We start from the raw sequence: 55,658 nt of genomic DNA, 5'->3' as shown, positions 1-55,658 counted from the left end.
GGAAGGTCAGTGGTCAACCCGATGACACCGGTGGCGAGGCCAGTGATGACAAGGCCTGGAATGAGCAGGGGCTTCCTTCCCCAGGCATCGGCGAGGCGCCCGGAGAACGTCAAGGCAATGGCGTTGCCTACGGCAAAGACCGCCAGCGCCCACGCCGCGGTCTCCGGCCGGGACGCAAGTGCAGCGACGGCAAAGAGGGGAATCGTGGCCATTCGGACACCAAACGTCACCCAGCCATTACCGAAGCTGGAAAATACAGCCGCCCGGTACGCTGAATCCGCCAGCGCTTCCTTCAGGGTCATGGGTGGAGCGGGGGCGGCATCCTGTCCAGCGGTACCCTCGCCGCTAAGCATGGTGCGGACTACCAGCGCCGCAAGGAGCAAGGCTGCCGCATAGGCAAGGAACGGTACGCGAAGGCCGAAGCCTGCCAGCAGGCCACCAACAACCGGGCCCAGGACGCTGCCAATCAGAAAAGCTGACGCGTACGCCCCCGACACGCGGCCCCTTCGTTCCGGTGGTGCCAAACGAATGAGCAGCCCCATGGCAGCGACTGTGAACATCACGGACCCCGCTCCGCCCAGGCCCCGGAAAATCAGCAGCTGCCAATAGTTCTGGGCGAAAGCACATGCAGCTGTGGAAACGGCAACGATCAGTAGGCCGGAGACATAGACGTTCCGCTCTCCGAAACGTCCGATGAGCGAACCGCCAGCCGGGGCGAAAACCAGGCGCATGAAGGCGAAGATGCTGACAATGACGGCGGCAGCTGTGGCACCAACGTCGAAGGTGGTGGCGAATTGCGGGAGGACGGGTGCTACGAGCCCGAAGCCCAGGGCAATAAGGAAGGCTGCGGCCAACATCACCTTAATGTCGCGGGGCAGCGGTCTCTTCTCCTGCCGGATCCTTGGATCTTCAACGGATCTGGGCGACTCAGCCATGCGGTGGGGGTCCTTCAATTCTGTGTATTTGCGGGGAAGTGTGACGCATGAAACATATCCGTAACAACGGGGATATGCACCATTTACGTTGGGGAGGTTGTTGTAACGAGCCTGCAATGTAAAACCTGCGCAGGCGAAACACGGTGGCACAAAAATCTTAAGCAGGACGCAAAACGGCGTCAGGACGGCGGTTGAACCGCAGATCTAGCAAGAGAGGAACGTGCACCATGGAACTTACCGCAGGTCACGTATGGGTCATGGTGGCGGCGGCACTCGTGCTGTTCATGACTCCCGGTTTGGCATTCTTCTACGGCGGCATGACCCGCGCCAAGGCAGCACTGAACATGATGATGATGAGCTTCATCTCCATCGGCATCGTGGGTGTGGTCTGGGTGCTGTGGGGCGCATCGATGAGTTCGGGCGAAGGCTTCATGGAGGTCGTGGGCAATCCGTTCGCTACCTTCGGCCTGGAAGGCATCACCACGCCTGATGGCTTGATCAAGGTCGGCTATGCCGCCACCTTCGCTATCATCACGGTAGCCCTCATCAGCGGTGCTATCGCAGACCGCGCCAAGTTCGGCGCCTGGAGCCTCTTCGTTCCCGTTTGGGTCACCCTGGTCTACTGCCCGCTTGCCTACATGGTGTGGGGCGGCGGCCTGTTCGGCCCTGAAGGTGCAATCGGCAAGGCCCTCGGTCCGGCCATTGACTTCGCCGGCGGCACCGTGGTGCACATCAATGCAGGTGTAGCGGCACTCGTCCTGGTCCTCATCATCGGTAACCGCCGCGGCTTCGGCAAGGACCCGAACCACCGTCCGCACAACATCCCGTTCGTCATGCTCGGTGCAGCCATCCTCTGGTTCGGTTGGTTCGGCTTCAACGGTGGTGCAGCAGCCACTGCTGAACAGGCTGGCCTGATCTGGATCAACACCTTGGCAGCCCCCGCCGCGGCCATGATCGCCTGGCTCGTCACAGAACGCATCCGCGATGGCCACCCGACCTCACTGGGTGCAGCGTCCGGCGTGGTCGCCGGCTTGGTCGCCATCACTCCCGCCTGTGCCAACGTCAGCCCGGTGGGCGCCCTTGGACTCGGTGTTGTAGCCGGCGTCGCCTCCGCCCTGGCAGTCGGCCTGAAATTCCGCTGGGGCTTCGATGACTCCCTGGACGTCGTCGGCGTCCACCTCGTCTCCGGCATCATCGGCACTGTGGCGCTTGGTTTCATCGCCCTTCCGGCAGACGGCGTTGGCGGTGGCCTCTTCTACGGTGGCGGTCTTACCCAGCTCTGGGCACAGCTCGCAGCAGCCGGCGTTGCAATTGCCTTCTCGGCAATCATGACGGCCATTATTGCCTTCGCCATCCACAAGACCATGGGCTTCCGGGTCTCCACCGAGCAGGAGAGCGTGGGTGTTGACCTCAGCCTGCACGCCGAGACTGCCTACGAGTTCGGCGTCGGTGGCCACGGCGGAAGCTTCCAGCCGCTGCACGACCTCGTTACGGGCAAGTCTGAAGAGAAAGCTTCCGCAGAAGGCAAGGAGAGTGTCCAGGCATGAAGCTCATTACAGCGATCGTCCGCCCGGAAAAGCTTGAAGCAGTCCGGGAAGGCCTGGAAGCGTACGGGGTCCAGGGTTTGACGGTCAGCGCGGCAAGTGGCTACGGCCGGCAGCGCGGCTACACCGAGGTGTACCGCGGCGCCGAGTACAACGTAGACCTGCTGCCCAAGATCCGCATCGAGGTTCTTGCCACGGACGAGCAGGCAGATGACATTCTTGATGTCCTCATCGCCAGCTCCAACACAGGACGCGCCGGGGACGGCAAGGTCTGGACCGTGGATGTTTATGAAGCAGTTCGAGTTCGGACCGGTGAACGCGGCTCAGCCGCCATCTAGGTTCTGAAACACGAAAGCGGGCCGGGTACCAGCAAAGGTACCCGGCCCGCTTTCTGCGTTGCGGGTGTGTCGATTCACCCCTGTCTTAATTCACGACGGCGGTGTGCCAGTCCGCCGGTCCGGCACTACCGGCGTCGTACTCATCCAGGGGGACGCTGTCCTGGCCCCAGGCCCGGAGTACGGGCTCAATGATCCGCCAGCAGTCCTCGGCGGTGTCGCCCCGGACTGAAAGCAGGGGATCGCCGGTGAGCACGCCCTCGAGCACTTCACCGTACGGCAGCATGCCGGGCTCGTTGAGTTCGGCCAGCAAGGTGGCACGGTCCAGAGCGAAAATGTTACCGGGGCCATTCACATCGACGTGGAGCTCGAGGGTGTCCGGCCCGAAGCCGATCCGGAGTTGATTGGGGGAGTCCACGCCGGTGAAGCCCACGGGCAACTGGGGAACAGGCCGGAAAGTGATGACGGCCTCCTTCCGGCGTTGTCCCATGGCTTTTCCGGAACGGAGGATGAACGGGACACCCTTCCACCGCCAGTTATCGATGTTCACCCGGACTTCGGCCAGGGTCTCGGTGTTGCGGGAAGGGTCGACGCCTTCCTCTTCGGTGTAGTCGGGCACCTTCCGATCTCCGAGGCTCCCCGCCGTATAGCGGGCGCGCCGCGTCGAGTCCTTGTAAGGCGCCTTGACGCTGCTTGCGCGCAAGACCGTCGCCACGGCGTCGCGGAGATCGCGTTCCTCGATGGTTGCCGGTGCATCGATGGCAATGAAAGCCATGATGTGCAGGAGATGGCTCTGGATCATGTCGCGCAGGGCCCCGGCGCCATCGTAGTAGCGGGCTCGTCCTTCGAGGGCGAGGTCCTCATCGAAGACAATTTCCACCTTTTCTACGTGCTCACGGTTCCACACCGGTTCAAGGAACCGGTTGGCAAAGCGGAGGCCAAGGATGTTCAGGACTGTCGCCTTGCCGAGGAAGTGGTCCACGCGGTGGATGTGGTCCTCGGGCACCAGCGTGGCAAGTGTTTCGTTGAGTTCGCGTGCTGATTCCGCGCCGGAGCCGAAGGGTTTTTCCAGCACCAGCCGGGTGCCGGGCGGCAGCTGCTCCCGGCGGAGAACCTCGCAGGCCTTCTGGCTGACGTGCGGCGGCAAGGCGAAATAGATGGCAATGGGCCCCTCCAAGCGCGCCAGGAGGTCTGCCAGCGGACCATCGGCGGTTACATCCACTTGGTGGTACTCCGTGGATTCTGCAGAAGCTGCCAATGCCTTGCGACCGCTTGCATCGGCTGCCTTTGAGGCAGCCGCAAATGCGCCATTAACCCTCTCCTGCCATTGCTCCGGCGTCCAGGGATCGGACCCCGCTCCCACCAGCCGCAATCCTGGCACCCTGCCGGTGGCCAGTAGCCCCGCAAGTCCAGGGAGGAGCAGCCTGCCCGTAAGGTCCCCGGATGCGCCGAGGATGAGCAACGTTTTCACAGTTGTTTTGCTGGTCACTGTGCCAGCATGCCATCTTGCAGGTGCGACTTGGTACCCTAGATAGTCGAGTCCCGTAGTTGAGGCAAATTTGTTGGGGCAAGAATAAGTCAAGACTCTGGCGTGCCGCATTGGCCGCCAATCGCAGACCATCGAAAGAAGTGCACGGCGCGTGTTCAATTCACTCTCTGACCGGTTGACAGCAACCTTCAAGAACCTCCGTGGCAAGGGCCGCCTCTCCGAGGCTGATGTCGATGCCACCGTCCGGGAGATCCGCCGTGCCCTGTTGGACGCGGATGTTGCCGTGTCGGTGGTCCGCGAATTCACCTCGCGCATTCGCGAGCGGGCTCTGGGCGCTGAGGTGTCGGGTGCGCTGAACCCGAGCCAGCAGATCGTCAAGATTGTCAACGAGGAACTCGTGGAGATCCTCGGCGGTGAAACCCGGCGCATCCGCATGGCCAAGACCGGCCCCACCATCATCATGCTTGCCGGCCTTCAGGGTGCAGGTAAGACCACCCTTGCCGGCAAGCTCGCCAAGTGGCTGAAGGCCCAAGGCCACAGCCCCATCCTCGTAGCTTGCGACCTCCAGCGGCCCAACGCCGTGACGCAGCTCCAGGTTGTGGGCCAGCGTGCTGGCGTCCCTGTTTTCGCGCCGCACCCGGGAGCAACCTCGGAGTTGGAGCACCCGGCCGGTGACCCGGTAGCGGTCGCCAGCGCCGGTGTGGCAGAAGCGCGCCAGAAGCTGCACGACGTCGTGATCGTGGATACCGCCGGACGCCTCGGCGTGGACGCCGAGATGATGGACCAGGCACGCCGGATCCGCCAGGCGATTATCCCCAACGAAGTCCTCTTCGTGATCGACTCCATGATCGGCCAGGATGCCGTCAACACGGCCATGGCGTTCGACCACGGCGTTAACTTCACCGGCATCGTGCTGTCCAAGCTCGACGGCGATGCCCGCGGTGGTGCCGCACTTTCGGTTGCGTCCGTGACGGGAAAGCCGGTCATGTTCGCGTCGACCGGTGAGGGACTGGACGACTTCGAACTCTTCCACCCGGACCGTATGGCTTCGCGCATCCTGGACATGGGTGACGTCCTCACCTTGATCGAACAGGCTGAAAAGGCCTGGGACAAGGACGAAGCTGCCCGGATGGCGAAGAAGTTCGCCGACCAGGAAGACTTCACCTTGGATGACTTCCTCGCCCAGATGCAGCAGATCCGCAACATGGGTTCCATGAAGAAGATGCTCATGATGATGCCGGGTGCGCAAAACATCCGCCAGCAACTGGAGAACTTCGACGAACGCGAAATCGACCGTGTCGAGGCGATCGTCAGGTCCATGACTCCGCACGAGCGCGTTGCTCCCAAAATCATCAACGGCTCCCGCCGTGCCCGCATCGCAAAGGGTTCAGGTGTGCACGTCTCGGAGGTCAACGGCCTCCTGGAGCGCTTCGCCCAGGCCCAGAAAATGATGAAGAAGATGGCCCAGGGTGGCATGCCTGGTATGCCGGGCATGCCCGGAATGGGTGGTCCCGGCGGCGGCCGCAAGGGTGGCAAGAACGCTCCCAAGAAAAAAGCGCGCTCCGGTAACCCCGCGAAGGCGGCCCAGGAACTGCGCGACGCCGAGGCCAAGCGGGCCAACGCGGCCTCGGCGGCTCCTACCGGAGCGGCGTTCGGCCAGGGCGCTGCGGACTTCGATCCGTCCACGCTGAACCTCCCCAAGGGCTTCGAGAAATTCCTGGGTAAGTAACCCGAATTTCCATCCCAGCCAATTGACAGTTGACGGGCGTTGTGGGAGCTCATCACGGCGTCAGCTGTCATTTGGCTGCGATGTCAGGCCTCTGGACTAGGGTGAATCCATGCACAAGCAGCGCGTAGTCTTCGTCCACGGACTGGGGAGTTTTGGCGCCTCGGCATGGCCCAGGCAGCACGGTATGGCTCTGTCATATGACGCGCTTTTCCTCCGCCGGCACGGCTTTGATCCCACGGACGAACCCTTGAAATCGGACGTCGCTGCTGACATCGGCATCGTGGTGGCGTCGCTTGAGGATGCAGGTGGCGGCCACATCGTGGCGCATGAGCAGGGCGCAATTTCCGGCATGCTCGCAGCGGTTGACCGGCCGGAGCTTGTGTATTCGCTGACACTCGTTGAGCCAGCCTGTCTGTCCTTGACAGCTGAGCTGCCTGCCACCGCATACCATCGTTCGCTCATGGAGCCACTGTTTGCGGTGCGGGACCAGCTCAACGACGCCGACTATCAACGCGAGTACTTCAGGCGCGCATTCTCAGCCGAAGCGAGCGGCCTGGACACGCTGGAAGCGCGCCGTTCCGCGCGTCGCCTCCGGCTTCAGGCGCCCCCGTGGGAGGCGCCCCTGCACATCGTCCCTGGCGTACCTACCCTCGTCCTTACAGGCGGCTGGGAGCCATTGTATGAAGAAATTGCCGGGTACCTGCAGGAAACCGGCGCCCTCCGACGCGTAGCAGCGGGAGGGCACCGGCCTCAGGACTCGGTTGATGGAGACCGGATTATCCGCTCCTTTGTAGCCGACGTCGTCCGGACGAGGTCAGTTAAGGTTTCCTGACGCTCCCGCCGCTTGGGTGGAGGGCGCCTGGGTGGAGGGAACCTGCAGCTCCGGCAGGTAGACCTTGCCGCCTGATGCCAGGAACTCTTCGCTCTTCTCCCGCATCCCGCTGTACATTTCCGCAATGGCTGCCTGCGACTCCGCTGATCCGTATTCGTCGCGGATGTCCTGGCTGATGCGCATGGAACAGAATTTGGGTCCGCACATCGAGCAGAAGTGGGCTGTCTTCGCCGGTTCCGCAGGCAGTGTTTCGTCGTGGAATGCCTCTGCAGTGACAGGGTCCAAGGAAAGTGCGAACTGGTCGCGCCAACGGAATTCGAAGCGGGCCTTGGAGAGGGCGTCGTCGCGTTCGTTCGCTCCAGGGTGGCCCTTGGCGAGGTCAGCGGCGTGCGCCGCGATCTTGTACGTGATGACGCCGGTCTTGACGTCGTCCTTGTTCGGCAGTCCGAGGTGCTCTTTCGGCGTCACGTAGCAGAGCATGGCGGTACCGTAGCGGGCGATTTCCGTGGCGCCGATGGCTGAAGTGATGTGGTCGTAGCCGGGGGCGACATCGGTGACCAGGGGACCCAGGGTGTAGAACGGTGCACCCTTGCAGAGTTCCTGTTGGCGCTCCACGTTCTCCCGGACCAGATGGAACGGTACGTGGCCCGGTCCTTCGACCATCACCTGGACGTCGAACTCCCATGCCCGCTGCGTCAGTTCGGCGAGGGTGTCCAGCTCGGCGAACTGGGCAGCATCGTTGGCATCCGCCGTGGCGCCCGGGCGCAGCCCGTCACCGAGGGAGAACGCGACATCGTACTTGGCGAAGATTTCGCACAGCTCATCGAAGTGCGTGTAGAGGAAGTTTTCCTGGTGGTGCGCCAGGCACCAACCCGCCATGATCGAGCCGCCGCGGGACACGATGCCGGTGACCCGGTTGGCTGTCAGCGGCACATACCGAAGCAGCACGCCTGCATGGATGGTCATGTAGTCAACACCCTGCTCGCACTGCTCGATCACGGTGTCGCGGAAGATCTCCCACGTGAGCTTGTTGGCTTCGCCGTTGACCTTTTCAAGGGCTTGGTAGATCGGGACAGTGCCGATGGGCACCGGGGAGTTGCGGATGATCCACTCACGGGTGGTGTGGATGTCATCTCCGGTGGAGAGGTCCATGACGGTGTCGGCGCCCCATTGCGTGGCCCACTGCAGCTTGTCTACTTCTTCGGCAATGGAGCTCGTGACCGCGGAGTTGCCGATGTTGGCATTGATCTTGACCAGGAATGCCTTGCCGATGATCATCGGCTCGGATTCAGGGTGGTTAATGTTGTTGGGGATGATGGCCCGGCCTGCGGCGACTTCACTCCTGACGAGTTCAACATCGCAGTTCTCACGCAACGCCACGAACTGCATTTCAGGCGTAATGATGCCTTGCTTGGCGTAGTGCATCTGCGTGACGGTCTTGCCCTCGACGGCGCGGCGGGGCACTGGCTGAGCGCCCTTCCACTCTGCCGACGCTGCGCCGCGGCGGACAGCCGACTTGCCGTCGTCGAGCAGGTTCCGTTCGCGGCCCGAGTAGGCTTCCGTGTCGCCGCGGCCCTCAATCCATGCGGCTCGGAAGGGCTCCAGGCCCACTACGGGATCACTGCCCGGCCCCGCGGTTCGGTACACCTGCAGCGGAGCGTTTGCTTCGCCGTTGGGGGACGGTTCAAGCGCGATCTCCGTGACGGGTACCCGAATGCCATTCGCGGGGTCTTCCAGCCAAGCCAGCGAATGGGATTTCAGCGACTGTGTGACGCTTCCCGCCGCATTTTCGCTGGTACTGGCCTGGCTTTGGGCAGGGCTGTGCTGTGTTTCGGTGGTGCTCAAGGATTACTCACTTCCTTCGCCGGCATTACCCGGACAGGTTCAACGGTCGCAGACTGCGTCAGTCCGATCTCAGCCCCTGCAAGGGCCCCCGTGTGGTCGTAGACGAAGCTACCACAGCCCGCGGCCTGCACCCCAGTCATATCCGAAAACGTCGAGCCCGAAGCTACGGGGCCCACTAGGCTTTTGCCATGCAGAACATCATCGAATTCAGCGGACCTGTGCTTGTGGCAGGAGACGACCAACGGCACGGGTTGTGGTCCGTCGATGGCAGGCTGACCTTCCAACGTCCCGCCGCACCGCCCGATTCCGTGCTGGACGGATGGGTCCTTCCCGGTTTTGTTGACGCCCATTGCCATATTGGACTTGGCGTTGGTGGGACGGTAGATGAGCAGACTACGCTTGCCCAGGCGCAGGCGGACCTTAAGGCCGGCACGTTGCTGATCCGCGATGCTGGGTCGCCCAGCGACACGCGATGGGTCCAGCAGCGCCAGGACCTGCCCCGACTCATCAGGGCAGGCCGCCACATCGCACGCAGCCGCCGGTACCTGCGCGGCTTGGGCCATGAAGTCGAGCCGGACGAGCTCGTGGAGACGGTCCGCAAGGAAGCCCGTGACGGAGACGGGTGGGTGAAGATCGTCGGAGACTGGATCGACCGCGACGCCGGTGACCTTGCAGTTTCCTTTCCCGCGGACGTGGTCCGGGATGCCATCGCCGCCGCCCATGATGAAGGTGCCCGGGTGACGGCCCACTGTTTCGCTGAAGACACCATTGACGACATGCTCAACGCCGATATTGATTGCATTGAACACGCCACCGGCCTCTTGCCCCGGCACATTCCCCGTCTCGTGGAGCAGTCCGTGCCGATTGTTCCTACGTTGGTCAACATTGCGACTTTTCCGGATATCGCCGCCCAAGCTGCCCCAAAGTTTCCTGGGTACGCCGACCACATGACGCGTCTGTGGGAACGACGCCGTGAACGGGTGTTGGAGGCTTTTGAAGCCGGCGTGACGATTTTTGCGGGAACAGATGCCGGCAGCGTGATCAAGCACGGCCGTATAGCGGATGAGATGCAGGAACTGCACGACGCCGGCCTGCCGCCAACCGCTGTCCTCGACGCTGCGTGCTGGGGCGCACGAAAGTGGCTGGGAGCTGAGGGTATCAGCGAAGGTGCCAGTGCCGACGTCGTGGTCTGCCGTGAGGATCCTCGCCAGAGGATCGGTACTGTCGGGAGCCTGAATCATGTTGTCCTGCGAGGAAACGTCGTCCGCTAGGAATAAATTGAAGCTTCAAGTAATTTAGATAGGTAGAACGTGCCGAAGGGCGGCCACCTATAAACCGGGAGCTTCACATGACCACAGCATCAAGCCAGGACCTCCTTCCTGCCGAACTCACCATGGGCACCGTCATGCTCAAGGTTGGCGACATGAAGCTCATGAGCGACTACTACCAAAGGGCCCTGGGCCTTGAGGTAGTTGCCGAGCAGGATGGCGGACTTTACCTGGGGCGGCTGGGGAAGCCGGTGGTTCACCTCGCACCCGCCGCCGGCCTGCAGATTCCGGGTCGCGGCGAAGCGGGACTTTTCCATACGGCCATCCTTTTCCAGGACCAGCCGTCCCTGGCGGCCACTATCGCCACGGCCGCCGAATATGAACCCCGCGCGTTTGTGGGCAGCGCCGACCATCTGGTGAGTGAAGCGTTCTATTTCACTGATCCCGAAGGTAATGGGATTGAGCTCTATTACGACAAGCCGCGCGAAGTCTGGCAGTGGGACGGGAAAAATGTGGTGATGGACAATGTTGCCCTGCCGCCCCAGCGCTTCCTTCAACAGCACTTGAGTGAGGCCGCCGTGACTGGCCAGCGGGAAGCCGCTGCCGGCGTCGGGCACGTGCACCTTCAAGTAGGTGACGTGCAGACTGCCCAGGATTTTTACGTGGACACCCTGGGTTTCGAAAGGACCGCGGGCTGGCATGGGCAGGCGTTGTTCGTTTCCGCCGGCGGATACCACCACCACATGGCGATGAACGTGTGGAACAGCCGCGGGGCCGGGCCCCGCAGGGACACCCTTGGCTTGGGCGAAGTCCTGATCGAGGTGCCGACCAGCGACGACGTCGCCGCACTGGCTGACCGGCTGAAAGTTGCGTCCGTGGCCAACCATCACACGGGCCTGGAGTTGCAATTTGAAGACCCCTGGCGCAACAGGCTGCGCGTCGCCGTGCGCTAAGTTGCCTCGCGCTGCTTTCGAGTGCGGTGGCCCGGACTGCACTAGGCTGGGCTTTGGTGGTATTCGTTCTTTTTGGGCCGTTGCCGCCGCCCCGTCAGCACGAAGGAATGAGAGTACTCTCCATGGGCTTTGCCGAAATTTTTGTAGCCACCCACGATGAAGCACTCAAGAGGGCCGCTGCCTTGGACCGGGGCGCCGATGTTACGGGACCTGCCGTCAGGATTGATGGCATCACCGACTTTGAGGTCGAGCAGCTGGGAGACCTTGCTGGCCAGGCCGTCCACGCTGCCGGTGCCGATTATGAGCTGGCTCTGGTTGATGTCACCAGCGATGCCCTCCTCGGCGTTCCCGAGGCCATGGTGCGGGCGCTTGCCGAACTTCTTACCTATGAAAGCGAAGGCGACGGAAACGTTCTCGACGACGTCGCCGCGGCCTGGGCTGCGCAGGAGGACATGCCTTTTGGTGCGGATGAATCGCGTCAGTACGTCCAGCAGTTGGCCGCTTTGGCAACTGACGTTGAAAAGGCGGAACGTTCAGGGCTCTACGTCTGGTCCGTCTGACCATTGGTACGTTCCGGACCGCGCTGACAATCAAGAAACAGTGCCCGGAGTGGCGTAAGTCGTAATTACTTCCGGCATCTGGCACAATGGTCAGGTACTTGATTGGCGCGGCCCCTCTCTCCGTGCCCAAATCTTGTCCTTTTGGAACCCCCAAGTATGGCCCGCCCCACGGGTGCAGAACGTCGGGTTCAACCCCGTTTCAGAAACAGGAGTGACCACAAAAGTGGCCGTAAAGATTCGCCTTAAGCGCTTCGGTAAGATGCGCGCACCGTACTACCGCATTGTCGTCATGGATGCCCGCGCCAAGCGCGATGGCCGCGCCATTGAAGAAATCGGTAAGTACCACCCCACCGAAGAGCCGTCGTACATCGAGGTCGCCTCCGAGCGCGCCCAGTACTGGCTTTCCGTTGGCGCCCAGCCGACCGAGCAGGTTGCCGCGATCCTCAAGATCACCGGTGACTGGCAGAAGTTCAAGGGCCTGCCGGGCCAGGAAGGCACCCTGAAGACCAAAGCTCCGAAGGAAGCCTTCGTAGCCCCGGAGAAGGGTTCCGTCATCATCCCGGAAGCCATCACCAAGAAGGCCAAGAAGGACGAAGCCGAAGCTCCGGCCGAGGCTGAAGCAGAGACCACCGAGGCTGAGTAAGTTGCTGGCAGAAGCGCTCGAACACTTGGTCCGTGGGATCGTTGACAGCCCTGAGGATGTCAAGGTCAGTGCCAAGAACAACCGCCGCGGGGAATCCCTCGAGGTGCGTGTTCACCAGGAGGACCTCGGACGGGTGATCGGCCGTCAGGGACGCACCGCACGCGCATTGCGCACTGTGGTTGCGGCCTTGGCAGGTGGCGAGCAGGTCAGGGTCGACGTCGTCGACACCGATCGCCGCCGGTAACGCGCTCAGCAATACTTGCCTTAGATCCGGCCCCTTCACCGAATATGGTGGAGGGGCCGGATTGCTTTATCGATCATTTCATTCCGTAGCTGCCCGGCAGCGCGGGCACAACGAGAATTCAGAGGAACCCATGCAGCTCCAGGTGGCCCGGATCGGCAAACCCCATGGCATCCGCGGCGAGGTGACGGTCCAAGTGCTTACCGACGCCCCCTCAGAGCGTTTCGTCGCCGGAACCGAGTTCGTTGTGGAGCCGGCCGCTGCTGGCCCGCTGACCATCCGAAGTGCCCGGTGGAACAAGGACATCCTCCTGCTCGGCTTCGAAGAGATTGCTGACCGCAACGCCGCCGAAGCCATTCGTGGTGCGAAGCTTTTCATCGAAACCGAAGAACTCGACGACGAAGACGACGAAGGCTGGTACGAGCACGAACTCGTTGGCCTGGAAGCGCGCGTTGGCACACAGGTTGTGGGCAAAGTTGCCGCGCTGACCACACTGCCGGTTCAGGACCTGTTGACGGTCAAGACGGAGGAAGGAAAGGAAATCCTCGTTCCCTTCGTCGACGAAATCGTTCCCGAGGTCAACATTGAGGAGGGGTTCATCCTCATCACTCCGCCTGCCGGGCTCTTCGAAATCAACGATGACACAGCAGGGGAGTCCGGGGACGGCGCCGGAGATGATGCCTGAATGAGGATCGATGTTGTCAGCATTTTCCCTGAGTACCTTGCTCCGCTTGAACTTTCGTTGATAGGCAAGGCCCGTCAGGATGGGCTGCTGGAACTTAACGTCCACGACCTCCGTACCTTCACCACTGACAAGCACCGGACCGTGGACGACACCCCTTATGGTGGCGGCGCCGGTATGGTCATGAAACCCGAGCCGTGGGCACAGGCGCTCGAATCGGTTGCCGGCGTTCGTGAGGGCGCTAAACCTGTCCTGATTGTTCCTTCGCCGGCGGGGGAGAGGTTTACCCAGGCGCTTGCCTACGAGCTCGCAGAAGAGGAACAGCTTGTCTTTGCCTGCGGACGCTACGAGGGGATTGATGAGCGTGTCATCGACTGGTCCCACGAGCACTTCACGGTGCGGCCTGTCAGCCTTGGCGACTACGTCCTCAACGGCGGCGAGGTTGCTGTCCTGGCCATGGTTGAAGCAATCGGCCGCTTGCTCCCAGGCGTTGTAGGCAACCCCGAATCCCTTATTGAAGAGTCCCACTCAGACGGGCTCCTGGAATATCCCGTGTATACCAAACCATCCTCGTGGCGGGACCACGAAGTGCCGCCGGTGCTGCTCAGCGGCAATCACGGGAAGATCGCGCAGTGGCGGCGCCATGAACAGTTCCGCCGCACTGCCGAGCGCCGTCCGGATCTCCTTGAACACTTCGACGCCGGTCAGTTGAGTCGCGCGGACCGCAACGCCCTTGCGGACCTGGGCTACGACGTCGTGGAGGGGCGCCTGCGCAGCCGTCCCGGGCACGAAGCACAATAACTGTCCGCGAATCTGCACAATTGGCCGGATGCTGCGGCGTGTGGCAGAATTAACCCTTGTGTCTGCTGGGCTAGCACCTGCCACAGGGGGAGCGTAGCCAACAGCCGGACAACCCGGTGCCGCCAAACAGTGGCGGGAACCGGACACTAAGAAACTTCGGCGGAGATTTCCGGCTGGCTTTGGTGCCGCGGGCTTGTCTGCCGTAACCCAAAGTGAATGACCTGTGGCGTTCACCAGGAGTGGATCAATGCATATCCTCGATAGCGTAGATGCAGCCTCGCTGCGTAACGATGTTCCTGAGTTCCGCGCGGGTGACACCCTCAAGGTTCACGTCAACATCATCGAAGGCAAGAACTCCCGTATCCAGGTATTCCAGGGCTTCGTCCTGGGCCGCCAGGGTGACGGCGTTCGCGAAACCTTCACCGTGCGCAAGGTTTCCTTCGGTGTCGGCGTAGAGCGTACCTTCCCGGTGCACTCCCCGATCATCGACAAGATCGAGGTCGTCACCAAGGGTGACGTCCGTCGTGCCAAGCTTTACTACATGCGCGCACTGCGCGGTAAGGCTGCGAAGATCAAGGAAAAGCGCGACTTCGCCAAGTAAGTCCACCGACTTACGCAACGGGTCCAGGATTCGTGCCCGGTTCGTTCCGGAGCAATCCGCAACGCAACAGGGATACGAGTCATGGACACAGCCGAACGCCAGCCCCGGAAACAGGGCTGGCGTTTTGCTTTGCTGGCATTGGTCCTTGCCGTCGCAATCAGCGGGTTGGTCCGCTCCCTGTGGATCGACGTCTACTACATTCCTTCCGAGTCCATGGAGCCGTTGCTCGGCACCGGGGATAGGATCCTGGTTTCACGCACAGCATTCACCACGGATCCCATCAAGCGCGGGGACGTCGTTGTCTTTGATGGGCGTGGATCGTTTGCCCCGCTCAGCAGCGGTAGGGGTCCATTTGTTGACGCGGCTGCAGCTGTGAGCCAGTGGCTCGGGCTTACGGGTAGCGACACCACGTACGTGAAGCGGGTCATTGGTGTTCCGGGGGACCACGTTCAGTGCTGCTCCGTCGATGGGCGCCTCACAGTGAACAGTCAGGTACTTGAGGAACCCTATGTTTACCCCGGCGATGAACCCAGCACACAGAAGTTCGACGTCGTGGTCCCCGCGGGACGGCTCTGGCTGATGGGCGACCACCGATCCCGCTCTGCTGATTCCCGAGGATTGCTGGGAGCGCCCGGTGGAGGAATGGTCCCGCTGGACCGGGTGATCGGCAGACCGGTCCAGATCATCTGGCCGCTTGATAGATTTGCAGAAGTGCCTCGCACCACGCAGGCCGAACCATCAAAGAACGGACAATAAATGCCGGACAGAGTTCCCGAGAATCCCGAGCCGCACGACGACGACGTGCGGCTCTCGGACGGGACGGCTGGCGTCGCCGGTGTGGCTGAGCCCCGCCCGGTCGATGACACTGCTGACGCTACCGGCAACAAAGCGGACGAGGGCGATAAGCCCCGCAGGAACCCTGTCCTTGGCTGGTTGAAGGAAATCGTCACGGTCGTGGCGATTGCCGTGGTGCTCTCCTTCCTTATCAAGACATTCCTTTTCCGGGCGTTCTACATTCCATCTGAATCGATGGAAAACACCTTGGACGTGAATGACCGCATCTTCATCAACCTGCTGGTGCCGGAGCCCTTCGCCTTGGAACGCGGCGATGTAGTGGTCTTCAAGGATTCGCAGGGATGGCTTCCGGCAGTTCTGAAAAAACCGGCCGGCCCTCTTGACTGGGTAGGCGACACCTTGGAATTCGTTGGCTTGGCGGCCGACGACAATGAACAGCATCTGGTCAAGCGGGTTATCGGGCTCCCGGGTGACCACGTTTCCTGCTGTGACGCGCAAGGTCGCCTCAGTATCAATGGTGTTCCCGTGGACGAAACTTACGTCAACCCCTCGGAAGTACCGCAGCCCAACCCGTTCGACATCATCGTTCCAGAGGGCAAAGTCTGGGTTATGGGAGACAACCGCAACCACTCGGCCGATTCCCGGGCGCACCAGGAAGTCAATGGTGGTTTCATTAATATCGAGGACGTCGAAGGCAAAGCCACGGTCATAGCCTGGCCCGTCAAACGGTGGACTGTGCTGGACAATTACCCTGATGTCTTCAAGAACGTTCCCGCGGGCACTTCAGGAAAGTAACAGCCATGGCAAGCACCCGGCTGAAGACCAAGGCACCGACCGAAATTCCGACCCTTGACGTCGAGCGTTCCTTCCTGTCTCCCCGCGTGCGGTTGCTGGCTGGCGTGGACGAGGTTGGCAGGGGTGCACTGGCTGGCCCTGTGAGTGTGGGAATCGCCGTGGTCAACCTCGAGGACCACGCCCTACTGGCCGATGTCCGGGACAGCAAGTTGCTCAAGCCCGAGGACCGCGACCGGTTGGAGCCTCTGGTCCGGGACTGGGCCGTAGCATCTGCAGTTGGCCATGCGTCCGCCCGGGAAATCGATGACGTCGGTATCATAGCGGCCCTGCGCCTGGCGGGAACGCGGGCATGGTTTGAGATCCTCGCCGGTGGCGTCACGCCTGATGTGGTGTTGTTGGATGGCAGCCACAATTGGCTCTCTCCGGAAGTTCAAGCGTCACTGTTCGACACCGCGTCCACGGGACCTTGGTGTGAAGCTCCCGTCCATACGAGGGTGAAAGCGGATATGAGCTGCCTGAGCGTGGCCGCTGCCAGTGTCCTGGCCAAAGTAGCCCGCGACCGCATCATGGTGGATCTGCACTCTGAAGTACCTGCCTACGGCTGGAACGAAAACAAGGGTTACGCCACCGCAGCGCACCGCGAAGTGATCAGGCTGCAGGGTCCCAGTCCCTACCACCGGACAAGCTGGAACCTGACTGGACCAGATGTGTCCTAAAGGCTTGCTACGCAGCGTCTGTCCTGCGGATGGCGTCCGGTGCGCGGCAGATGGTGCAAGATGGAACTATGAGCGCCGAGGACCTTGAGAACTATGAAACCGACATGGAGCTGCAGCTCTACCGCGAATACCGGGACGTTGTCGGTTTGTTCAGCTACGTTGTCGAAACTGAGCGGCGTTTCTACTTGGCCAACCATGTTGATTTACAAGCCCGCAGTGCAGACGGCGAAGTCTATTTTGATTTGACCTTGCAGGATGCTTGGGTTTGGGACGTCTACCGTTCAGCCCGCTTCGTGAAAAATGTCCGGGTCATTACCTTCAAGGACGTCAACGTCGAGGAACTGCCACGCAACGAGGATCTTGCGTTGCCCAAGGACGGTGGCCTCGGAGACCTGGGCGATCTCGGAAACTAGCCCCGCATCCGCGCTTAACTCTTCCTCCACAACACGGTGATGTGACGGGTTTACCCACATAGCGCCAGGACTGTCTGTCACCGGCCGCTGCCAGCGATAAAGCTGGGTAGCGGAGGTGGTGCTCATGAGGGCAAAAGACATTCTTGGCCGTAACGGCGAGGCTTTGGCGGCAGGATTCCTGGAAGGCCAGGGCATGCGGATCGTCGATCGAAATTGGCGGTGCGTCGACGGTGAAATCGACATCGTGGCGCTGGAGGGTGACACCCTGGTGGTCGCGGAAGTTAAGACCCGCAGCAGCCTGGATTACGGACATCCCTTTGAAGCAGTAGGTCCAGCCAAACTGGCACGGTTGCACCGGCTCGCGGCGTCGTGGTGCCGTGAGCATGAACTGAATGCTCCGCGAAGACGTGTAGATGTGGTGTCAGTCATCCATAACGGCATTGGGGATCCCCAAATGGAACACCTGAGGGGTGTTGGCTGATGGGGGTGGGGCGCAGCTACTGCATTGCCTTGGTGGGACTTAACGGTTACATCGTGGAGGTAGAAGCCGATATCGGACAGACCCTTCCCGCATTCGTGATTCTGGGACTACCTGATGCCGCACTAAACGAAGCCAAAGAACGGATACGCTCCGCGGCACAAAACTCGGGAATTCCCTTGAGCCGGCGGAAGATCACGGCCAACCTCATTCCGGCATCCTTGCCCAAGCGGGGTTCGGGTTTTGACCTGGCCATCACCATGGCTGTTCTCCGTGCTGCGGAGGACATTCGATCCATCGATGGAACGGTATTCATAGCTGAGCTCGGTTTGGATGGCCGGTTGCGGCCAGTGAGGGGCATCCTTCCTGCAGTCATGGCCGCTGTGCAGGCAGGATATCCGGAGATTGTGGTCGCCGAAGCAAACGTCGCTGAGGCAGCGCTGGTACCGGGGGCACAAGTCAGGGGATACCGGACCCTCGCCCGCCTTGCGTACGATTTCGGTGCGGACCCGAAAGACCTCGCCCTGGACTACGACCCGACCGGCAGTGATCCGGAGGATGGGAACGATGACGCCATGGGCATCGTGCCTGATCTTTCCGACGTTTCCGGGCAATCTGATGCCCGGCGTGCGCTGGAGGTCGCTGCCGCCGGTAGCCACCATATGCTCCTGACCGGTCCACCGGGTGCGGGTAAGACGATGCTTGCAGAGCGTTTGCCGGGACTCTTACCTGATCTGGAGGACAAGGCAGCAATGGAGGTTACTGCCATCCACTCCCTGGCAGCGGTCCGCTCATCTACAGGCACGTTGCTTCGGAGGCCGCCGTTCGAGAATCCCCACCACAGTGCCACTGCAGCTGCCATCATCGGAGGTGGCTCGGGACTTCCCCGCCCCGGTGCTGCCTCCCGGGCACACCGAGGGGTCCTCTTCCTTGACGAGGCTCCAGAATATGAACGGCGCGTCCTGGATGCCTTGCGCCAGCCCCTGGAGAGCGGCGAACTGGTGATTCACCGTTCGGCAGGAACAGCGGCTTACCCTGCGAGGTTCCAATTGGTGCTGGCAGCCAATCCTTGCCCCTGCGGCAAAGCCTCGGGCAAGGGGATGGACTGCACATGCACGGCACTCATGCGCAGGCGGTACTTCGGGCGCATATCGGGTCCCCTCTTGGATCGCGTCGACATACAACTCCAGGTGGAGCGCGTCTCCCTTGCTGACTTTGGACAGTCCGGCACGGAAGAGGGCACGGACGCTGTCGCAGGGCGCGTACTTGCTGCGAGGCAGAGGCAAGCCGAACGTCTGGGGGCGTTCGGCATCGAGACCAACTCGCAAGTGCCGGGACGCACCCTGCGCGGGGAACTGAGGCTGGCACCTGGCACCACCCGCATCCTGGACACGGCCCTGGAACGAGGCATTCTCACGGCCCGCGGCTATGACCGCGTTCTCCGATTGGCCTGGACGCTGGCAGACCTGGACCATAGCAACATTCCCTCCGCAGACCACATCGGACAAGCGCTCGGCCTCCGACAAGCGACGGCAACGGCATGAAGGACAACGTGATGAAGGAAGGCACAGGCGCAAGGGTGCTGGGAACGCAGGAAAAGGAAAAGATTGCGCGGGCAGCATTGGCCCGTCTGATGGAACCGCAGGATTCCGTGGGACTCGCATTGGTTCATGCAGTTGGAGCAGTTGACGCGCTGGGTATCGCGACGGGCGAACTCGCTGCCGGCCCAGGGCTTGAACAGGAGATCTCCGCCTTGCTGGCGGAAAGCGGAGGGTCGGCATCCTGGGCGGGGCTCGCGGACAGCAAGCGGCGCTGGGCTCCGCGTGTCCCGGACCTCGCGCCGGACCGCGACCTGGAGACGATGAAGAGACTCGGTGGCCGCCTGATTGTTCCGGGTGACGAGCTATGGCCTGGGCAGTTGTCGGACCTGGGCCTGCAGGAGCCGCTGTGCCTGTGGTGGCGGGGACACGAGCAACCCCTTCCGCCAGCCCGGCAGACCATCGCATTGGTGGGGTCCAGGGACAGCACAAGCTATGGAGCGTCGGTTACGGGGGATCTTGCCTACGGTTTGGCCCAACGCGGCTACTGCGTAGTTTCCGGGGGCGCCTACGGCATTGACGCCCACGCCCATCGTGGGGCCCTCCGTAGCGGGGCCGCAACCGTACCAACCATTGCGGTCATGGCAGGGGGCGTGGACCGCTTCTATCCATCCGGAAACGAGGACCTTCTTCGTGCCGTGGCCAACCAAGGTGCCGTGATTTCCGAGGTTCCACCCGGCTCTGCCCCGACACGGTATCGATTCCTGCAGCGAAACCGCCTCATCGCTGCGCTGGCATCTGTCACGGTGGTGGTCGAAGCCCGGTGGCGCTCAGGCGCACTCAACACAGCCCATCATGCTGAGGGCATAGGAAGGGTAGTGGCAGCTGTTCCCGGATCCATTCACAGTGCGAACTCGGCTGGTTGCCACCGGCTGCTTCGGGATGGTGGGGCGATCTGCGTGACGGACGTCGGAGAAATAGCTGAACTGGCCGGTCAGAACGGCGAGATGATGGTCACTGACAAAGATTCGGCGGCAGCACCCCATGATGGTTTGTCCTTGGAAGACCTGATTCTCCTGGACGCCTTGCCGCTTCGATCAGTGAGCTCCGTGGAAAAACTCACGGTAGTTGCCGGCCTCAGCCCGGACTCTGTGCGTGCCGGCCTGGGGCGCTTGGGACTTCTAGGACTGGCATCCTCTGAACGGGGGGCCTGGAAGCGAACCAAGAATGCCTGAGGCGGGCAGGTAGCGAAGCATGTTGATGCACCCGGACGGTGCATGTTGCTGGCAAAGTGGAAGGGTGGACGCAGAATCATTGCCGGCATCGCTGGAGAGCGCCGTGGAGGGCTTCGAACGCTATCTCCGCGGTGAGCGCGCGAGATCGGCACATACAGTCCGCGCGTATATGGCAGATGTGCATAGCCTTCTCGGATTCGCCGTCCAGGAGGGCATACGCAATCTCGATCAATTGGAGCTGGGTTCCCTCCGTCGCTGGCTAGGGGCGCAAAGTGAAGCAGGGATGGCCCGGTCCACTCTCGCCCGCCGTGCCGCTACCGCCAGGTCGTTTACGCGGTGGGCCCTGAGGGAGGAACTGATCGCCACGGATCCTGCCATTCGCCTGCAAGCGCCCAAACGGGAGAAGTCGTTGCCGGGAGTCCTCCAGCAGCAGCAAATTGCCAGGCTGGTAGATAGCCTGGATACCGCCGCGGCGGATGGAGGTCCACTGGCCCTCCGGGACCGTGCCATGGTGGAGCTGCTGTACGCGTCGGGTGTGCGCGTCGGGGAGCTTGCGGGGCTGGACATCGATGATGTGGATCCGGATCGAAGGACCCTCCGTGTCATTGGCAAGGGAAACAAGGAGCGGACCGTTCCGTTCGGAGTTCCGGCTGCCGCTGCCGTCAACGACTGGTTACGCCGGGGACGGCCGACGCTGGTAAATGCAACGAGCGGGCCAGCCCTGTTCGTGGGCGTGAGGGGAAACCGCGTTGACCCACGCCAAGTCCGTGCAGTTGTGGCCGCCTTGCTGCAAGCCCTTGGCGACACCGCTGCAACCGGGCCCCACGCATTGAGGCATAGTGCCGCCACCCACTTGCTCGATGGTGGGGCCGACCTTCGGGCGGTGCAGGAAATTCTTGGCCACAGCAGCCTCGCCACTACCCAGATATACACCCATGTTTCCGTGGACAGGCTTCGGAAGAGTTACCAGCAAGCCCATCCTCGCGCCTGAAGATGACGGCCAGGGAGTTGCACTGGCGGAAAAGGGAAGGGTACGGCAAAATGAAAGCACCACCGCCGAACCTTCAATTTAGGGTTGAGGGTTCGTTTCGTGCCAGAATCAAAGAGTCTTAGCTAATTGAATAGCCTGCAGGGTCCATAAGAATGACAGGGCCGGGCAGCAACAGCAAACATCCGTGGCAGAGGTCGTTGGGGAAGACGTACCTACAGCTATGGAGGATGGAATGTCTGTTGCAACAACCCGCGGTGTCCTGTTCGTGCACTCGGCCCCTACGGCACTGTGCCCGCACGTTGAGTGGGCTATCGGATCGGTCGTGGACAAGCGGACCGATCTTGAGTGGACCCCTCAGCCAGCTGCGCCCGGAATGTTTCGGGCTGAATTGTCCTGGACCGGCACGCCCGGCACCGGGGCCCAGTTGGCGTCCGCTCTTCGGGGCTGGGCGCATTTGCGGTATGAGGTCACTGAAGAACCGAGCCAAGGCGTGGACGGGGCCCGCTGGTCGCATACCCCTGAGCTCGGCATTTTCCATGCGGTCACAGACGTGCATGGAAACATCATGGTGAGTGAGGACCGCATCCGCTATGCCTATGAGTCAGGAGCGGGAGACCCTTCGGCCGTTTACCACGAACTGTCGTTGGCCCTGGGTGAGGCCTGGGACGAGGAGCTGGAGCCCTTCCGCCACGCAGCTGAAGGCGCTCCGGTCCGGTGGCTGCACCAAGTTGGTTAGCTGTACGTAGAACCACACCCCATAGCAATGAAGAGGGCCCCACCTGGTGGTGGGGCCCTCTTCACGTCTCAATGAGGCAAAGCCCGTCTTAGACGTTGCGCACCGCGATGACGGCGTTGTGTCCGCCAAATCCGAACGAGTTGCTCAGCGCGACGATGTCACCTGCGGGCAAGTCACGAGCGGAGGTCACGACGTCGAGCGGGATCTCGGGATCCTGGTTCTCAAGGTTGATTGTGACCGGTGCCTTGCGCTCATAGACAGCCAAGACGGTGAGGACGGCTTCTACAGCCCCGGAGGCACCCAGGAGGTGGCCCATCTGGGATTTGGTGGCAGAGACCGCAACGTTGTCCACGTGGGTCCCCAGGGCGGCACGCAGGGCCGTGTACTCGGGCTTGTCGCCAACCGGGGTGGAGGTGGCGTGGGCATTGACGTGGACTACGTCTTCGGCCTGGATCCGGCCGTCGAACATCGCGGCCTTCAGTGCGCGCGTGGCACCAAGGCCTTCGGGATCGGGGGCCGTGATGTGGTAGGCGTCAGCCGTTACCGAGGTTCCGGCAAGCTCAGCGTAGATGCGCGCGCCGCGGGCGATCGCATGCTCTTCTGCTTCGAGTACCAGCGCGCCGGCACCCTCACCCATGACAAAGCCATCGCGGTCTACGTCGTAGGGCCGGGAAGCACGCTCGGGCTCGTCATTGCGGCGTGAGAGCGCCTGCATGGACGAGAAGGCTGCCAAGGGCATCGGGTGGATAGCGGCTTCGGCTCCACCGCACATGACGACGTCGGCCTTGCCGGAACGGATCAGGTCCAAGCCAAGGTGCAGGGCCTCGGTACCGGATGCGCAAGCGGAAACAGGGGTATGCGCTCCGGCGCGGGCGCCCAAGTCAAGGCTGACGGCAGCGGCCACGCCATTGGGCATGAGCATTGGAACGGTCATGGGCAGGACGCGGCGCGGACCCTTCTCCCTGAGCGTGTCCCATGCATCAAGGAGCGTCCATACGCCGCCGATGCCCGTGGCAAAAGCCACCGCCAGGCGGTCGTGGTCGATGTCCTCGATGCCTGAGTCAGCCCATGCTTCCCGGGCAGCGATGACGCCAAACTGCGTGGACGGATCCATGCGCTTGGCTTCTACCCGGCTCAGGACTTCCAGGGCGGGCGTCGAGCACCTGGCCGCAAAGTGGACGGGGAGGTCGTACTTAGCCACCCACTCGTCTTCGAGCGTGCGGGCACCTGAGACCCCTTTCAGCGCGTTCTGCCACATTGTGGGGACGTCGCCGCCGATGGGAGTGGTGGCCCCCAGACCGGTTATGACTACTTTGCGTGCCATGCGATCACTCTCTGTCGGATCAGCCGTCCCCTCTGCGGATTTGCGGGGGGCGGCAGGAAAAACTTTGGGCGTTACTGCGGCTGTGCCGGGCCAGGATTAAGCATCCTGGCCCGGCACAGCTGGTACCAGGCTTAGGCCTGGGCGTTTGCGATGAAGCTGACGGCGTCGCCGACGGTCTTGAGGTTCTTGACCTCTTCGTCAGGGATGCGCACGCCGAACTTCTCTTCGGCGTTCACGACGATGGTCATCATGGAGATGGAGTCGATGTCCAGGTCCTCGGTGAAGGACTTGTCCAGCTCGACAGCTTCGGTAGCCAGGCCTGTTTCTTCGTTGACGATTTCAGCCAGGCCGGCCAGGATTTCTTCGTTGCTAGCCATTGTTGGCTCCTTTTCTTGTTGTGCCGGCTATGCCGGAAAGGGGGCAAACCGCGGTTACGGTTTGGGTTTGTAAGTCATATTCAGTTGGCTGGAGGCCACCGGGCCGGTCCAGGTCTTATGGCAGAACGACTACTTGGGCGCCAAACACCAATCCGGCGCCGAAGCCGATCTGCAGGGCCAGCCCACCGCTGAGTTCAGGGTTCTCCTGGAGCAGGCGGTGCGTGGCCAGGGGGATGGAAGCAGCTGACGTATTGCCGGCTTGGGCGATGTCGCGGCCAACCACAACGGTCTCCGGAAGCTTCAGCTTCTTCACCATCTCGTCGATGATCCGCATGTTGGCCTGGTGCGGCACGAAAGCCGCGAGGTCGCTGGCTTCGATGCCGGCAGCGTCGAGTGCCTGCTGCGCGACCTTGGCCATTTCCCAGACGGCCCAGCGGAACACCGTCTGGCCGTCCTGGCGCAGCGTCGGCCAAACATCCTGCGCGGCGGAAATAATCGCCTGGTCATCGGACTCATCCGAATGGCGGGCAGTCTCCCCAAGGGTGCGGACTTCGTCGAGGGAATGCGTCATGCCGATCGCGTTCCACTTGCTGCCATCCGAGCCCCACACAGACGGTCCGATGCCGGGAGTATCGGACGGTCCCACCACTACGGCGCCGGCACCGTCGCCGAGCAGGAACGAGATGGTGCGTTCGTGGTTGTCGATGACATCCGAGAGTTTCTCGGCGCCAACCACCAGGACATATTCGGCAGAACCGGAGCGCACCAACGCATCAGCCTGGGCCACGCCGTAGCAGTACCCCGCACAGGCGGCGGAGATGTCGAAGGCGGGTGCCGGCGTCGCGCCCAAACGCTCGGTAAGGGCAGCGGCGGCCGACGGCGTTGCGTAAGGGTGGGTCACGGTGGAGACGATGACTGCACCCAGCTGGGAAGGTTCGATCCCCGCCCGCTGGATGGCTTCGCGGGCGGCACCTTCGGCCATGTCGATGACGCTGACACCAGCGGGTGCGCGGTGGCGCGTGATGATACCGGTGCGCTGGCGGATCCATTCATCCGAGGAATCGATCCACTGGCAGACGTCGTCGTTGGTGACGATGACATCGGGACGGTAAGCGCCGATACCCAGGATGCGGGCATTCTCGTTGACCTTGGCCTTGTTGAGTACCGGGGTGCTCACGCTTGTCCCTCCAATTCGGCGAAGAGTGCCAGCGCCGCGGACAAATCATCCGGAGTTTTGACGGCAACTGTCTTGACCCCTGGCATTCCACGCTTGGCCAGGCCGGCGAGCGTACCGGCGGGAGCCAGCTCGATTACACCGGTAACTCCACGTGCCGTGAGATTCTCCATGCACTGGTCCCACCGGACGGGCCTGGACACTTGTGCAATCATGCTGTCGACGGCGGCAGAACCTGCCGTAACTTCCTTACCGTCGTAGTTGGACAGCAGGGGGACCTTGGGGTCCTGCGGAGACAAGGAAGGCTTCAGTGCTTCCAGCGCGCTGACGGCGGGAGCCATGTGCGACGTGTGGAAGGCGCCGGCAACCTTCAAGGGGATGACGCGTGCCTTGGCCGGAGGGTTGTCCGCCAAGGCCTTGAGCTGCTCGAACGTTCCTGCGGCGACTGTCTGGCCAGCCCCGTTGACGTTGGCAGGAGTGGCGCCGGATGCCTCGATGGCCGCGAGGACCTCTGCGGGATCGCCACCCACCACGGCGCTCATGCCTGTGGGGGTTACGGCCGCTGCGGCGGCCATGCTGTTGGCACGCTCGCGGACGAAGGTCATGGCTTCCTGCTCCGTGAGGACGCCCGCAAGGGCTGAAGCCGTGATTTCACCGACGGAGTGCCCTGCAAGGACCACAGGAAGTGTGCTGAGTTCGACATCGAACAAAGACTTGGCTGCCACCAGGCCTGCGGCAACGATCAGCGGTTGGGCCACTGCGGTGTCTTTGATGGTTTCTTCATCAGAGGTGGTTCCGTGGGCTTTGAGGTCGATGCCTGCGATCTCGCTCAGGGTGGCCAATTGGCCTTCGACGGAGGGGAGTTCCAGCCAAGGGGCCAAAAATCCAGGGGTCTGGGAGCCCTGTCCAGGGCAGACGATTGCAAGCACGTATCCAGCTTTCCAAATTGCCACGTGATCCACTGGTGTTTTCGTACACCAAGCTCACTGGGTCAGTTTGTAGGAAGTCTACAACGGTTCAGTTCTGTGAACGCGATGCGTGACGCTCGGGGGCGGCTTTGGGCTGGGCCGAAAGCCGGCCCACCACCAAGGCAGTTTGAAGTACGAAAGCTTCCCTCGGGAGGAGCGGATCCCAGCCTGTCACATCGCAGACACGCTTCAAACGGTAGCGCACAGTGTTGGCATGGACGAACAATTCACGCGCCGTGGCCTCCAATGAATGGCCCAGCTCAAGGTAGGTTCCCAGGGTTTCCACCAGGCCGTTTGAGGCCGCCAGCAGCGGGCGGTAAATGTTCTTGATGAGTGATCGCCGGGCCGCATCATCCCCGGAAACAACGCGTTCCGGGAGGAGGTCGTCCGCTGCAACGGGTCGCGGAGCGGAGGGCCAGGCGCGGGCAGCGGTAAGGCCGGCGAAGGCGGCTTGGGCGGAATTACTGGCCTCCAGCAACGAGCCCGCCTCAGGCCCATATACAACGGCGCCCGGGGCAAACAGTTCACTGAGCTTTACGTATGCCGTATCGCGGTCCTGGACTCCGCCGAGGATGAGGATGAGGCGGTCGCCTTGAATTCCTACCAGCGCGTCTTCGGCAAAACGGCCCGCCGTCCGGCGTAAGTCACTGACGTAACTTGCACTGGGTTCCGATGGCGAGTTGCCCACCATGACCGTGAAGCGCTCCTGCGCTTTCCAGCCCAGGGCGGCAATCCTTGATCGCAACGCGTCCGTGTTTTCGCCCCGCAGGATCGCGTCCACGATCAACGCTTCAAGCCGGGTATCCCAGGATCCGCGTGATTCAGCAGCGCGGGCATAGACATCCGCGGCTGCGAACGCCACTTCACGGGAATAGCGCAGCACGGCTTCACGCAGCGAAGGCTGGTCCGATTCGGGGGCGATGACCGGAACCTGGTCTTCGACAACCTCCACAACAATGCGGATCAACTGCAAGGCTTTCTGCAGGCTGATGGAGCGGGTCAGTTCAGTTGGCGCGTTGCCAAAAACATCCGTCAGGATCCAGGACGGCGAACTGGGTCGCTCATACCACGTCACGAAAGCGGCAATGCCGTTTTGGGCCACGAGTCCCAACGCGGAGCGTTCATCAGAGCTCAGCCGGCTGTACCAAGGCAGGGATTTCTCAAGCTGCCGCATGGTGCTGGTGGACAATTGCCCCACGTTTGCACGGAGCTGCCGCAGAGTCTCCGCCTTTTCCGGCGACAATGCCTGGGTAGCTGCTTTGCGCTTTGTAGTTGTTTTGCTGGGCTCTGCCATGCAACGAGCATACGGTGCATCTCTGGCAAGCTCCATTTGTGCGAAGGCTACAACTTACGTTGTCGCTGGTCACGTCACGTTGAGCAGTGAAAAGGCTTTGTTAAACGCCCGACGGCGCCACCCACCTTCCGGTGGATGCCGCCGTCGCGGTTACTGCTTGAGTGGTGTCGTCTTGGGCCACTGCCAGGACTTCTCCGTGCTCTTAAGCGTCGCCGTTCTTAGGCGTCGCCGCCTGCTCCGCCGGTGGTGCCGGCGTTCACATCCAGGAGCCGGTACTTATCGATGGCCTTTTCCAGGGCACCTTCTTCGACTTCTCCCTTGGCGGCGAGGAGTTGGAGGGTTTTGGCGACGATGGAGTGGGTGTCGTTTTTGAAGTAGCGGCGGGCGGCTTGGCGGGTGTCGGAGAAGCCGAAGCCGTCTGCTCCGAGGGAGGCGAAGTCGTTGGGGATGAATTGGCGGATTTGGTCGGGGACGGCTTTCATGTAGTCGGACACGGCGATGACGGGTCCGGTGGTGCCGGCGAGTTGTTCGGTGATGAACGGGGTGCGGGCGGGTTGGCCGGGGTTGAGGAAGGCGTGTTCCTCGGCGGCGAGGCCGTCGCGGCGTAGTTCGTTCCAGGAGGTCACGGACCATACGTCGGCTGCGACGCCCCAGTCCTCGTTGAGGATGCGGGCCGCTTCGATGGCCCAGGGCACGGACACGCCGGAGGCGAGGATGTTCGCGGTGGGCCGGTTGGTGTCGCCTTCGGGTGCGGGGGCGAGGTGGTAGATGCCCTTGATCAGCCCGGTGGTGTCCAGGTTTTCGGGTTCCGCGGGTTGGGTGATGGGTTCGTTGTAGACGGTGAGGTAGTACATGACGTTCTGATCAGTACTGTTGTCGCCGTACATTTCTTCGAGGCCGTGGCGGATGATGTGGCCGATTTCGTAGCCGTAGGCGGGGTCGTAGGTTTTCACGGCGGGGTTGGTGGAGGCCAGGAGGGGGGAGTGCCCGTCGGCGTGTTGGAGTCCTTCGCCGGTGAGGGTGGTCCGTCCTGCGGTGGCGCCGATGATGAAGCCGCGGGTCATTTGGTCCGCTGCTGCCCAGAAGGAATCTCCGGTGCGTTGGAAGCCGAACATGGAGTAGAAGACGTAGATCGGGACCAGGGGTTCGCCGTGGGTGGCGTACGCGGTTCCGGCGGCGGTGAAGGCTGCGACGGCGCCGGCTTCGTTGATGCCGGGGTGGATCAGTTGCCCGGCGGGGGATTCCTTGTAGGCCAGGACGAGGTCCCGGTCCACGGAGAGGTAGTTCTGGCCCTTGGGGTTGTAGATTTTCGCGGTCGGGAAGAACGCGTCCATGCCGAAGGTGCGGGATTCGTCCGGGACGACGGGCACGAACCGGGCGCCGAAGTTTTTGTCCCGCATGAGGTCCTTCAGGAGCCTGACGAAGGCCATGGTGGTCGCGGCTTGTTGTTTGCCGGATCCGCGTTTGGCGACTTCGTAGGATTTGGCCTCGGGCAGGGTGACGGGGGTGTGGGTGCGGCGGCGTTCGGGGACGAACCCGCCGAGTTCGGCCCGGCGTTCCATGAGGTATTTGATTTCCGGGGCGTCCATGCCGGGGTGGTAGTACGGGGGCCGGTAGAGGTCCGCGTCGAGCTGGTCATCGCTGATGGGGATGCGCAGGTGGTCACGGAAGGCCTTGAGGTCTTCCATGGTCAGCTTTTTCATCTGGTGGGTGGCGTTGCGGCCCTCGAAGTGCGGGCCCAGGCCGTAGCCCTTGACGGTTTTGGCCAGGATCACGGTGGGTTTGCCCTTGAACTCGGTCGCTGCCTTGTACGCGGCGTAGACCTTGCGGTAATCGTGCCCGCCGCGTTTGAGGCCCCAGATCTGGTCATCGGTCAGGTCAGCGACCATGTCCTTGGTCTGCGGGGACTTGCCGAAGAAGTGGTCCCGGACGAACCCGCCGGACTCGGCCTTGTAGGTCTGGTAGTCACCATCGGGGGTTTCGTTCATGATTTTCACCAACGCCCCGTCGGCGTCCGCTTCCAGCAGGGAGTCCCATTCCCGGCCCCAGACGACCTTGATCACGTTCCAGCCCGCGCCGCGGAAGAACGCCTCCAGTTCCTGCATGATCTTGCCGTTGCCGCGCACCGGCCCGTCCAGGCGCTGGAGGTTGCAGTTGATCACGAAGTTCAGGTTGTCCAGGTTCTCGTTCGCCGCGAGCTGGAGCAGGCCGCGGGACTCGGGCTCGTCCATTTCCCCGTCACCCAGGAACGCCCAGACCTGCTGGTCCGAGGTGTCCTTGATCCCGCGGTTGTGCAGGTACCGGTTGGACTGGGCCTGGTAGATCGCGTTCATCGGCCCGATACCCATCGACACGGTCGGGAATTCCCAGAAGTCCGGCATCAGGCGCGGGTGCGGGTACGAGGACAGGGCATGGCCTTCCCGGGACTTTTCCTGGCGGAACCCGTCCAGGTCCTCCTCCGAGAGCCGGCCTTCCATGAACGCCCGGGCGTACATGCCCGGGGACGCGTGGCCCTGGAAGAACACCTGGTCCCCGCCCGAGGGGTGGTCCTTGCCGCGGAAGAAATGGTTGAACCCGACCTCGTACAGCGTCGCCGCGCCGGCATAGGTGGAAATATGCCCGCCCACCCCGATATCGGACCGCTGCGCACGATGGACCATGACCGCGGCGTTCCAACGCATGTACGCACGGTACCGGCGCTCGAACTCCTCGTTCCCGGGAAACTCTGCTTCCTGGTCCACCGGGATCGTGTTCACATAATCAGTGGTCGTCACCATCGGCACACCCACCGACCGGGCACCGGCACGCTGCAACAACGAACGCATAATGTACTGGGCACGCTCCGTGCCCTGCTCCGCGATCAACGCATCAAGTGACTCAATCCACTCCGCGGTCTCTTCCGGATCACGATCAGGCAGCTGGGCAGTCAACCCGCTGAGGATGTGTGAGGTCTCTTCTCCTGCAGCCACGTCCAACCTTCCTTTAGGCGCATGCATCGGCGCCTCAGGTCCGGCAGGGTAACTGCCCGTCATGAACGCGTCGTGTGCGACATCTCGGTTTCAACAGCCCGGTCGGATGCGCCGGGCAGGTCTTGTGAGCGCATGGCTGCCCAGTAGAATTCCTCGGGGCGATCGCCCTGCAGCCAAAGCGCTCATGGCCACTCTAGCTTTGACAGCGCTGGGATGCGTAGCCGCGGGGCTTCAGGGGCGTTGTATGTCACATGTTGGTGCCCTCCGTGACGGAAGCCACGTAATTGTCACAGCCCCGAAACACCCTAGGTAGTGCGGAATATGCGTCATCGCAGGGACAATGGCTTGAAGCACACGCCCAAAGGGTGTTGGCTGTTAGTAATGGAAGTCACTTCAAAAGGAGGAAACGTGAGCGAGGCCGACGCCGCCACATCGGTAAATGTGGCGGAAAGATTGGGTTTCAAAGACGGGGATCTGATTCAGGAACGCGGCTACGACGACGACGTCGATTTCGACTTACGTGACGACATTGAAGATGTCACGGGCTCTGAGCTGTTGGATGAAGATGATCATGACGTCGTAGACGCTGTTATTTGCTGGTGGCGGGACGGCGATGGTGACCTGGTCGATGCTCTGATGGATTCGCTCACCACCTTGAAAGAAGGCGGCGTGGTGTGGGTTCTGACCCCCAAATCCGGCCGCGACAATTACGTTTCCCCGGCCGACATCCAGGACGCGGCTCCCACGTCCGGGCTGCACCTCACCACTTCTGCCGGGGTCTCGAAGGACTGGAGCGCCACCCGCTTGGTGCCAAAGAAGAACAAGTGACGGAAGTCCAGCAAGCGCCGGCCCCCGTACTCGTCCCTGGGATCGGACAGGTTGCGCCTGACTTTGAACTCTTGAATCAGTATGGCGAGCCTGTCCGCTTGTCGGATTTTAGGGGTCGCAACGTTGTCGTGGTTTTCTATCCGTTCGCGTTCTCCGGCATCTGCACGGGAGAACTGTGTGAGATTCGCGACCATCTCGGCATCTTCGAAGACTCGAACGCAACTGTGCTGGCTATCTCCGTGGACAGCAAATTCGCCTTGCGTGCGTACGCCGAGCAAGAACGCTACGGGTTCGATCTTTTGGCCGACTTCTGGCCACATGGAGCGGTGGCACAGGCTTACGGGGTCTTTGATGCCCGTAGCGGGATGGCTCTCAGGGGAACGTTCATCATCGATGCCGAGGGAATAGTCCGGTATGTGGTGGTCAATCCGCGGGGACAGGCGAGGGACCTCGCAGGCTACCGTCAGGCGCTCTCCGAATTGGGTGAGCAGCAGGGGTGAAGCAGGTACGGCCCGGTGTGGGTATGACCGGATTCGCCAGCATGGAGCCCGCCCTCGCTGCCACCTTGGAGGCAGGGGAAGAGGCGGCCCTGCAAAAGGCCCTCGACATCCTGGCCGGCAAGCGGCTAGCCATGCTCACTGGCGCCGGCCTCAGCACCGATTCCGGCATCCCGGATTACCGCGGACCTGGTTCAGCGCCCCGGAACCCGATGACGTATCAGGAATTTATTGGCAGCGCTGCCAATCGACGGCGGTATTGGGCGCGGAACCATATCGGCTGGTCCCACCTCCGGCATGCTCATCCGAACGCAGGCCATGACGCCGTCGCCCTCATGGAACGGCGGGGCCTGCTGACCGGCCTCATCACCCAAAACGTGGATCGGCTCCACGAGGATGCCGGGAGCATCAACGTGGTGGATCTGCACGGGCGCTTCGACCAGGTGATTTGCCTTGAGGACGGGCACATATTTTCCAGAAAACTGCTGGCCGCCATCCTTGAGGAGCTTAATCCGGGGTTCGTGGCGGCCGCGCTTGAGGCAGGCGTGGTGGAGATGGCGCCCGACGCTGATGCCACGGTGGAAGATCCGGAACTCATCAAGTCGTTCGTGATGGCTGTTTGCCCTGTTTGTGGTGGCACGCTGAAGCCCGACTTCGTCTACTTTGGCGAAAGCGTGCCGAAAAACCGCGTCGAACGGGCATATGCCATGGTGGACGAAGCCGAAGCCCTCCTGGTTGCCGGTTCCTCGCTTACGGTGATGAGTGGGTTGCGGTTCGTGCGCCATGCGGCAAAAGCCGTCAAATCTGTGGTCATCATCAACAGGGGGCAAACGCGTGGTGACGAATTTGCTGCCCTGAAACTCGACGTCGGAGTCAGCGGCGCCCTGGGTTACCTCGCACGGAATTTGCCCGAGCTTCCTGCGGCAGGCGGCCCGATTGGTGTTTCTCCCGAATGATCATGTAGAGTCATTGTTCGTTGGTTGAAGCGCTAAGGCACTGAAGCCGCACTTTGGGTCTTTAGCTCAGCTGGTAGAGCGCCACGTTTACACCGTGGATGTCATCGGTTCGATCCCGGTAGGACCCACCAAGAAACCCCGTCATCCTGAACCATAAGGTTTGGAATGACGGGGTTTTTCGTTTTCCCCAGGCAGAAAAGGCCGGTCGGAAAAAGTCGGTGCCCGCGCCTAGTGTCTGGCTTATGGAACAGGTATACATCCGCAGCACGTCGGACGGCACGGCCACGGCGGTGGTCCGTGGCTGTCACGAGTGGCAAATTGCCGAAGAGCCGTTCAGGTGGTTCGAGAGGGTGCCATGGTGGGAGAACTCCAAGCGAATGCCCCGGGGGCAGGGCCGCGTGGATGTTGAGGTCCTGCAAGTCCAGGTGCGGCTGGGAAACAACGCACTGTCCCACCTGGCAACATGGGAACTCGTGCGCGATGGAAGCGGTGGTGGCTGGTACCTGCGGGGCGAAGAGCTGGCGGCCGCGTAGAATCCGGGCCGGGAAATGGATGAGCTCTCCACCACGACTATTGGGGGATGCCGCGGTGGAGAGCTCGAAAATGAATATACAGCGAACTTTTCGGTTTGGAAAGCAAAGCCCTTCATGAAGCCTTGTATGTCGGTACAGTCGTCATTCTTGCCGGTCTAACAGCTCAGACTGACACTATGATGGGTACTGTTCAGCTGAATGAACAGCCGGTTTGACATGACGAAGGAGAATCATGGCCGATTCCCGCATCACCCGCTCCGAAGGGCTGGGCGCCTCTTCGCCGGCACCTGCGGTGACCCGCGCTGCGGCAGTTCTGGAGGCACTTGCTGAGTCATCGTCGGGTCGCCTCACGCTGAGTGATCTGTCCAGGGAGCTGGGGATTCCCAAATCTTCCACGTCCAATCTCCTGCTGGCGCTCGAAGAAGCACGGCTTATTACCAGGCAAGGGGCAGATTTTGCCTTGGGGCGGAAGCTCGTGGAGCTCGGTGCTGCCTACTTGAGCCGGTTGGACGAGGTGCAGGAGTTCTATAAGTACTGCGAGCAGGCACCAACCCTGTCCGGCGAAACTGTCCGCATCGCAATGCTGGACGGGGACCATGTCATCTACCTTGCCCGCTATGAGGGTCATCCAGCTGTGCGGCTGACCTCCAACATTGGCGATAAGATGCCGGTTTCCCTCTGCAGTGTGGGAAAGGCGCTCCTGGCGCAGTTACACGACCACGATATCGATGCCATGTTCCCGGATGGAATGGAACTTCCGGTCATGACGCCGAACTCGCTGCGTACGGCCGAGGAACTGAAGGCGCAGATTGGCACTATCCGCAAGCAGGGGTATGCCTTCGAAGACGAGGAATCCACTGTTGGCGTGGTGTGCCTGGCTGTTCCCGTGCCCACGCATGGAGCGCACGGCCCCAGCCTCGGCCTCTCCGTTACTGCGCTGAAGGCCACGTACTCCGAGGAGCAAGGCGCACTCATGGTTAAGGAGCTCAAGGAACTGGCCCGTTCCCTGGGGAATCCCATGGGATAGTCACCGAATGCCGTGCGTCACATTTCCCCGGATTGAATAAATCTGATTTCAACCTTGGCAGCAAGTTCAACAAGCTGTACGCTGTTCACCATAGTGATCTTGGCGGTGATGCCATTCACTATCTCACCGGGCCAACGGGGGCCTGGGGTGATTTTGAGGGAGTGCTTGTGACAACTCGTACTAATGCAAAGCTCGCAGCTGAAGCTGACGATGCTGTTGTTGAGCCGGAACAGCTTCGTAGGGCGACGCTGGCCAGCTCCGTGGGTTCTGCCCTGGAGTACTACGATTTCTACATTTATGGACTGGCCTCGGCGTTGATCTTCGGGCCCTTGTTCTTCAAGCCGTTGGGTGAGAGTGGCGCTTTGATCGCCTCCTTTGCCACCTACGGAGTGGGATTTGCGGCCAGGCCGTTCGGCGGTATTTTCTTCGGATTCATCGGAGACAGGTTTGGCCGCAAAATGGTCCTCTTGCTGACAATCGGCATGATGGGACTCGCCAGCTTTGCCATCGGCCTGCTGCCCACCTTCGAACAGGCCGGAATGCTCGGCGCCGTGCTCCTTGTGACGTTGCGCATCATCCAGGGTTTGGGTGCCGGGGCGGAGCAAGCTGGGGCCACAACCTTGATATCCGAGGTAGCGCCGCCGAAACGCCGCGGGTACTTCGCGTCGCTACCATTCGTGGGTATTCAGCTGGGAACGCTACTGGGTGCTGGAACGTTCGCGCTGCTGCAACTGGCGAATAAGGATGCCTTTGAGGCCTGGCTCTGGAGGGTGCCGTTCCTTGCCAGCTTTGTACTGATCATTGTTGCCGTCTTCATTCGCCTGAGGTTGAAGGAAACCCCAGTGTTTCAGGAGTTGGAGAAGCACAAGAATGTGGTCAAAAACCCTGTCGGGCAGCTTTGGAAGCACTCCAGAAGGAACGTGCTTGTCGGCATAGGACTCCGTATGGGAGAGAACGGCAATTCTTCCATCTACTCGGCACTGCTGATTTCCTTCATGTCGGTCAAGGAAGGTGTCTTCCCTGGGGACAAGTTCATTGGCCCTGTGGGACTCCTGATAGCCGCCGGATTCGCAGCCGTCATGGTGGTCACCTTCGGTGCTCTCTCGGACCGCTTTGGCCGAGTGCGCGTCTACCGCTACGGGGCCTTGTTCCAAGCGTTCTTTGCCATCCCGGCCTTCTATCTGGTGACCCTTGGAAATGTGACGCTCGTATGGGCTGTCATGGTGGTTGGCATCGCACTGGGTGTCCAGTCCATGCTGGGGCCGCAGTGCCCTTTGTTGCCTGAGCTGTTTGGTTCCCAGTATCGCTTCACCGGCGTTGCCCTGAGCCGGGAAATCTCTGCCGTGCTGGCGGGCGGCCTTGTACCGCTGCTTGGCGCGATCCTCCTGGCTGCCACGCACAACTCCTGGGTGGTCCTTGCGGTCTACTCACTCGTGTTGGCGCTGATTTCTTTCATTACGACGTTCTTTACGCCTGAAACAGCTGGACGCGACCTTCGTTCTCTTGAGGACGCGAAGTAGTCCAGCGGCAGTTCAGACTGGAAAGGCTCCGACCCCGGCGGGGTCGGAGCCTTTCTGTTGGAGTTTACGGAGGCTTAGTAGAAGTGAACCGGATCCACCAAGTGGGGAAGGTCGCCACCGTCGAGGAAGGCGCGGAGGTTGCTGCAGAATCGTTCGGCAATGAGGCGGTTCTCGGCCGTGCTCAGTGCGGAGGTGTGCGGCGACACCAGGACCTGCGGATGGTTCCACAGCGGGCTGTCCTGCGGGAGGGGCTCGACGGCAAAGACGTCCAGGCAGGCATAAGCCACCTGCCCGTTGTTGAGGGCTTCCAGGAGTGCGTCCTCGTCCACCACGGTTCCGCGGCCAACGTTGACGAAGACCGTTCCTGGCTTCATCGCATCGAAGGCGTCCTTGTTGAACAGTTTTTCCGTGTAAGGCGTTCCGGGGAGCGTGTTTACTACGGCGTCAGCGCTGGAAAGCAGGCGTGGGAGGCTGTCGTTGTCGGTGACCTCGTCGATCCCTTCGATAGCCTCAACGTTGCGCTTGGTGCCGCTGACCTTCATGCCCAAAGCGCGGGCTATGCGCGCTGTTTCCATGCCGATCTCGCCGAGCCCTGCGATGACCACTTTGGACCCGTTGACCAACTTGGTGGGTGTCCGCAATTCGGGCCAAACCTTGGCGGCTTGGTCCTGGGCCATTTCGGCGCTGCGCTTGAAGCCGTTGAGGATGCCAAAGGCGGAGAACTCCGCGAGCGGCAACGCGTGGACCCCGGCTGAAGTAGTCACGCGGAATTTCCGTAGCGTTTCAGTGTCCAGCCCCGAAGCCTTGACGGCTCCGCCGGCGCCGGCGGCCATGGCGTGAATCCATTGAAGGTGCGGATTGCTCTGGGCAATCCGGGCAAGGCCGGCCGGGCTTTCGTTGGGGAAGCCGTAGAGAACCTGGGCCCGGTTAAGCATGGCCCAGTAGCGTTCTTCCTGGTCGGGGGTGCGTTTGAAATCCGGGTCCCCGCTGTGGTCGGCCGGGAAGCGTTCGGGTGGAAGGAGGTCGGGTTCGTACAGAACAGTTATGGAGGGGTCTACGGCGCGGATACGCTCCACATGCTCAGCTTCGAGCGGTACAGCGATCGCGATGGTAAGTTCATCAGTCGTCATAGTGTTCATCATACTGAATGGAGGCTAGGATATTGAACAGATTTTCTTTTGGTGGACACAAAGAAGTGAGGTTCTTCACAAAATGACCAGCAAACGTGTGGGTTTCGTGGGCTTGGGGCTCATGGGAGCTCCTATGGCCGCCAACATCGCCAAAGCGGGATGGGCTGTCACGGCGTGGAACCGTTCCGACACTGTTTTCCAAGGCCTTGCCGGCATCAGTCGCGTAGACACCCTTGCCGAGCTCCGGGACGAACCAACCATCGTTTTCATGCTCCCCGATTTGCCCTTGATTGAGGCAGCAGCACAAGGCTTGCTCGATGCATGGCGCGCCGAAGCACCCCAGCCGGGCACCGCCGTCATCGTGATGAGCAGTGTGTCGCCAGCGGCGGTCCAGGAGTTTGGCGAAACCGTCCGTGAGGCCAGCGGTGGAAACGCGGTGGTGGTTGACGCGCCCGTGAGTGGCGGGACCACGGGGGCGGAGAACGGAACGCTGGCCATCATGGCAGGGGCATCGGAAGCGGACTTTGAACGGCTCATGCCGCTGTTCGAAACCATGGGAACCACCGTCCGCCGCATGGGGCCGCTGGGTTCCGGCTCGCTCGCCAAAGCGTGCAACCAACTGATAGTGGGGACCACGACGGCGGCACTCGCCGAGGCAGCCGAGCTCGCTGAACGCTCGGGCATGGATGTCAGTGCCCTCTACGACGTGCTGGCCGGTGGCCTGGCCGGAAGCAAGGTCTTGGAGATCGTGGGTCCTCGACTTGCCGCCAAGGACTATGCCCCCACAGGTCCGGCAAAGTTCATGCACAAGGATCTGGCCTTTGTGGTCCAAAGTGCGGAATCGATCGGAGTTGCCGTTCCGATGGCCTCGGCAGCCATTGAACTCTATGCCGAACTGAAACGGCAAGGACTCGGTGACCAGGACCTCGCCGTTGTCCGCAAAGCCATAGCCAACATGAGCTTGGCCGCAGCTGGCTCTCCGGGCACCAACTGAGAAGGAAAGAACGCAGACTATGAGTGGACTATTCGACCTGACCGGGCGCATCGCCTTGGTTACTGGATCCAGCCGGGGGATCGGCAATGCCCTTGCCCGTGGCCTGGCAGATGCCGGCGCTACGGTGGTGCTCAACGGGATCAATCCGGAACGGCTGGCCACGGCGCACGATGCCATGGCTGCCGATTATCCCGACGGTCGGGTCTTCAGCCGGGCTTTCGACGTCACAGATGCCACCTCGGCAGCTGAAGGCGTGCAATGGATCGAGGGCACTGTGGGGCCGTTGGACATCCTGGTGAACAACGCCGGCATCCAGCACCGGGTTCCGATGCTTGACCTCGACGTCAAGGACTGGGACCGCGTGATCACCACGGACCTGACCAGCGCCTTCCTGGTGGGCCGGGAGGCCGCCCGGCACATGATCCCGCGGGGTCGGGGGAAGATCATCAACATCTGCTCGGTGCAGACCGACCTTGCCCGTCCCACGATCGCCCCGTATGTCGCCGCCAAGGGTGGGTTGCGGAACCTCACCCGCGCCATGACTGCTGAGTGGGCCGCCTCCGGCTTGCAGATCAACGGCATCGCCCCCGGCTACATCCACACTGAGATGACGCAGAACCTGGTGGATGATGAGGCGTTCAATTCCTGGATCCTGGGCAGGACCCCGGCGAATCGTTGGGGAACGGTGGCCGACCTCGCCGGACCTACGGTCTGGCTCGCGTCCCAGGCGTCCAACTTTGTTAACGGCCAGACGATCTTCGTCGATGGTGGAATGACGGTGGTGGTCTGATGGGCATCAAGCTTCCAACCTCCGGCCCTGCCGTCGTAGCCCATGGCAAGGGTGACCTGCGCATTGAGGACATCCCGTTGACCGTACCGGCGGTGGACGAATCGATCGTGGAGATTGCCTATGGCGGTATTTGCGGATCTGATCTGCACTACTGGCTCCATGGCGCAGCGGGCGAGTCCATCCTCAAGGCGCCGATGGTACTCGGCCACGAAATCGTTGGTGTGGTCATCCAGCAGGCAGCCGATGGTACCGGCCCGGCGGCTGGAACGCCCGTGGCCGTCCACCCGGCGACCCCGGCCCCGGGCGAGGTCCGCTACCCGGAGGACCGGCCCAACCTTTCCCCGGGCTGCACCTACCTGGGCAGTGCTGCCCGCTACCCGCACACCGACGGCGCGTTCAGCCGTTACGCGAACCTGCCCTCACGGATGCTCCGTGCCCTTCCCGACACCCTTGACCTGCGGACCGCGGCGTTGGTCGAACCTGCCAGCGTCGCCTGGCACGCGGTCGCCCGCACCGGGGACGTCCAAGGGAAGACCGCGCTGGTGATCGGCAGCGGACCCATCGGGGCCCTGACGGTCGCCGTCCTCAAGCGTGCCGGCGCGGCCCGGATTGTCGCCGTCGACATGCATGACAAGCCGCTGGAGATCGCCCAGGCCGTCGGCGCCGATGCCGTGCTCAAAGGTGACCAGGCCGAGGCCATCGCCGCGGTGGACGCCGACGTCGTCATTGAGTCTTCCGGGAGCCACTACGGACTGGCCTCGGCCATCAAGGGAGCCACCCGCGGCGGCACAGTGGTCATGGTGGGACTTTTGCCGTCAGGGCCGCAGCCGGTGTTCATTTCGCTGGCCATAACCCGCGAACTGGAACTGCGGGGCTCCTTCCGCTTCAACAACGAAATCGATGACGTCATTGCGGCATTGGCGGACGGATCGCTGTTTGTGGATCCGGTTGTCACGCACGAGTTTGACCTCGCACACGGACTTGAGGCATTTGAAGTGGCCAGGAACTCCGCCGAATCCGGCAAAGTCCTCCTGAACTTCCAGCGCTAGTTCTTCGCCACGGGTACGAAGACGCGGGGCTGGTCGTTCCAACTGGGCGCCAGCTCCGCGATCGTTTGGCGCATTATTTTTCCGGCCGCGTCCCTGGCCTGCTGGCCGTCGCCGGCGTCGATGGCGTGGGCGACGTCAATATGCCACTGCAGCGCCTGCTTCTGCGGGTGCTCCGGCATGAGTCCGTGCACCGTACGTCCCGTCAGGGTCTCTGTCACTTGGCCAATCAGGTTGGCAAACATTTCGTTCCCGGAGCCGGAAAGCACCAGCGCATGGAACCGGATATCAAGGTCCAGGAACCGTGGCATGTCACCGGCGTCGCCGGCCTCCTTCATGGCCAGCGAAATGTCCACAAGTTCCTGGCGGAGGCTTTCCGGAGCGTTGCCGGCTGCCAGTTCTGCAGCAACAGGCTCGACGGCGGACCGCAGCTCCGCGAGGGACCGCAACTGGGCGCCACGGCCCTCGCCAGCCAAACGCCAGCGGATGACCAGTGGATCGAAAGGATTCCAACGATGGGCGGGGAGGACACGGATTCCTACACGCTTGATCGTCTCCACCAGGCCCAGCGATTGCAGCACGCGGACGGCCTCCCGGACCACCGAGCGCGAAACGTTGAGCTCATCTTCCAAATGTTCGGCCAGCATGACGTGGCCGGTGGGAAGGGCGCCGCCCACGATCCGGGTTCCCAGATGCTCTACGGCGCGGTGGTGGAGGCTGGTTGACATAGACGTAAGCATAGTGGGGCGAAGACATTCCGCGTGCAGCCTCCGATGTCCTTGGCGCCCCGAGAGTCTGCGGAACGTTCGCGCATCATAGACTGTTTATGACGCGGCGCCGTTCCAAAACGTGGGCGCTGCTTTCCCGCTCACGGCTTAGATACGTATGGTTTATTACAGCCCCTGGTTATGAAATCGCTTCCTGCGTGTCCGCAGGACTGTTTGTACACGATCGAATTGGAGTTTTGATGTCAGCACACATCGGTGTCACCGGCCTTGCGGTGATGGGCGCCAACCTGGCCCGCAACCTTGCCCGCAACGGCTTCACCGTGGCTCTCCACAACCGCTCCGTGGAAAAGACTGACGCCCTGCTGGAAAAGCACGGCACGGATGGCGATTTCATCCGCACGGAATCGCTGCAGGAACTCGTCGACTCCCTCGAAAAGCCCCGCCGCGTCCTCATCATGGTCAAGGCCGGCGCTCCCGTCGACAACGTCATCGAGCAGCTCGAGCCGCTGCTTGAGGCCGGCGACATCATCATCGACGCCGGTAACTCGCACTACGAGGACACCCGCCGCCGCGAAGCCGCCTTGGCCAAGAAGGACCTGCACTTTGTGGGCGTTGGCGTTTCCGGTGGTGAAGAAGGCGCGCTGAATGGTCCTTCGATCATGCCCGGTGGTTCCAGGGAGTCCTACGACGCCCTTGGCCCGCTGCTGGAAAAGATTTCCGCCAAGGTGGACGGCGAGCCGTGCTGCGCCTGGATCGGTACCGACGGCGCCGGCCACTTCGTCAAGATGGTCCACAACGGCATCGAATACGCCGACATGCAGGTCATCGGTGAAGCTTTCGACCTCCTCCGTTCAGGTGCGGGCATTGAGCCGGCCGAGCAGTCCAAGATTTTCGCTGAGTGGAACAAGGGCGATCTGTCCTCCTTCCTGATCGAAATCTCCGCCGAGGTCCTGGGCCACGTTGACGCCAAGACCGGCAAGCCTTTCGTTGATGTCGTGGTGGACGCCGCAGGCCAGAAGGGCACCGGACGCTGGACCGTTATCTCCGCCCTCGAGCTTGGCTCCCCGGTCTCCGGCATCGCCGAATCCGTTTTCGCCCGCGCACTCTCTTCCCAGACCGAGCAGCGTAAGCTCGGCCAGGAACTGCTGGCAGGCGAAGAAGCTTCCGTGGAAATCCCCGAAACGTTCGTCGAGGACGTCCGCCAGGCGCTGTACGCCTCCAAGCTGGTCTCCTACGCACAGGGCCTGGACATGCTGACCTCCGCTGCCAAGGAGTACGGCTGGGACCTTAAGCTGGACGAGATCGCCTCGCTGTGGCGTGCCGGCTGCATCATCCGCGCCGAGCTGCTCAAGGACATCACCAAGGCCTACGCGGCCGAAGAGAAGCCAGCAAACCTCCTGTTCGCGCCGGCCTTCACCAAGGCCATCGCCGAAGCCCTCCCGGCCTGGCGCCGCGTTGTAGCTACCGCTGTCCAGCTGGGCATCCCGGTACCGGTCTTCTCCTCCTCGCTGGCATACTACGACGGCCTGCGTCGCAAGCGCGTTGCCGCTGCGCTGATCCAGGGCCAGCGCGACCTCTTCGGTGCGCACACCTACGGCCGCGTTGATGCCGAAGGTACGTTCCACACTCTGTGGGGCGAAGACAAGTCCGAGATCTCGGCAGTCGACACCCACTAGGTATCCACCGCAGGGCCGGTTCTTCCCCGATACGCTGGGAGGAGCCGGCCTTTGCCGTGCCGGAACGGGTACTGGGCCATCGCGGCGAGTGCCACGAGTCAAGGAGCCAGTGCCATGACCGACCGTATTGCCTTTGTCACTGGAGCGTCTACCGGCATCGGTTTCGAGACGGCGCGTGCCCTGAGGTCCCACGGATTCATTGTCTACGCCGGTGCGCGCCGAGTGGAGAAGATGCATCCTCTTCAGGCCCAGGGAATCACCGTCATGCATCTTGACGTGACGGTAGAAGAGTCCGTGGCCTCAGCTGTGGCACTTGTTGAGGCTGCACACGGACACATTGATGTACTGGTGAACAACGCAGGGTACGGCTCCTATGGCTCCCTGGAAGAGGTTCCTTTGGCCGAAGGCAGGCGCCAATTCGACGTGAACGTGATGGGTTTGGCGAGGATGACACAACTCGTCATTCCCAGGATGCGGCAAGTCGGTTCTGGTCGGATCATCAACGTCTCGTCCATCGGCGGAAAGATCTATGAGCCCCTGGGCGCTTGGTACCACGGAACAAAATTCGCGGTGGAGGGGATGAGTGATTCCTTGCGGCTCGAGTTGAAGCCGCACGGCATCGACGTCGTCCTCATTGAGCCGGCCGGCACGGACACCGAATGGGGAACCCTCGCCGGCGAAGGCCTGTTGTCTGCGTCCGGTAGGGGTCCATACAAAGAGCAGGCCAACGTCATGGCAGCCGCTCTGGCGTCAACGTCCGGACAGATTTTGTCTACACCCCCGAGGGTCGTGGCGAGGGCAATAGTTCGTGCGGCAACGGCAAAACGCCCCAGGACCCGCTACCCGGTGGGCAGGGGAGCCTGGAGCGTCCTGGCGTTGCGCAGGTTGCTTCCTGACCGCGCCTTCGACGCGGTGCTTTGGAACTCCTACAAGAGATTCACCGGGTAGCTCAGCTAGATCCGGTATTCGATGTAGTACTCGGCCGGGTCAACCGCCGGTTTGGTTTCGGATTTCGCATCGCGGTGCCGCCACGTGGCTGGAATGCCGGTGATGATCGACTCCGGGGGAGCGTTCTTCACCACTACGGCGTTTGCGCCAATTGCGCTGTCTGCGCCGATGGTGATGGGTCCCAGGACCTTGGCGCCGGCGCCGATGGTCACCCGATCCCCGATGGTGGGATGGCGCTTGACCTTGGCAAGGGACCGGCCACCCAGCGTCACACCGTGATAAATCATCACGTCCTCGCCGATTTCGGCTGTTTCGCCGATCACGACACCCATGCCATGGTCGATGAAGAAGCGCCGGCCGATGGTTGCGCCCGGATGGATTTCGATGCCCGTCAGGAACCTCGCCAACTGTGAAATCAGGCGGGCAGGGAAGCGAAGGGCCGGGTTTTGCCAGAGCTTGTGGGTCACACGGTGTGCCCAGATGGCATGGAGGCCGGAGTAGGCGAAAAAGTTCTCAAAAGAACCTCGAGCCGCCGGGTCATGTGACCGGGCGGCGTCGAGGTCTTCCTTAAGCCTTGCGAAGAAGCTCACAAAGACCTTTCTACAGGAAATGAATGCTTGCGGGCGAAGTGTTAGCCGCGGATATCGTCAAAAAGCACTGTGGAGATGTAACGCTCTCCGAAGTCCGGGACGATCACGACGATCAGCTTGCCCTTGTTCTCGGGTCGCTTGGCGACCTCCAAGGCACCCCATACCGCGGCACCGCCGGAGATGCCGGCGAGGACACCTTCCTTGGAACCGAGGGCGCGGGCCGTGGCGACGGAGTCTTCAAGGGTCGCGTCGAGAACTTCGTCGTAGACGTTGGTGTCCAGGACCTCCGGGACGAAGTTGGCGCCGAGGCCCTGGATCTTGTGCGGACCCGGGCTGCCACCATTAAGGATGGGGGAGTCCTTGGGCTCGACTGCAATGATCTGGACTTCGGGCTTGCGCTCCTTGAGGACCTGTCCCACGCCGGTCACGGTACCGCCGGTGCCGACGCCGCCAACGAAGATATCTACTTCGCCATCGGTGTCAGCCCAGATTTCCTCGGCAGTGGTGTTGCGGTGGATCTCAGGGTTGGCCGGGTTGGCGAACTGCTGCGCCCAGACGGAGTTCTCCGTGTTGGCAACAATTTCCTGGGCCTTTTCAACAGCCCCGCGCATGCCTTCGGAACCCGGCGTCAGCACGATCTCTGCACCGTAGGCGCGCAGCATGACACGGCGTTCCGTGGACATCGTCTCAGGCATTGTCAGGATGACCTTGTAACCGCGCGCAGCACCCACCAGGGCCAGCGCGATTCCCGTGTTGCCCGAGGTACCTTCCACGATGGTTCCACCCGGCTTCAGGGCACCGGACTTTTCGGCGGCGTCGATGATGGCCACGCCGATGCGGTCCTTCACGCTGTTGGCCGGGTTGTAGAACTCAAGCTTGACCGCAACAGTGGCCTCGAGGCCTTCGGTAAGCCGGTTCAAACGGACCAGCGGAGTGCGGCCGACCAGCTGGGTGACGTCGTCGTAGATCCTTGCCATGAAGATTATGCCTATCTCTGAAGAGGGAATGCTGAGGTCAGCCTAACCAGCCGCATCGACACCCTGCTAAGCAGTTAGCCATGCAGAGTAATATTTCCGGGCCTTGGCCAGCTTGGGATTGATGATGACCTGACAGTAACCCTGGTATGGGAACTTGGCGTAATAGTTCTGATGGACTTCCTCTGCCTCGTAGAACTCGGGTAGCCGGCTCACTTCCGTCACTATCGGATTGGCCCACAAGGATTGGGCGCGTTCGATTGCTTCCTCGAAGAGGATCTTTTCCTCGGTAGTGGTGTAGAACATCGACGAACGGTATTGGGTGCCTGTGTCGTAGCCCTGCCGGTTCAAGGTGGTGGGGTCGTGCAACGCGAAGAACATGTCGAGAATGACTTCCTCCGGCACCACGGTTTCATCGAATGTCACCGCAACCACCTCCGCATGACCGGTGGTTCCCGAGCAGACGTCGTAGTAATCGGGATTGCGGACATGGCCCCCTGTGTAGCCGGAGACCACGGAACTGACGCCACGGGTTTTCTGGTACACGGCATCCAGGCACCAGAAACATCCACCACCAAGTACAAAAGTTTTCATGATCTCTTCAATGGATTGGAGGGCCTGATGATTCCCGCATTACCTTACGGGACAATAACGCCACTGGGCAGGTGCGGCGGCTACCAAGACTGCCCCATCGGGCCCAGTAGGTAAGAATAAGAGTATGGAAGCAGTAGACACCGCCATTTCTGATGCGGATTCCAGCGACGACGCCGGGACAGTGGAAGCAAGCGGGGACCCGACCCTTGGCCAGGTGTTGCTTGCCGTTGAGGAACTCTGGCCAGAGTCCTTGGCTGAGGATTGGGACGAGGTGGGCCTCGTAGTGGGGCGCCCCAACGCGCCCATCACCAAGATCCTGTTTGCTGTGGATCCCACCTTGGCAGTCATAGACGAAGCCATTGAGTGGGGCGCCGGGCTCCTGATTACGCATCATCCGTTGCTGCTCAAGGGCGTGAACTCCGTCGCCGCCACTTCCGCGAAGGGCTTGGCCGTGCATCGGCTGATCGAAGCGGGCACGGGACTCCTTACCGTCCATACCAACGGTGACTCCGCCGTCGGGGGTGTATCCGACGTATTGGCGGACGCCTTTGGCCTGGAGAATGTCGTTCCTCTTACCCCTGCTGCCAATGGCTTGCCCGAGGAAGGCATTGGCAGGGTTGGTGATCTTCCTGAGCTGATGACGCTGGGTGATTTCGCTGCCCGCGTCTTCGGGATGCTTCCCGCGGTGGCCGGAGGCGTCCGCGTGGCCGGTGACAAGGACGGGCTGCTGCGGCGTGTCGCCGTCTGCGGTGGCGCGGGGGACAGCTTGTTCGATGCTGTCAGGGCCAGCAACGCAGATGTGTATGTTACAGCTGACATGCGGCACCATCCGGCGTCGGAAGCGCGTGAAGGCGCGGTCAACGGCCGGCCCTACCTCATCGACGTCTCGCACTTTGCCAGCGAATGGCTGTGGCTGCCCGTAGCCGCGGAAGCGCTTGGCAACGTACTGGCTGATCAGGGCTACGACGTCGAGATCCGTGTCAGCAGCACCAACAGCGATCCTTGGGACTTCATACTCACTCCCGGCGGGGACTAGAGTCTAGAAGACACGGACAGTCCCAACACAGGCCGTCCATCCGGTACTGATCCCCAGGCCCGGAAGTGACAAGCGGAGGTAAGCGTGGCGAAAGCAGCACCGGCAGAACAATTGAAATTGCTTGAACTGCAGGGACTGGACGCCAAGCTCAAGTCGTTGGCGGGCCGCCGGAAGGTGCTGGAAACAGATCCGCGGATAGCCGACCTGCAGGATGCACTCAGCGTTGCCAATGGTGAGCTGGGTGCGGCCAAGATGGCCGTACACGACGCCGAAGCCGAACTGCGTCGTTCGGAAGCGGACGTGGAGCAGGTCGCATCCCGCATCGAACGGGACGAAGCCAGGCTCAACAGCGGAACCGGCCTCTCCAAGGACCTCGTTGCGCTCCAAAGTGATATTGCGTCCCTTAATAAGCGCCGCTCCGACCTTGAAGATGTCGAGCTCGAAATTCTTGAGCGGCTCGACACCCTGCGGGAGCGCCAGGCCGCACAACAGGTCATTGTGGACGACATCCAGGGTTCATTCGCTAGTATCCGCGCGGAATTGGATGAAGCAATCGCAGAGATCGCAGCGGAGGAAACCACAGTCAGGGGGCAGCGGGCCGCCTTCGCGGAAGCCCTTGACGCCGGAATGTTGGCGGTTTACGAGAAGACGATCGCCAAACGGGGAGTTGGCGCCGCGCGCCTTTTCCACGGTAAGTCGGAAGGTTCAGGCATGATGCTCAGCCCCGGCGACCTCGCCGAAGTCAAGGCTGCCGCTGACGACGACATCGTCTTCTGCCCTGACTCAGGCTGCATCCTGGTCCGTTCGGCCGAGTGGAATTGATCTAGCCAGCCAGGATGATGTTGAGGGCGTGCGGCTTGCGGGGCGTCCCGGGAACAAGCTCCGCTGTCCAGACTTCTTTGGCGGCCTTTAGCAGCTGATCAGGTGCGGCAGGGGCCTTGCTGCGCCTGGTCAGCAGATGCCTGGCAAACTCACCCCGCGTGTGCTTGGCAAAGTGGCTCACCACTGTGCGCTTGCCGTTTGCCTCACTGAACACATTCACCGTGACGGTTTGCGCTGCTGGTGGAGCCCATGCTGCTGCGTATGTGCTGGAACGGCAATCCACCAGCAATTCTCTTTCAGCCCGTTGGGCGAGGGCCGCTTTGAGGTGCGGTTTCCAGAAGGAGGCGAGGCGTCCGACGTCGGGCAGTGCCGTTCCCATGGACAGCCGGTAGGCGGGCACTTGGTCGCCAAAACCGATGGCGCCCCACAGGGCCGAAACCACCAGAATGGATTCGGTAGCCTTGCGGCGCTGGGACGTCGTCATGGAGTTGTAGCCAAGCGCGTCATAAAGGACACCTGAGTAGACCTGGTGAGCGGGCGCCGCCGGCTCGGCGTGCAGCCTGGTATTACGTTCGACGTCGTCCTTCAGCGAGGCGCCAACGCCCAGCAATGCCAGAGCGTCCTCGTGCGCGCTGACGGTGCCCAACGATTCCAGGACCTTGGCGCGGTACGGGTTCAGCTCGGGAAAGCTGAGGGATTCCCAGGCCACGGCGGGACCTTTGACGGCGGGGGTCTTGCCTTCGGAAGGCGGCAGCAGAATCAGCACCCGTCGATATTACCGGGGACTGAAGCCACCTCCGACGCCGGTAGACTGTACGGCGGATGGGTTGACCAGGCGGCCGCGCGTCACGCAAGTGGCTCGAGGAACGTCCGGGCTCCGCAGAGCAGGGTGGTGGGTAACGCCCACTCGGGGTAACCCGCAGGCCAGTGCCACAGAGAACAGACCGCCTGCGCTGGCCGATGCTTGCATCGGTAGGCAGCAGGTAAGGGTGAAACGGTGGTGTAAGAGACCACCAGCTCCCTGGGTGACCGGGGAGGCTAGGTAAACCCCACCCGGAGCAAGGCCAGACAGGACACGTTTGAGGGCTGCTCGCCCGAGTGTCCGGGTAGGCCGCTGGAGGGCGTCGGCAACGGCGTTCGTAGATGGATGGCCGCTACTCCCTCGCCGGTAACGGCAGGGGATGACAGAACCCGGCGTATCGGTCAACCCATCCACACATTTGCCACTGAGGTCACGGGCATTGTGACGTTCATTGTGACTGCCATGTGAGTGATTTCACGCCCCGGGGCGCCCAACAGTGCGTCCTTCCGCCTTAGACTTGTTATGAACGTGGATGTTCTGCCGCCGGGACTGCGTTCGCAGCCGGCGGTCTTTTCTTTGCAATCGTTCAAGGCGCTGTGGGTGGACCGAAGCCCGGCCAGTGCTTGTGCCGCAGGATTACTCCGGGCGGCCGCCATCTGCATACGAGGACGTATGTGGTTGACCCAAGGAAGGTAGTTCTGTGAGCCAGACGTCAGATTCTTGTCTTGATAAGTGGATGGGCCGGGAGGCTCTCGCCGAGGCCATGATTCCGGTGATCGGCCGGTTGTACCGGGAAAACAACGTGGTCACGAGCATCCACGGCCGGAGCCTGATCAACAAGTCGACCATGAACATCCTGAAGGCCCACCGCTTTGCGCGCCGGATGAGCAACACCGAGCTTCTGCTCGAAGAAACCGCACCCCTGTTGAACGCGCTTGCTGAGCTGGATCTCGGCGCGGCTGCCATCGACATTGCCCGTCTCACCGAGAAGTTCCGCGTCGAGGGCCACGGCACCTCGTTGGACGAGTTCCTCCGGGCCGAGCTTGCGGAAATCGTTGGAAAGCGCGGCGCTGATGACCGCACCAGCACCGACGTCGTGCTGTACGGCTTTGGCCGCATCGGCCGCCTCCTGGCCCGCATCCTGATTGAAAAGGCCGGTGGCGGGCATGGCCTGCGGCTGCGTGCCATCGTTGTCCGCAAGGGCGCCGAGAACGACCTCGTCAAGCGTGCCAGCCTCCTGCGCCGCGACTCCGTGCACGGTTCCTTTGAGGGAACCATCCGCGTGGACGAGGAAGCCAATACCATCACCGCCAACGGCGTTCAGGTCCAGGTTATCTACTCGGACAACCCCGCCACCGTGGACTACACCGCCTATGGCATCAAGGATGCCTTGGTAGTTGACAACACGGGACGCTGGCGCGATGCGGAGGGCCTGTCCCAGCACCTGCAGAGCAAGGGTGTTTCGCGCGTCCTGCTGACGGCTCCGGGCAAGGGCGACCTGAAGAACATCGTCCACGGAATCAACCAGTCCGACATTTCTGATGACGACAAGATCGTCACCGCTGCCTCGTGCACAACCAACGCCATTACTCCGGTGCTGAAGGCCATCAACGACAAGTTCGGCATCATCCACGGCCATGTCGAAACGGTGCACTCGTTCACGAACGACCAAAACCTGATCGACAACTTCCACAAGGGAGACCGCCGCGGCCGTTCGGCAGCGCTGAACATGGTTATTACGGAGACCGGTGCAGCCAAGGCAGTCGCCAAGGCGCTTCCGGAACTTCAGGGCAAGCTCACAGGTAACGCCATCCGCGTACCTACCCCGGATGTATCCATGGCGATCCTGAACCTCAACCTTGCCAACGGCACCACGCGCGATGAGGTTAACGACTACCTCCGCGAAATGTCGTTGCACTCGCCGTTGCGCAAGCAGATCGACTACATCGACTCCCCGGATGTTGTCTCCACCGACTTCGTTGGTTCCCGCCGCGCAGGCATCGTCGATGGCCTGGCCACTATTTCCAACGACAAGAACCTCGTGCTCTACGTCTGGTACGACAACGAATTCGGCTACTCCTGCCAGGTGATTCGTGTCATGGAGGAAATGGCCGGCGTCAACCCGCCGTCCTTCCCCGCCCGCGACATCGTCGCTCCCATTGCAGTGCTCGAGGCGGCCAACGCCTAAGCCTGGAAGTATTCACGGGTTTCCCGGCTGAGTTACTGGTATCAGCCGGGAAACCTGACCAAAATGGGGTTCATGGAAAATGAATCGACCTTGGAACACGAGACCACGCTGGAACACGCACTGGATGTAGCACGGGCCAACCACAAACAGGCCCAGAAACTACTGGACCAGGCCATCGCAGCAAATGCTGCAGGGGACGTCACCGACGAACGCGTCCAGCAATTGCGTACGCTGCTGGAAGTGGCTGCCGAAGACCTCAAACGCGTGATGCGTGAGCAGTAAACGGGGAATGTTCCCCACCCCTGCAGTGTGACTTCTCCTACACACTGTGGATATCGGCTCTGACTGTCGGTGCCTTGTCCTACGCTCGAAGGACACGACTCACACCGACTGGACGGAGCCCCTTGAGTATCACCTGGTCTGCCTACAAACGCGCGCGCAGACGATCACGCCAATCCTGGGCAATTATGGGATTAGCGGTCGCCACCCTGGTGGCGGGACTATCCTGGTTCTTCACCACCGGCCAGTTCAATGCGGCCGAGCCATGGGTCTCGGGTCCCAGTGATGCGCCGGTATTCAATCCCGCTTGGATGAAGCCCATTAGCGGCATCGAGGCCGTTCCGGCGGAGAAGGCAAGCGCCGCGCTGGAGGACTTGCAAGTCAAGGGACGGGCATCCCAGGAAGACTATGAGCGAACCGCGTTCGGCCAGGCGTGGCTGGATGCGGATCGAAACGGATGCGATACCAGGAACGACATCCTTCGCCGGGACCTTTCGTCCGTGGAGTTCACCAGCGGATCCTCATGCAAGGTTGCCACTGGGGAGTTTCAGGAACCCTACACAGGCGCCCACGTCACCTTCCGCCGGGGCCAGGACACCAGCGCCGACGTTCAGATTGACCATATTGTGGCCCTGGCTGACGCATGGCAGAAGGGTGCCAAGCAATTAACCGTGCAGCAGCGCCAGAGGTTGGCAAATGATCCGCTGAACCTTATTGCGGCTGATGGGCCCGAGAACGTGAAGAAGGGCGCAGGCGACGCCGCCACCTGGCTGCCGCCGAATAAGAACTTCCGGTGTCACTACGTGGCACGGCAGATCTCCGTCAAGGCGGCCTACAAGCTCTGGGTCACCCAGGCGGAGAAGGACGCCATGATGCGTGTCCTCTCTTCCTGCCCGGATCAGCAAACCATTTACAGGGCCAGGTGACCGTGTCCCAGTTGCCAGGTGCCGCCGTCGTCGATTCTCTCCAGGACGATGCGCTGAAGCGATGTTTCCCGGGGTAATTGGTCCAGGTTCTCGAGCCCCCGCTTCCGGAAGGTGAAATACACCGCATCCGATGGGGCATCCGTGCATCGATCCAGGGTGAAGCGGCGGGCGAAGGAGGCGATGTTGCTGTCCGGAAGCCGCTCAACAAGGTAAGGATCCAGCATCCAGGACTCACACGTGGCCATAGTGGCTGGCTTGTCCGGGAAATATTGGGAAAAGAAAGAGCGCGCCTCTTCGAAGCTGGCGTCAACCAGCTCGGGGGAGAGGCCGCCGTCCTCCGGAATGTGGACACCAAGGACCCAACCGGATCCGTGAGGGACGCTGGCCTCTGACCCGTCCTGGTGTTTGTTGCGGATCAGATGGAACTGCAACCGGCCCAGCCTGAACAGATTCCCTGCCATGTGCAACGTTAGCCAGCTCCAGGTGTCCAGCCCGAAACGTCCATGGACGCGGCGGTTGATGCGGAGCTGAAGCCCCATGTCTGCCAAGGTGGCCGCTGACACTTTAGCGTTGATTCCCAGTTCCAGATGGTACGCGTGGACCTTGGGCGCGAATCGGAGCAGGACTTCGATCCAGCTGATCTCGTCCAGCCGACCGGGAGGAATCCGGCCTGGAGGAACGCTGTCGGCCGGAAAGGTGCCAAGCCGTTGCTGCAGCAGCTCCATCGCCTCCCGAGCGTGGCCACTGGGATTTCTGTCCAAGAGTTCGGCGCATTCCACGGCGTCCTCGCCGGTAATGTCCAGGAGCTCGAACAATTCTGCATGGCGTGCTTGGTTCATCGGATCAATGTCCGAACGGGTCCGGGTCGACGCCAGGCATCCATGTCAATCCGGGAACTCCCCAACCGTTCTTCTTGGCCTGCTTCATTGCCTTCCTGGCATATCGGTCAACAAGGCGGTTGACGTAGAGCTTGCCGTCCAAATGGTCGTACTCGTGTTGCATGACTCGAGCGAACCAGCCCGTAGCTTCGAAGTCCACAGGGTTTCCATCACCGTCAAAGCCTTGGACGCGGGCCCACTCGGCGCGCTGCAGTGGGTAGTGCTCTCCGGGGAAGGACAGGCAGCCCTCAATGTGCTCTTCCGGGTCCGGGAGGGCTCCCGAGATCTTTGAGAGGGTCAGGACGGGGTTGACCAGAACGCCTTGCTCGGGGGCGTCGTCGTCATTGGCGTACTTATACACAAAGATGCGTTTCCCGACTCCCACCTGGGGTGCGGCGAGGCCCACTCCGTTCGCGGCATCATTGGTTTCGAACATGTCAGCTATGAGTTTTCGGAGATCGTCATCGAATACTTCGACTTCACTCGCCCGTCGGTGCAAAACGGGTTCGCCCCAAATGGTCACTGGCAGGACGGTCATGTCAGCTCTTCCTTAGTCGATCGCTGTGTTCCGGAAGCAACCCATAGGACTGCAGGCGGGCCAAAACAAAACAAAGGCCGCACCGGATAACCGGTGCGGCCTTTGTGGAAACCGGCTTCTAAGCCAATCTCGGCGGGGTGAGCGACGGGGGTTGAACCCGCGACCTCCTGGACCACAACCAGGCGCTCTGCCAACTGAGCTACGCCCACCATGTGCCTTTTTCGGTAAGTCCGTATGAACGGCATTCCGTGAAGGCAACGACAAATAGCTTACCTGTTGTTTTGGGGTGAAAAGACCACTTTTGCCGGTTTCGACGAAAAAACCTCCAAAAATGGCCCAGATCACATAGTTTCTGTTGAACCCAGGGTCTCAGCAGTGGCCGTGACGTCCTTGGAGATTCGCTGGGCGGTAGCGGTGTCGGGGCCCGGCGCTGGAACAAACACGGCCTGCCTGTAGTAGCGGAGTTCGTCGATGGAATCCTTGATATCCCCAAGTGCGCGGTGGCCGCCATGCTTGGCCGGCGACTGGAAGTATGCCCGGGGGAACCAACGGCGGGAGAGTTCCTTGATGGTACTGACATCGATGACGCGATAGTGGAGGTGCTCCACAATGTTCGGCATGTCCCTGGCCAGGAACATCCTGTCGGTGCCCACAGAGTTACCCCCCAATGGCGCCTTGCGGGGATCCGGAACCCATTTCTCGATGTACTCAAGCACCTGCGCCTCGGCTTCGGCCATCGTCTTGCCGTGGGGGAGCTCGTCAAGGAGCTTGGAGCGGGTATGCATGTCGCGAACGAAGTCGTTCATCTGCTCCAGCGCTTCGTCGTCGGGCTTGATGACGACGTCAACGCCATCGCCCAGGATGTTGAGCTCGGAGTCTGTCACCAGCGCCGCCACCTCGATCAGGGCGTCGTTCTTCAGGTCCAGGCCGGTCATTTCGCAGTCGATCCAGACGATGCGTTCATTAGTAATAGGCACGCGCCTAGCCTATCGTTCAGGCGGTTCCAAGTGCTCCGATGGTAGGATTTTTGAGCACGGCAGTGTCTTTTCTTCCTGTCGTGAACAGCCCCCAGAGAATCAGATTTTCTGTCCCGGAACGCACGGGTAAACGATTGGATGAAGACCACATGACGGTGCCTGTACCCGCCGCCCAGAAGGCAGGGAAAGAAGCGCCGCCTGCGGATGCGGCTGCCAGCGAAGTGGATAACGCCAAGTCCCCGCTGATCGCCGGTTTCATCGGTTCGATGTTTCTTGTCTTCGGCTCGCTGGGGGTTGGCTGGCTCGCGCCGGTGTCTGAACTTCGGCGGCTCCCGCTCTTCATCTGGATGCGCACCGAAGGCGTGGGCGTGGCATTGTCCATTGTCCTGTTGGCCGTTGGTGGCATGCTGCTTGTCCGGGCCTGGTTGCGCCTGGGACAGCGCGTCCGCGTATGGGGACTCCAAGCCCGCAAGGCCACGTTGCAGGCTGTGGTGGCCTGGGGACTGCCCATGATGTTCACCGTCCCGTTGTTCAGCAGGGATGTTTACGCCTACATCGGCCAAGGCAGACTCATGGTTGAGGGGATGAACCCCTACGAGAATGGGATTTCTGCCCTCCCGAACTACTTCCAATTGGGTGCCGACAAGATGTGGACGGAAGCACCCGTTCCGTACGGCCAGTTGTTCCTCTGGATCGAACAATTCGTCGTTTGGGTGACCAACGTCCAACCCGAGGCATGCATCATGCTCTTCAGGCTGGTGGCCGTGGCCGGTGTCATACTCTGCATCATCTTCGTGCCCAAGCTGGCAGAACTCCACGGCGTCAACCCACACCGCGCACTATGGCTGACAGCAGCCAACCCACTCTTCCTTACCAACTTCATTGCCAGTGTCCACAACGACGCCCTCATGATTGGACTGGCCCTCGCAGGCCTCTACTACTGCGCCACCCGCCGGGTCATCCGAGGACTGGTCCTGGTAACCCTCTCGATCTCGGTCAAGCCCATTACGGTGGTCTTCCTGCCGTTCATCGGGCTGCTCTGGGCCGGCAAGGGTGCCTCATGGCCGCGCAAGTTCCTCTACTGGTTCCTGACAGCCGCCCTGACGTTTGGTCTCCTGTACGCCATGAGCTTGGTCAATGGATTTGGGTTTGGATGGGTGAAGGGCCTGTCGGCCCCGGGAAGCGTCTGGATTTGGTACGCACCCATCGGCCTGATCGGCCTGGTCGTCGCCTCCATCTTCAACGTTTTTGGCCTCGATGGCTGGGGCATGGCCAAATGGGTTTACGACGCCGGCAAGGTGCTGATGGTGGGGGCCATCGCCTGGCAAGTGTTCCGGGGAGAGCACGATCGCCTGATGCGCCGTCTCACCTTGGCCTTTGCCGCGATTGTCCTGTTGGCTCCCATGATCCAGTCATGGTACGTGGTGTGGCTGATTCCTCTGTTTGCCGTAACCGGCATCCGCAACGACTGGCAGGTGAAGGCCGTCTACTTCGTGGTGTCGTTCTTCATGGTCTATGCCATCTCGGACCAACTGGATGTGTTCCCGTATCTTCAAAGTGAGGACCTCGGACTCGCCTTGACCCTGGCACGGAACGCGGCCGCCATCATCGCGCTTCTGTTTGCCGTTTACTTGATATTCGTGGATCCGAAGACAAAGAGTCTTTTCCGCAAACGCGACGAACCAGGTCTGCGCCCGATCATCTGAGATTGCGCGGCACTCAAGCGGATGACAGAAGCCTTACTGCTTCACGTGTGGACAACGGGCTGAGTGCTGGACCATTCTCCGCCGCGAAGGCCCTGACCCACTCCGGGTTCGTCTTGCTGTACTCCCGCAACGCCCATCCGATGGCCTTCCTGATGAAGAATTCCTTGTCGGCAAGGTTGGGTTTGATAACAGCCGCCAGCAGTCCTGGATCCGTTAGGGACTTGGCTGCCAATTGAGCAGTAATGGAAGCCCTACGGATCCACATGTCCTGGTCGGTGGACCATTGGAGTAACAGCGGTGTCATTGTGGACCTGTGTGCAAGGAGGAGGGCGCAGAGACGGTGGGACACGCCGTCGACGAGGTCCCACCAAGCCCCAGTGCGGATAATTTCCTCATAGACCGGCAGCATGTCAA

57 protein-coding genes, 2 tRNA genes, 1 other RNA gene and 1 riboswitch (2 of these 61 cut by a window edge) are annotated in these 55,658 nt (G+C 61.7%); of the genes, 40 read left to right on the top strand and 20 right to left on the bottom strand.

Features of this window, described 5'->3' with window-relative positions:
• Positions 1-935 carry the 5' portion of an MFS transporter gene (locus tag LDN75_RS15575; protein ID WP_223933269.1) on the bottom strand. 286 nt of this gene lie to the left of the window's left edge, so 935 of the gene's 1,221 nt are visible here — the first part of the coding sequence; its start codon is at positions 933-935; the stop codon falls past the left edge of the window.
• Between the two features lie 227 nt (positions 936-1,162).
• Between LDN75_RS15575 and LDN75_RS15570 the strand changes: the two genes are divergently transcribed.
• Positions 1,163-2,482, top strand: a complete 1,320-nt coding sequence (locus LDN75_RS15570) for an ammonium transporter (RefSeq protein WP_223933267.1) — start codon at positions 1,163-1,165, stop codon at positions 2,480-2,482.
• A complete protein-coding gene (locus LDN75_RS15565) occupies positions 2,479-2,817 on the top strand; it encodes a P-II family nitrogen regulator (RefSeq protein WP_223933265.1) in 339 nt (112 codons plus the stop codon). The genes LDN75_RS15570 and LDN75_RS15565 overlap by 4 nt, the downstream gene beginning before the upstream one ends.
• 85 nt (positions 2,818-2,902) lie before the next feature.
• Here the strand turns inward: LDN75_RS15565 and LDN75_RS15560 are convergent, their stop codons facing one another.
• On the bottom strand, positions 2,903-4,303 hold the full coding sequence (locus LDN75_RS15560; RefSeq protein ID WP_223933263.1) for a glucose-6-phosphate dehydrogenase: 1,401 nt from the start codon (positions 4,301-4,303) through the stop codon (positions 2,903-2,905).
• Between the two features lie 151 nt (positions 4,304-4,454).
• Between LDN75_RS15560 and ffh the strand changes: the two genes are divergently transcribed.
• Both ffh and LDN75_RS15550 read left to right on the top strand, forming a co-directional pair.
• Positions 4,455-6,032 (top strand): signal recognition particle protein, encoded by a 1,578-nt coding sequence (ffh, locus tag LDN75_RS15555; RefSeq protein ID WP_223933261.1) that lies wholly within the window; start codon positions 4,455-4,457, stop codon positions 6,030-6,032.
• Between the two features lie 109 nt (positions 6,033-6,141).
• Complete coding sequence (locus LDN75_RS15550) at positions 6,142-6,864, top strand: alpha/beta hydrolase (RefSeq protein ID WP_223933259.1); 723 nt, start codon at positions 6,142-6,144, stop codon at positions 6,862-6,864.
• Here the strand turns inward: LDN75_RS15550 and thiC are convergent.
• A complete protein-coding gene (thiC, locus tag LDN75_RS15545; protein WP_275959785.1) occupies positions 6,847-8,709 on the bottom strand; it encodes a phosphomethylpyrimidine synthase ThiC in 1,863 nt (620 codons plus the stop codon). The two genes, LDN75_RS15550 and thiC, sit on opposite strands and share 18 nt — an antisense overlap.
• A riboswitch (TPP riboswitch) is annotated at positions 8,704-8,811 on the bottom strand. Its footprint overlaps the gene before it by 6 nt.
• Positions 8,812-8,897: 86 nt before the next feature.
• On the opposite strand from thiC, the gene LDN75_RS15540 reads away from it, so the two are divergent.
• From LDN75_RS15540 to LDN75_RS15460, 17 genes are all read left to right on the top strand, one after another.
• A complete protein-coding gene (locus LDN75_RS15540; protein WP_223933257.1) occupies positions 8,898-9,980 on the top strand; it encodes an amidohydrolase family protein in 1,083 nt (360 codons plus the stop codon).
• 77 nt (positions 9,981-10,057) lie between these two features.
• The gene (locus LDN75_RS15535) at positions 10,058-10,930 is read left to right on the top strand and encodes a VOC family protein (protein ID WP_223933255.1); all 873 of its coding nucleotides are present in this window, start codon (positions 10,058-10,060) and stop codon (positions 10,928-10,930) included.
• Positions 10,931-11,052: 122 nt separating this feature from the next.
• Positions 11,053-11,490, top strand: coding sequence for a hypothetical protein (locus LDN75_RS15530; RefSeq protein ID WP_223933254.1), 438 nt, complete (start codon positions 11,053-11,055; stop codon positions 11,488-11,490).
• Positions 11,491-11,713: 223 nt separating this feature from the next.
• Positions 11,714-12,133: a 30S ribosomal protein S16 gene (rpsP, locus tag LDN75_RS15525; protein WP_017199647.1), complete on the top strand. Its 420-nt coding sequence runs from the start codon at positions 11,714-11,716 to the stop codon at positions 12,131-12,133.
• 1 nt (position 12,134) lies between these two features.
• Positions 12,135-12,377 carry an RNA-binding protein gene (locus tag LDN75_RS15520; protein ID WP_011775119.1) on the top strand — a complete coding sequence of 81 codons (243 nt, stop codon included), beginning with the start codon at positions 12,135-12,137 and terminating at the stop codon, positions 12,375-12,377.
• 130 nt (positions 12,378-12,507) lie between these two features.
• Positions 12,508-13,059 (top strand): ribosome maturation factor RimM, encoded by a 552-nt coding sequence (rimM, locus tag LDN75_RS15515; protein WP_223933252.1) that lies wholly within the window; start codon positions 12,508-12,510, stop codon positions 13,057-13,059.
• The gene (gene trmD / locus LDN75_RS15510; RefSeq protein WP_223933250.1) at positions 13,060-13,857 is read left to right on the top strand and encodes a tRNA (guanosine(37)-N1)-methyltransferase TrmD; all 798 of its coding nucleotides are present in this window, start codon (positions 13,060-13,062) and stop codon (positions 13,855-13,857) included.
• A 247-nt stretch (positions 13,858-14,104) separates the two neighbouring features.
• Complete coding sequence (gene rplS / locus LDN75_RS15505) at positions 14,105-14,458, top strand: 50S ribosomal protein L19 (protein ID WP_223933248.1); 354 nt, start codon at positions 14,105-14,107, stop codon at positions 14,456-14,458.
• Positions 14,459-14,539: 81 nt separating this feature from the next.
• The gene (lepB, locus tag LDN75_RS15500) at positions 14,540-15,214 is read left to right on the top strand and encodes a signal peptidase I (protein ID WP_223933246.1); all 675 of its coding nucleotides are present in this window, start codon (positions 14,540-14,542) and stop codon (positions 15,212-15,214) included.
• Positions 15,215-16,048 (top strand): signal peptidase I, encoded by an 834-nt coding sequence (gene lepB, locus LDN75_RS15495; RefSeq protein ID WP_223933244.1) that lies wholly within the window; start codon positions 15,215-15,217, stop codon positions 16,046-16,048. It abuts the gene before it with no gap.
• Between the two features lie 5 nt (positions 16,049-16,053).
• Entirely contained in the window at positions 16,054-16,764 is a 711-nt protein-coding gene (locus LDN75_RS15490) for a ribonuclease HII (RefSeq protein ID WP_223933242.1), read from the top strand.
• A gap of 68 nt (positions 16,765-16,832) precedes the next feature.
• Entirely contained in the window at positions 16,833-17,177 is a 345-nt protein-coding gene (locus LDN75_RS15485) for a DUF2469 domain-containing protein (protein WP_216923842.1), read from the top strand.
• A gap of 115 nt (positions 17,178-17,292) precedes the next feature.
• The gene (locus LDN75_RS15480) at positions 17,293-17,658 is read left to right on the top strand and encodes a YraN family protein (protein WP_223933240.1); all 366 of its coding nucleotides are present in this window, start codon (positions 17,293-17,295) and stop codon (positions 17,656-17,658) included.
• Positions 17,658-19,199: a YifB family Mg chelatase-like AAA ATPase gene (locus LDN75_RS15475; protein WP_223933238.1), complete on the top strand. Its 1,542-nt coding sequence runs from the start codon at positions 17,658-17,660 to the stop codon at positions 19,197-19,199. Before LDN75_RS15480 ends, LDN75_RS15475 begins: the two co-directional genes overlap by 1 nt.
• Positions 19,200-19,210: 11 nt before the next feature.
• The gene (dprA, locus tag LDN75_RS15470; RefSeq protein ID WP_223933236.1) at positions 19,211-20,428 is read left to right on the top strand and encodes a DNA-processing protein DprA; all 1,218 of its coding nucleotides are present in this window, start codon (positions 19,211-19,213) and stop codon (positions 20,426-20,428) included.
• A 64-nt stretch (positions 20,429-20,492) separates the two neighbouring features.
• On the top strand, positions 20,493-21,419 hold the full coding sequence (locus LDN75_RS15465; protein ID WP_223933234.1) for a tyrosine recombinase XerC: 927 nt from the start codon (positions 20,493-20,495) through the stop codon (positions 21,417-21,419).
• Positions 21,420-21,651: 232 nt separating this feature from the next.
• Positions 21,652-22,155, top strand: a complete 504-nt coding sequence (locus LDN75_RS15460; protein ID WP_216923837.1) for a DUF3145 domain-containing protein — start codon at positions 21,652-21,654, stop codon at positions 22,153-22,155.
• A gap of 88 nt (positions 22,156-22,243) precedes the next feature.
• Here LDN75_RS15460 and LDN75_RS15455 read toward each other — a convergent pair whose 3' ends face one another.
• The 6 genes from LDN75_RS15455 to aceE all read right to left on the bottom strand — a co-directional run bounded on the left by LDN75_RS15455 (position 22,244) and on the right by aceE (position 30,288).
• A complete protein-coding gene (locus tag LDN75_RS15455) occupies positions 22,244-23,479 on the bottom strand; it encodes a beta-ketoacyl-[acyl-carrier-protein] synthase II (protein WP_223933233.1) in 1,236 nt (411 codons plus the stop codon).
• A gap of 131 nt (positions 23,480-23,610) precedes the next feature.
• Positions 23,611-23,856, bottom strand: coding sequence for an acyl carrier protein (locus LDN75_RS15450; RefSeq protein ID WP_011692310.1), 246 nt, complete (start codon positions 23,854-23,856; stop codon positions 23,611-23,613).
• 115 nt (positions 23,857-23,971) lie between these two features.
• Entirely contained in the window at positions 23,972-25,033 is a 1,062-nt protein-coding gene (locus LDN75_RS15445) for a beta-ketoacyl-ACP synthase III (RefSeq protein WP_223933232.1), read from the bottom strand.
• Complete coding sequence (locus LDN75_RS15440) at positions 25,030-25,959, bottom strand: ACP S-malonyltransferase (RefSeq protein WP_223937598.1); 930 nt, start codon at positions 25,957-25,959, stop codon at positions 25,030-25,032. Before LDN75_RS15440 ends, LDN75_RS15445 begins: the two co-directional genes overlap by 4 nt.
• Positions 25,960-26,047: 88 nt before the next feature.
• Positions 26,048-27,292, bottom strand: a complete 1,245-nt coding sequence (locus LDN75_RS15435; protein ID WP_223933231.1) for a PucR family transcriptional regulator — start codon at positions 27,290-27,292, stop codon at positions 26,048-26,050.
• A 218-nt stretch (positions 27,293-27,510) separates the two neighbouring features.
• A complete protein-coding gene (aceE, locus tag LDN75_RS15430) occupies positions 27,511-30,288 on the bottom strand; it encodes a pyruvate dehydrogenase (acetyl-transferring), homodimeric type (protein WP_223937597.1) in 2,778 nt (925 codons plus the stop codon).
• Positions 30,289-30,669: 381 nt separating this feature from the next.
• On the opposite strand from aceE, the gene LDN75_RS15425 reads away from it, so the two are divergent.
• The 7 genes from LDN75_RS15425 (at position 30,670) to LDN75_RS15395 (ending at position 35,622) form a co-directional block, all read left to right on the top strand.
• Complete coding sequence (locus tag LDN75_RS15425) at positions 30,670-31,089, top strand: DUF3052 domain-containing protein (protein WP_216925434.1); 420 nt, start codon at positions 30,670-30,672, stop codon at positions 31,087-31,089.
• Positions 31,086-31,589, top strand: a complete 504-nt coding sequence (locus LDN75_RS15420) for a peroxiredoxin (protein ID WP_223933230.1) — start codon at positions 31,086-31,088, stop codon at positions 31,587-31,589. Before LDN75_RS15425 ends, LDN75_RS15420 begins: the two co-directional genes overlap by 4 nt.
• Positions 31,586-32,542, top strand: coding sequence for a Sir2 family NAD-dependent protein deacetylase (locus LDN75_RS15415; RefSeq protein WP_223933228.1), 957 nt, complete (start codon positions 31,586-31,588; stop codon positions 32,540-32,542). Before LDN75_RS15420 ends, LDN75_RS15415 begins: the two co-directional genes overlap by 4 nt.
• A 55-nt stretch (positions 32,543-32,597) precedes the next feature.
• A tRNA-Val gene (locus LDN75_RS15410) sits at positions 32,598-32,673 on the top strand.
• Positions 32,674-32,784: 111 nt separating this feature from the next.
• Complete coding sequence (locus LDN75_RS15405; protein WP_223933227.1) at positions 32,785-33,075, top strand: hypothetical protein; 291 nt, start codon at positions 32,785-32,787, stop codon at positions 33,073-33,075.
• 232 nt (positions 33,076-33,307) lie between these two features.
• Positions 33,308-34,102, top strand: coding sequence for an IclR family transcriptional regulator (locus tag LDN75_RS15400; RefSeq protein WP_223933225.1), 795 nt, complete (start codon positions 33,308-33,310; stop codon positions 34,100-34,102).
• A 161-nt stretch (positions 34,103-34,263) separates the two neighbouring features.
• Positions 34,264-35,622, top strand: coding sequence for an MFS transporter (locus LDN75_RS15395; RefSeq protein ID WP_223933224.1), 1,359 nt, complete (start codon positions 34,264-34,266; stop codon positions 35,620-35,622).
• Positions 35,623-35,696: 74 nt separating this feature from the next.
• On the opposite strand, the gene LDN75_RS15390 is transcribed toward LDN75_RS15395, so the two are convergent.
• On the bottom strand, positions 35,697-36,764 hold the full coding sequence (locus LDN75_RS15390; protein ID WP_223933222.1) for a D-2-hydroxyacid dehydrogenase: 1,068 nt from the start codon (positions 36,762-36,764) through the stop codon (positions 35,697-35,699).
• A 70-nt stretch (positions 36,765-36,834) separates the two neighbouring features.
• Between LDN75_RS15390 and LDN75_RS15385 the strand changes: the two genes are divergently transcribed.
• The 3 genes from LDN75_RS15385 to LDN75_RS15375 are packed head-to-tail and all read left to right on the top strand — an operon-like array spanning position 36,835 to position 39,585.
• Positions 36,835-37,746, top strand: coding sequence for an NAD(P)-dependent oxidoreductase (locus LDN75_RS15385; protein ID WP_223933220.1), 912 nt, complete (start codon positions 36,835-36,837; stop codon positions 37,744-37,746).
• A gap of 19 nt (positions 37,747-37,765) precedes the next feature.
• A complete protein-coding gene (locus tag LDN75_RS15380) occupies positions 37,766-38,536 on the top strand; it encodes an SDR family oxidoreductase (RefSeq protein ID WP_223933219.1) in 771 nt (256 codons plus the stop codon).
• Positions 38,536-39,585, top strand: a complete 1,050-nt coding sequence (locus tag LDN75_RS15375) for an L-idonate 5-dehydrogenase (protein ID WP_223933217.1) — start codon at positions 38,536-38,538, stop codon at positions 39,583-39,585. Before LDN75_RS15380 ends, LDN75_RS15375 begins: the two co-directional genes overlap by 1 nt.
• On the opposite strand, the gene LDN75_RS15370 is transcribed toward LDN75_RS15375, so the two are convergent.
• The gene (locus LDN75_RS15370) at positions 39,582-40,310 is read right to left on the bottom strand and encodes an FCD domain-containing protein (protein ID WP_223933215.1); all 729 of its coding nucleotides are present in this window, start codon (positions 40,308-40,310) and stop codon (positions 39,582-39,584) included. The genes LDN75_RS15375 and LDN75_RS15370 overlap by 4 nt on opposite strands.
• Positions 40,311-40,549: 239 nt before the next feature.
• Between LDN75_RS15370 and gndA the strand changes: the two genes are divergently transcribed.
• Together gndA and LDN75_RS15360 are read left to right on the top strand one after the other, a co-directional pair.
• Positions 40,550-41,986 carry an NADP-dependent phosphogluconate dehydrogenase gene (gndA, locus tag LDN75_RS15365; protein WP_223933214.1) on the top strand — a complete coding sequence of 479 codons (1,437 nt, stop codon included), beginning with the start codon at positions 40,550-40,552 and terminating at the stop codon, positions 41,984-41,986.
• 114 nt (positions 41,987-42,100) lie between these two features.
• Positions 42,101-42,934 (top strand): oxidoreductase, encoded by an 834-nt coding sequence (locus tag LDN75_RS15360; protein WP_223933213.1) that lies wholly within the window; start codon positions 42,101-42,103, stop codon positions 42,932-42,934.
• A gap of 5 nt (positions 42,935-42,939) precedes the next feature.
• On the opposite strand, the gene epsC is transcribed toward LDN75_RS15360, so the two are convergent.
• From epsC to msrA, 3 genes are all read right to left on the bottom strand, one after another.
• Positions 42,940-43,524, bottom strand: coding sequence for a serine O-acetyltransferase EpsC (gene epsC / locus LDN75_RS15355; protein ID WP_223933212.1), 585 nt, complete (start codon positions 43,522-43,524; stop codon positions 42,940-42,942).
• 41 nt (positions 43,525-43,565) lie between these two features.
• A complete protein-coding gene (gene cysK / locus LDN75_RS15350; RefSeq protein WP_223933210.1) occupies positions 43,566-44,501 on the bottom strand; it encodes a cysteine synthase A in 936 nt (311 codons plus the stop codon).
• Positions 44,502-44,567: 66 nt separating this feature from the next.
• Positions 44,568-45,092 carry a peptide-methionine (S)-S-oxide reductase MsrA gene (gene msrA, locus LDN75_RS15345; protein WP_223933208.1) on the bottom strand — a complete coding sequence of 175 codons (525 nt, stop codon included), beginning with the start codon at positions 45,090-45,092 and terminating at the stop codon, positions 44,568-44,570.
• A gap of 124 nt (positions 45,093-45,216) precedes the next feature.
• On the opposite strand from msrA, the gene LDN75_RS15340 reads away from it, so the two are divergent.
• On the top strand, positions 45,217-46,128 hold the full coding sequence (locus LDN75_RS15340) for a Nif3-like dinuclear metal center hexameric protein (protein WP_223933206.1): 912 nt from the start codon (positions 45,217-45,219) through the stop codon (positions 46,126-46,128).
• Between the two features lie 84 nt (positions 46,129-46,212).
• The gene (locus LDN75_RS15335) at positions 46,213-46,950 is read left to right on the top strand and encodes a C4-type zinc ribbon domain-containing protein (RefSeq protein ID WP_223933204.1); all 738 of its coding nucleotides are present in this window, start codon (positions 46,213-46,215) and stop codon (positions 46,948-46,950) included.
• Between the two features lies 1 nt (position 46,951).
• Here the strand turns inward: LDN75_RS15335 and LDN75_RS15330 are convergent, their stop codons facing one another.
• Complete coding sequence (locus LDN75_RS15330) at positions 46,952-47,716, bottom strand: peroxide stress protein YaaA (protein WP_223933203.1); 765 nt, start codon at positions 47,714-47,716, stop codon at positions 46,952-46,954.
• A 57-nt stretch (positions 47,717-47,773) separates the two neighbouring features.
• On the opposite strand from LDN75_RS15330, the gene rnpB reads away from it, so the two are divergent.
• The 4 genes from rnpB (at position 47,774) to LDN75_RS15310 (ending at position 51,145) form a co-directional block, all read left to right on the top strand.
• Positions 47,774-48,165, top strand: an RNA gene (gene rnpB, locus LDN75_RS15325) — RNase P RNA component class A.
• A 323-nt stretch (positions 48,166-48,488) separates the two neighbouring features.
• Entirely contained in the window at positions 48,489-49,940 is a 1,452-nt protein-coding gene (locus LDN75_RS15320) for a glyceraldehyde-3-phosphate dehydrogenase (protein WP_263422401.1), read from the top strand.
• A gap of 72 nt (positions 49,941-50,012) precedes the next feature.
• Positions 50,013-50,222, top strand: coding sequence for a hypothetical protein (locus tag LDN75_RS15315; RefSeq protein WP_223933199.1), 210 nt, complete (start codon positions 50,013-50,015; stop codon positions 50,220-50,222).
• 122 nt (positions 50,223-50,344) lie between these two features.
• A complete protein-coding gene (locus LDN75_RS15310; protein WP_223933198.1) occupies positions 50,345-51,145 on the top strand; it encodes an HNH endonuclease family protein in 801 nt (266 codons plus the stop codon).
• On the opposite strand, the gene LDN75_RS15305 is transcribed toward LDN75_RS15310, so the two are convergent.
• The 4 genes from LDN75_RS15305 to orn form a co-directional block, all read right to left on the bottom strand.
• On the bottom strand, positions 51,130-51,984 hold the full coding sequence (locus tag LDN75_RS15305) for an acyltransferase domain-containing protein (protein WP_223933196.1): 855 nt from the start codon (positions 51,982-51,984) through the stop codon (positions 51,130-51,132). The genes LDN75_RS15310 and LDN75_RS15305 overlap by 16 nt on opposite strands.
• A 4-nt stretch (positions 51,985-51,988) precedes the next feature.
• On the bottom strand, positions 51,989-52,561 hold the full coding sequence (gene def, locus LDN75_RS15300; protein ID WP_223933194.1) for a peptide deformylase: 573 nt from the start codon (positions 52,559-52,561) through the stop codon (positions 51,989-51,991).
• A 136-nt stretch (positions 52,562-52,697) separates the two neighbouring features.
• Positions 52,698-52,770: transfer RNA gene (locus LDN75_RS15295), tRNA-His, on the bottom strand.
• Between the two features lie 132 nt (positions 52,771-52,902).
• Positions 52,903-53,496, bottom strand: coding sequence for an oligoribonuclease (orn, locus tag LDN75_RS15290; protein ID WP_263422400.1), 594 nt, complete (start codon positions 53,494-53,496; stop codon positions 52,903-52,905).
• A 191-nt stretch (positions 53,497-53,687) separates the two neighbouring features.
• Here orn and mptB point away from each other — a divergent pair, with 191 nt between their 5' ends.
• Complete coding sequence (mptB, locus tag LDN75_RS15285) at positions 53,688-55,244, top strand: polyprenol phosphomannose-dependent alpha 1,6 mannosyltransferase MptB (RefSeq protein ID WP_223933190.1); 1,557 nt, start codon at positions 53,688-53,690, stop codon at positions 55,242-55,244.
• 13 nt (positions 55,245-55,257) lie between these two features.
• Here mptB and LDN75_RS15280 read toward each other — a convergent pair whose 3' ends face one another.
• On the bottom strand, positions 55,258-55,658 hold the 3' portion of the coding sequence (locus LDN75_RS15280) for a DNA alkylation repair protein (RefSeq protein ID WP_223933188.1). 286 nt of this gene lie beyond the right edge of the window; 401 of the gene's 687 nt are visible here — the last part of the coding sequence; its start codon lies off the right edge, out of view — the gene reads right to left on this strand; the stop codon is at positions 55,258-55,260.

This window comes from Arthrobacter sp. StoSoilB5, from assembly GCF_019977235.1.
In the GTDB taxonomy this organism is placed as follows: Bacteria; Actinomycetota; Actinomycetes; order Actinomycetales; family Micrococcaceae; genus Arthrobacter.
Note: the sequence above shows the minus strand (reverse complement) of the source record. Positions and strands in the feature narration are given on the sequence as shown.

What these genes read in the sequence shown, in the direction of transcription:
- LDN75_RS15380 (WP_223933219.1), top strand. Translation starts at nt 37,766, where the DNA reads ATGAGTGGACTATTCGACCTGACCGGGCGCATCGCCTTGGTTACTGGA.
- LDN75_RS15530 (WP_223933254.1), top strand. Translation starts at nt 11,053, where the DNA reads ATGGGCTTTGCCGAAATTTTTGTAGCCACCCACGATGAAGCACTCAAG.
- LDN75_RS15340 (WP_223933206.1), top strand. Translation starts at nt 45,217, where the DNA reads ATGGAAGCAGTAGACACCGCCATTTCTGATGCGGATTCCAGCGACGAC.
- LDN75_RS15450 (WP_011692310.1), bottom strand. Translation starts at nt 23,856, where the DNA reads ATGGCTAGCAACGAAGAAATCCTGGCCGGCCTGGCTGAAATCGTCAAC.
- LDN75_RS15455 (WP_223933233.1), bottom strand. Translation starts at nt 23,479, where the DNA reads ATGGCACGCAAAGTAGTCATAACCGGTCTGGGGGCCACCACTCCCATC.
- lepB (WP_223933244.1), top strand. Translation starts at nt 15,215, where the DNA reads ATGCCGGACAGAGTTCCCGAGAATCCCGAGCCGCACGACGACGACGTG.
- LDN75_RS15375 (WP_223933217.1), top strand. Translation starts at nt 38,536, where the DNA reads ATGGGCATCAAGCTTCCAACCTCCGGCCCTGCCGTCGTAGCCCATGGC.
- LDN75_RS15490 (WP_223933242.1), top strand. Translation starts at nt 16,054, where the DNA reads ATGGCAAGCACCCGGCTGAAGACCAAGGCACCGACCGAAATTCCGACC.
- LDN75_RS15405 (WP_223933227.1), top strand. Translation starts at nt 32,785, where the DNA reads ATGGAACAGGTATACATCCGCAGCACGTCGGACGGCACGGCCACGGCG.
- mptB (WP_223933190.1), top strand. Translation starts at nt 53,688, where the DNA reads ATGACGGTGCCTGTACCCGCCGCCCAGAAGGCAGGGAAAGAAGCGCCG.
- rimM (WP_223933252.1), top strand. Translation starts at nt 12,508, where the DNA reads ATGCAGCTCCAGGTGGCCCGGATCGGCAAACCCCATGGCATCCGCGGC.
- LDN75_RS15535 (WP_223933255.1), top strand. Translation starts at nt 10,058, where the DNA reads ATGACCACAGCATCAAGCCAGGACCTCCTTCCTGCCGAACTCACCATG.
- orn (WP_263422400.1), bottom strand. Translation starts at nt 53,496, where the DNA reads ATGACCGGCCTGGACCTGAAGAACGACGCCCTGATCGAGGTGGCGGCG.
- LDN75_RS15475 (WP_223933238.1), top strand. Translation starts at nt 17,658, where the DNA reads ATGGGGGTGGGGCGCAGCTACTGCATTGCCTTGGTGGGACTTAACGGT.
- LDN75_RS15315 (WP_223933199.1), top strand. Translation starts at nt 50,013, where the DNA reads ATGGAAAATGAATCGACCTTGGAACACGAGACCACGCTGGAACACGCA.
- rplS (WP_223933248.1), top strand. Translation starts at nt 14,105, where the DNA reads ATGCATATCCTCGATAGCGTAGATGCAGCCTCGCTGCGTAACGATGTT.
- aceE (WP_223937597.1), bottom strand. Translation starts at nt 30,288, where the DNA reads ATGCATGCGCCTAAAGGAAGGTTGGACGTGGCTGCAGGAGAAGAGACC.
- LDN75_RS15540 (WP_223933257.1), top strand. Translation starts at nt 8,898, where the DNA reads ATGCAGAACATCATCGAATTCAGCGGACCTGTGCTTGTGGCAGGAGAC.
- LDN75_RS15390 (WP_223933222.1), bottom strand. Translation starts at nt 36,764, where the DNA reads ATGATGAACACTATGACGACTGATGAACTTACCATCGCGATCGCTGTA.
- cysK (WP_223933210.1), bottom strand. Translation starts at nt 44,501, where the DNA reads ATGGCAAGGATCTACGACGACGTCACCCAGCTGGTCGGCCGCACTCCG.
- LDN75_RS15400 (WP_223933225.1), top strand. Translation starts at nt 33,308, where the DNA reads ATGGCCGATTCCCGCATCACCCGCTCCGAAGGGCTGGGCGCCTCTTCG.
- LDN75_RS15305 (WP_223933196.1), bottom strand. Translation starts at nt 51,984, where the DNA reads ATGAACCAAGCACGCCATGCAGAATTGTTCGAGCTCCTGGACATTACC.
- LDN75_RS15565 (WP_223933265.1), top strand. Translation starts at nt 2,479, where the DNA reads ATGAAGCTCATTACAGCGATCGTCCGCCCGGAAAAGCTTGAAGCAGTC.
- LDN75_RS15570 (WP_223933267.1), top strand. Translation starts at nt 1,163, where the DNA reads ATGGAACTTACCGCAGGTCACGTATGGGTCATGGTGGCGGCGGCACTC.
- LDN75_RS15360 (WP_223933213.1), top strand. Translation starts at nt 42,101, where the DNA reads ATGACCGACCGTATTGCCTTTGTCACTGGAGCGTCTACCGGCATCGGT.
- gndA (WP_223933214.1), top strand. Translation starts at nt 40,550, where the DNA reads ATGTCAGCACACATCGGTGTCACCGGCCTTGCGGTGATGGGCGCCAAC.
- lepB (WP_223933246.1), top strand. Translation starts at nt 14,540, where the DNA reads ATGGACACAGCCGAACGCCAGCCCCGGAAACAGGGCTGGCGTTTTGCT.
- trmD (WP_223933250.1), top strand. Translation starts at nt 13,060, where the DNA reads ATGAGGATCGATGTTGTCAGCATTTTCCCTGAGTACCTTGCTCCGCTT.
- LDN75_RS15550 (WP_223933259.1), top strand. Translation starts at nt 6,142, where the DNA reads ATGCACAAGCAGCGCGTAGTCTTCGTCCACGGACTGGGGAGTTTTGGC.
- LDN75_RS15460 (WP_216923837.1), top strand. Translation starts at nt 21,652, where the DNA reads ATGTCTGTTGCAACAACCCGCGGTGTCCTGTTCGTGCACTCGGCCCCT.
- LDN75_RS15385 (WP_223933220.1), top strand. Translation starts at nt 36,835, where the DNA reads ATGACCAGCAAACGTGTGGGTTTCGTGGGCTTGGGGCTCATGGGAGCT.
- msrA (WP_223933208.1), bottom strand. Translation starts at nt 45,092, where the DNA reads ATGAAAACTTTTGTACTTGGTGGTGGATGTTTCTGGTGCCTGGATGCC.
- def (WP_223933194.1), bottom strand. Translation starts at nt 52,561, where the DNA reads ATGACCGTCCTGCCAGTGACCATTTGGGGCGAACCCGTTTTGCACCGA.
- LDN75_RS15320 (WP_263422401.1), top strand. Translation starts at nt 48,489, where the DNA reads ATGGGCCGGGAGGCTCTCGCCGAGGCCATGATTCCGGTGATCGGCCGG.
- LDN75_RS15435 (WP_223933231.1), bottom strand. Translation starts at nt 27,292, where the DNA reads ATGGCAGAGCCCAGCAAAACAACTACAAAGCGCAAAGCAGCTACCCAG.
- LDN75_RS15485 (WP_216923842.1), top strand. Translation starts at nt 16,833, where the DNA reads ATGAGCGCCGAGGACCTTGAGAACTATGAAACCGACATGGAGCTGCAG.
- dprA (WP_223933236.1), top strand. Translation starts at nt 19,211, where the DNA reads ATGAAGGAAGGCACAGGCGCAAGGGTGCTGGGAACGCAGGAAAAGGAA.
- LDN75_RS15370 (WP_223933215.1), bottom strand. Translation starts at nt 40,310, where the DNA reads ATGTCAACCAGCCTCCACCACCGCGCCGTAGAGCATCTGGGAACCCGG.